At 75.6% G+C, this 57,671-nt stretch carries 9 protein-coding genes (1 of these 9 running past the window's edge); all 9 read left to right on the forward strand.

The window, feature by feature from the left end:
• Positions 1-73 precede the first annotated feature (73 nt).
• Positions 74-9,403: an SDR family NAD(P)-dependent oxidoreductase gene (locus ABD385_RS06205; RefSeq protein ID WP_344574286.1), complete on the forward strand. Its 9,330-nt coding sequence runs from the start codon at positions 74-76 to the stop codon at positions 9,401-9,403.
• The gene (locus ABD385_RS06210) at positions 9,400-13,011 is read left to right on the forward strand and encodes an amino acid adenylation domain-containing protein (protein WP_344573964.1); all 3,612 of its coding nucleotides are present in this window, start codon (positions 9,400-9,402) and stop codon (positions 13,009-13,011) included. The genes ABD385_RS06205 and ABD385_RS06210 overlap by 4 nt, the downstream gene beginning before the upstream one ends.
• Before the next feature lie 66 nt (positions 13,012-13,077).
• On the forward strand, positions 13,078-14,211 hold the full coding sequence (locus ABD385_RS06215) for an adenine nucleotide alpha hydrolase family protein (protein ID WP_344573965.1): 1,134 nt from the start codon (positions 13,078-13,080) through the stop codon (positions 14,209-14,211).
• Between the two features lie 8 nt (positions 14,212-14,219).
• Positions 14,220-16,988, forward strand: coding sequence for a type I polyketide synthase (locus ABD385_RS06220; protein ID WP_344573966.1), 2,769 nt, complete (start codon positions 14,220-14,222; stop codon positions 16,986-16,988).
• A gap of 111 nt (positions 16,989-17,099) precedes the next feature.
• Positions 17,100-42,479, forward strand: a complete 25,380-nt coding sequence (locus ABD385_RS06225; protein ID WP_344573967.1) for an amino acid adenylation domain-containing protein — start codon at positions 17,100-17,102, stop codon at positions 42,477-42,479.
• Between the two features lie 4 nt (positions 42,480-42,483).
• Complete coding sequence (locus ABD385_RS06230; RefSeq protein WP_344573968.1) at positions 42,484-47,523, forward strand: beta-ketoacyl synthase N-terminal-like domain-containing protein; 5,040 nt, start codon at positions 42,484-42,486, stop codon at positions 47,521-47,523.
• A 27-nt stretch (positions 47,524-47,550) separates the two neighbouring features.
• The gene (locus ABD385_RS06235) at positions 47,551-53,526 is read left to right on the forward strand and encodes an amino acid adenylation domain-containing protein (protein ID WP_344573969.1); all 5,976 of its coding nucleotides are present in this window, start codon (positions 47,551-47,553) and stop codon (positions 53,524-53,526) included.
• Entirely contained in the window at positions 53,523-54,923 is a 1,401-nt protein-coding gene (locus tag ABD385_RS06240; RefSeq protein ID WP_344573970.1) for an MATE family efflux transporter, read from the forward strand. Before ABD385_RS06235 ends, ABD385_RS06240 begins: the two co-directional genes overlap by 4 nt.
• Positions 54,920-57,671: the 5' portion of an ACP S-malonyltransferase gene (fabD, locus tag ABD385_RS06245; protein WP_344573971.1), read on the forward strand. It continues 584 nt past the right edge of the window; 2,752 of the gene's 3,336 nt are visible here — the first part of the coding sequence; the start codon lies at positions 54,920-54,922; its stop codon lies off the right edge, out of view. The genes ABD385_RS06240 and fabD overlap by 4 nt, the downstream gene beginning before the upstream one ends.

Below are 57,671 nucleotides of genomic sequence, written 5' to 3' on the forward strand. Positions count from 1 at the left end.
TCGGGTGCAGCGGGAGTCCGGTGAGTGGCCGGTGCGGGTGGTTGAGGGTGTGGTGGTGCCGCGTCGGGCCGGGGTGAGTTCGTTCGGTGCGGGTGGTTCCAATGCGCATGTGGTGGTGGAGGAGTTCCCCGGCGCGACCGTGAGTTCGGACGTGGACGTGGTGGCGGGGGTGCAGCGGGTCGGGGATCCGTTGGTGTTCGTGGTGTCGGCGCGTGATGAGGAGCGGTTGCGGGAGTACGCCGGGCGGTTGGGGGCGTTCCTGGAGCGCGAGCGGGTGGCCCTGGCCGACGTCGCGTACACCCTCCACACCGGACGCGAGCCCATGACGGAGCGGCTCGCCGTCGTCACGGGCGATGGTGCCGAACTCGTCCGCGTGCTGCGGGAGTTCGCGGCCGGTGGTGATCCGGACGGGGTGCTGCGGGGCAGTGTGGCGCCGGATCGCGCGCCGGGCGCGCCGCAGCCGGCCGACGACCCGCACACGGCCGCCGCGCAGTGGGTGCGCGGCGACACCGACGACATCGAGGGCCGGTGGGCCGACGGCCGGCGGACACCGCTGCCCGGCTACCCGTTCGCCCGCGAGCGGCACTGGATCGCGACCGCCGACGGCACCCTGCCGGGCGGCAACCCGGCGCTGCACCCGCTGCTGGACGCCAACGAGTCCACCGTCGAGGAGCAGCGGTTCCGCAAGACACTGCGCGCCACCGACCCCCTGCTGTGCGACCACGTGATCGCCGGGCAGCCGGTGCTGGCCGCGGCCACCGCACTGGAACTGGTGCGGGCGGGCGCCGAGCGGGCCAGCCGCCGACCGCTGCGCGGCCTCGCCGACATCGTGTGGGGCCGTCCGGTCACCGTGCCGGCCGGGCGCACCGAGACCGAGCTGTACGCGGCGTTCACCGTGGACGGCGAACGGATCGCCTTCGAGGTCTACAGCGAGGCCGACGGCGCCCGCACCACCCACCTGCGCGGACAGGCGCGCCACGGGGGGCCGGCGGCCGAGGCGGCGGACCGTACCGACCTGGCGGCGGTGCGTGGCCGCTGCACCGGGCGGCGCACCGGCGCGGAGGTCTACCGCGCCTACGCGGACGTGGGCTTCGCGTACGGCGAGAGCTTCCGGGTCATCCAGGACGTCCGCATCGGGCGCACCGAGGCGCTGGCCGAACTGGCGCTGCCGGCCGGCGCGGGCCACGGCTGCACCCTGGCGCCGCAGTTGCTCGACGGGGCGCTGCGCGCCTGCCACTGGATCGACCGCGAGCAGGCGCCGCGGGCCGAGGAACTGGCCGTGCCCTTCGGCGTCGGCGCGCTCACCGTGCACGGCGAGCTGCCCCCGGTCTGCTACGCGCACGCCGAGGTGCTGGGGCGCGGCGAGCGACGGGACACCTGGCGCTACCGCGTCACCGTCCTCGACCCCGAAGGCCGGGTGCTGGCCCGGGTGGAGGACCTGGTGGGCCGCCTGTTCACCGGTGCCGACGCCCCCGAGGGCGAGCCGGCGCCGCAGCCGGTGCGCACCGCGGGCCGCGCGGCGGAGGAACTGTTCTACCGACCGGTCTGGCACGACGCGCCGGCCCCGCGTGCCGGCCGCGCGGACCGGGCGACCCTGCTGGTCCTGACCGACCGCGCCGGCACGGCCGCGGAACTGGCCGCGGCCGGCGGGTGGCGGCGGGCCGTGGAAGTCCTGCCCGGCGCCGACTTCGCGCGCCGCGCGGCGGACCGCTACGTGCTCGACCCGGCCGAGCCGGAGCACTACCGCCGGCTCCTGCGGGAACTCGCCGCGGACGTCCCCGGCGCGCCCGGGGCCGGCCTGGACGTGGCGCACCTGTGGAGCACCGAGGCCGCCCCCGACGGCGCGCCGCAGGACGTCGTCGAGGGTGACCTCGGCGCGCTGCACCGGCGGCGCGAGGAGGTCTTCGGACGCGGCCTGGGCTCCGTGCTCCACCTGCTGCGCGCGGTCACCGACGCCGGCGTCGGCGGGCGGGTGCGCTGCCTGTACCTCCACCCGGGCCGGGGCCCGGCCGGGGCGCCGGAGCACGAGGCGGTCGCCGGACTGGCACTGTCGACGGCCCGCCACGCGCCGGGCATCGAGCTGTTCACCGTCCGCCACGACCCGGCGCGCGACGGGGCCCTGCCGGCCGCGGTGCTCGCCGCCGAACTCACCGCCGACGGAGTGCTGCGCGGCGCGGAGGTCCGGTACGCGGCGGGGCGGCGCAGCGTCCGCACGGTGGAGCGGGCGAGTGGCCCGGCGACGCCGGCGGACGGCGCGGCACCGCTCGTCGAGGGCGGCGCCTACCTGATCACCGGCGGGGCCGGGGGCGTGGGCCGACTGCTCGCCCGGCACCTCGCCGAGCGCTACCGGGCCCGCCTGGTCCTGCTGGGACGGTCGCCGCTGCCCGACGCGGTGCGCGCCGAACTGGAGGAGCTGGGCGCCCAGGTGCTGGGCGTGCGCGCCGACGTGGCGGACGCCGGGCAGCTGCGGGCCGCGCTGATCGAGGCCCGGGGCCGGTTCGGCGGGCTCGACGGGGTGTTCCACCTCGCCGGGGTGGCCGACCGGGTGCCGCTGACCGAGGTGGACGACGCCGGCTTCCGGCGGGCGCTCGCGGCCAAGGTGCAGGGCGTCGTCAACCTCGACGTGCTGACCCGCGCCGACCGGCTCGGGGTCTTCGCCGCCTTCTCGTCGGTGTCCGCGCTGTGCGGCGACTTCGGCGCGGGCAGCTACGCGGCGGCCAACCGCTTCCTGGACGCCTACCTCGCGGTGCGGGACGGCCGGGTGGCGTCCGGCGCGCGCACCGGACGCACGCTGTCCCTGGACTGGCCGCTGTGGGACGCGGGGGGCGTGGACGCCCTCGTCCAGGACGGCGAGTTGGACACCTACCAGGAGGCCACCGGCCTGCTGCGGATGACTCCGCGGCAGGCGCTGGACGCCTTCGACCGGGCCTGGCAGTTCGACGGCCCCGTAGTGGTGCCGGTCCTCGGCGACCCGGAGCGGATCGCGCGCACCCTCGGCGGCGCCGCGGTGCCGCCGGCGGCAGCGCCGGCCGGTGCGTCGGCGGCCCCGGCCCCCGCCGCCCGCCCGACGCCCCCGGCCGCCGCGCCGACGGACGCCGAGCGGTACCTGCCGGCGGTGGTGGACCGGCTGCGCCGGACGCTGTCGGGCGTGCTGAAGCTGCCCGCGGCGCAGATCGACAGCCGCACGCAGCTGGACCAGTACGGCATCGACTCCGTCATGATCATGGAGGTCAACAGCCTGCTCGGCCGGGACTTCACCGGGCTGCGCAGCACCCTGCTCTTCGAGTACCGCACCGTGCAGGACCTGGCCGGGTACCTCGTGCGCGAACACCTCGACGACGTCCGGCGGTTGGCCGGTGAGCAGGGCGCGCCGACGGCGCAGACGGCCGCGGCCGCGGTGGCGGCCCCCGCCGCCGTCTCCGCACCACTGACCGCTCCGGCCGCCCCGGTCCCGCAGCCGACGGCCGCCGCCCCCGCCCCGTCCCCACGGACGCCGGACGACGACCCGATCGCCATCATCGGCATGAGCGGGCGCTACCCCCAGGCACGCAACCTGGAGGAGTTCTGGGACAACCTCCGCCAGGGCCGGGACTGCGTGACCGAGGTCCCCGCGGACCGCTGGGACGCCGACGCGCTCTACGACCCCGACCCCGACGCGCCGGGCAGGAGCTACGGCCGGCACGGCGGGTTCCTGACCGACGTGGACGCCTTCGACTCGCTGTTCTTCGCGCTCTCCCCGCGCCAGGCCAAGTCGATGGACCCGCAGGAGCGGCTGTTCCTCCAGACGGCCTGGTCCGCGCTGGAGGACGCCGGGTACCGGCTGGACGCGCTGCCGCGCCCGCGCTACGGCGACGAGGGGCGCGACGTGGGCGTGTTCGTCGGCGTCATGTGGGACGACTACGCGATGCTCGGCGCGGAGGAGTCCTTCAAGGGCAACCACGTGGTGGCCATGGCCAACCGGGCGTCCATCGCCAACCAGGTCTCCTACTTCGGTGACTTCCGCGGCCCCAGCGTCGTGCTCGACACCGCCTGCTCGGCGTCCCTGGTCGCCCTGCACGCGGCGTGCGAGAGCCTGCGCCGCGACGAGTGCGCCTACGCCGTCGCGGGCGGCGTGAACGTCTCGGCGCACCCGCTGAAGTACGTCCACCTCAGCCGCAAGAAGATGCTCTCCACCGACGGGCGCTGCCGCTCCTTCGGTGCCGGCGGCAACGGCTACGTGCCCGGTGAGGGCGTGGGCGCCGTGGTGCTCAAGCGGCTGTCGCGGGCGCTCGCCGACGGCGACCAGGTGCACGCCGTGATCCGGTCCACCGCCGTCAACCACGGCGGCCGCACCAACGGCTTCACCGTGCCGAACCCCAAGGCCCAACAGGCCCTGGTGGAGGAGGCGTTGGCCAAGGCGGGGCTGAGCGCCCGCGACATCGGCTGCATCGAGGCCCACGGCACCGGCACCGCGCTCGGCGACCCGATCGAGCACACCGGCCTGGTGGACGCGTTCGCCCAGCACACCGCCGACCGGGCGTTCTGCGCGCTGGGGTCGGTCAAGTCCGCCATCGGTCACCTGGAGGGTGCCGCCGGCATCGCCGGGGTCCACAAGGCCGTGCTCCAGCTGCGCCACGGCGAGCTGGTGCCCTCGCTGCACGCCGCGGAACTCAACCCGATCATCGACTTCGCCGCGTCGCCGTTCCGCGTGCAGCGGGAGGCGGCCGAGTGGCCCAGGGAGGCGGGCCGGCCCCGCCGGGCGGGCGTCAGCTCGTTCGGCGCCGGCGGCACCAACGCCCACGTCATCCTGGAGGAGTTCGTGCCCGAACGCCGCGCGCAGACGCCCGACGTCGGCTCCCCGGAGCTGGTCGTGCTGTCCGCCCGCGACGAGGAGCGGCTGCGGGCGTACGCCGACGAACTGGCCGGGTTCCTGGAGCGCGCCGGGCGCCGCGGGAGCGCACCGACGCTCGCCGAGGTCGCGCACACGCTCCAGACCGGCCGGGAGGCGTTCGCCGAACGGCTCGCCTTCACCGCCACCGACGTGCCGGCGGCGGCGGCCACCCTGGCGGCCTTCGCCCGCGGCGAAGCGGTCACCGGGCTCGCCCGCGGCACCGCCGGCCACCACGCGGCGCTCGCCGACCTGTTCACGCACGGCGCCGGCGGCGGCGACTTCGTCCGCGGCCTGGCCCGCGCCGGGCAGGTCGACAAGCTCGCCGGACTGTGGGTCACCGGCGTCGAACTGGACTGGGACGCGCTCGCCCTGGAGCGGACCGACCGGCCGCGCACGGTGTCGCTGCCGACCTACCCGTTCGCTCCGGAGCGCCACTGGCTGACCCGCACGCCGGCGGCACCGACCGCCGTGACCCCCACCGCAGTGACGCCGACCGCCGTGACCGCGGCGGCCGAGGCACCCGGCGGGGACCTGCCGCTGACCCTGCGCCCCGCCGACCCGCTGGTCGCCGACCACGTCGTCAGCGGGCGGACGATCCTGCCCGGCGCCGGCTACCTCGACCTCGTCCTGGACGCCGTCGGCGCCCGCGACGGCGACCGGGTGATCGACGACGTGTACTGGCTCACCCCCGTGATCGTGGACGACGCGCCCGCAGAACTCGTCGTCGCGCTCCACGAAGCCGACGGCATCCGGCGCTTCGAGGTGCGCGGCGCCCACCGCGCCGCCGGCACCACCGCCCCGGTGCACGCCCGCGGCGTGCTGGTGCCGGCCGACCGGGCCCCCGCGCCCGCACCGGTCGTCGTCCGGGACGTCGCGGACGCCTGCCCCACCGAGCTGACCGGCGCCGAGTTCTACGCCGGCATGGACCGGCTGCGGGTCTGCTACGGGCCGTTCTTCCGCCTCGTCGAGTGGGTCCGTACCGACGGTGCACAGGCGCTGGCACGACTGCGGCTGCCCGAACGGTTCGTGCCGGGCGCCGAACGGCGCGCCCTGCACCCGGCCGTGGTCGACGCGGCCCTGCACACCGTCGCCGCCCTGCACTTCGCCTCCCGGGGCTCCGAGGACCTGCCGCTGCTGCCCTTCGCCGTCGACCGGGTGCGCAGCCACCGGGCCGTGCCGCTGACCGGCTACGCGCACGTCACGCCGCTGGGCGAGAACCGTTACGACGTCGCCCTGTTGGACGACGACGGCCGGGTCTGCGTGCTCTTCTCCGGGCTGTCGGTGCGCGAGCAGAAGGACCCGCACCCCAAGCTGGCCCACCGGCCGCGCTGGGTCTCCCGGCCGCACCCGCAGGACGGTCCGGCCGACGCCCGGCGGGTCCTGGTGGTCGCGCCCCGCGCCGCCGACGCCATGGCGAGGGCCCTGGCCGCCGTGCACGCCGACGCCCGGGTGGACACCCTCCTGTTCGGTCCGGACGGCCCGTCGAAGGACGAGCTGGCGCGCGCCTGCGACAGCGGCGCCGACCCCGAACTCGTCTACTTCCTGGCCGGGTCACCCCAGGGCGACGACGCCGGCCACCAGGCCCGCGCGCAGGGCGTGCTCGCACTGGTGCGGCTCGCCACGGCGCTGTACCGGGCCGGCGACCCCCGACCGCCCGCCCTGAAGGTCGTCACCACCGACGTCCACCCGCTGCGGCCCGACGAGCCGTCCCGCCCGGCGGGAGCCGCCCTCCTCGGCCTGTGCTCGGCGCTGGCCAAGGAGCACCCGGGCGCGCGGATCGCCTGCGTCGACGTGCGGGCCGAAGAGGCCGTGCAGGCCGCCCCGGCCGTCGCCGCCGAACCGTTCCCGGCCCGCGTCCAGCCGGTGCTGCTGCGCGACGGCGTGCGCTACCTGCGCACCCTGGAGCGGGTGCGGCTGCCCGAACCGGCGCGGCCCCCCTTGCGCGAGCGCGGGGTCTACGCCGTCATCGGCGGCCTGGGCGTCATCGGCTTCGACACCTGCCTGCACCTGGCCCGCACCTACCGGGCCCGGCTGCTGGTGGTGGGCCGCGCCGAAGTGGACCCGGTGCGCCGCGAGCGCCTCGCGCAACTCCAGGCGGCCGGCGCCGAGGTGCTGTACGTGGCGGCCGACGCCGCGGACCCCGCGGCGGTGCGCGCCGCCGTGGACCGGGCCAAGGAGCGCTTCGGCGCACTGCACGGGGTCATCCACTCGGTCATGGACTTCGCCACCGCCCCGGTCACCGCACTGGACGCGGCCGGCCTGCACGCCGCCCTGGACTCCAAGGAGGCCACCGTGCGCGGCACCTGGGCGGCGGTCGAGCGGGAGCCGCTGGACTTCCTGCTCTTCTACTCCTCCGGGGCCGCCTTCCAGGGCGCCGCCGGACAGGGCGGGTACGCCGCCGCGTGCTGCGCCGCGGACGCCCTGGCCCTGCACCTGGCCCGCACCGCGCCGTTCCCCGTCAAGGTCGTCAACTGGGGCTTCTGGCACGCCGCCGGGGTCGCCGAGCGCGAGGAGGTGCTGCGCCCGCTGGTGGCGTCGGGCGTCACGCCCCTCAGCGCCGCGGACGGCATGCGGACCGTGGAGCGGTTCCTGGACAGCCCGCTGGAGCAGGTGCTGGCCCTCCAGGCCGGCGACCGGGTCCTGGCGGCCATGGGCGTGGACGGTGCGGCCGAGGTGCGCATCCGGCCGCGTCACCTTCCGGCGCTCGTCGACCAGTTGCGTCCCGTCGTGGCGCTCGCGCCGGAGGAGATCCGCCGGATCGAGTCCTACCAGCGGGCCTCCCGGGAGGCCGAGCGGCTCGCCCGGCGGCTGCTGGCCGGGGCGCTGCGGCGGATGGGCGTACTGCGGGCCGCGGGCGAGCGGCACACCGCCGACGGGCTGCGGACACGGCTGCGGATCGCCGACCAGTACCACCGGCTGTACGCCTCCGTCCTGGACATGCTCACCACCGCGGGGTACCTGCGCCGCGACGGCGACGCCCTCGTCAGCACCCCCCTGGTCGACGACCCCGAGACGCTGCGGGCCGGCCGCGACCCGCACGCCGCCGCGGCCGAACTCCTCGCGCGCTACCCGGAGATCGAGGCCGTGGCGACGCTCCTGGCCCGCTGCCTAGAGGCGTTCCCGCAGGTGGTGACCGGCGAGCAGAGCCACATGGACGTGCTCTTCCCCGGTGGGTCCATGGACCTGGTGGTGGGCATCTACCGGGGCAGCGCGCTCAGCGACAGCTACAACGCGCTGGTGGCCCGCGCGGTCGCGGAGTTCGTCCGCGGGCGGCTGGCGGCGGACCCGACGGCCCGCCTGCGGATCCTGGAGGTCGGTTCGGGCACGGGCAGCACCAGCGGGCCCGTCCTGGCGGCGCTGGCCCCGTACGCCGCGCACGTCACCTTCACCTACACCGACATCACCAGTGCGTTCGTGCGGCACGGCCGGAAGAAGTTCGCGGCCGACCACCCGTTCGCCGAGTTCACCGTCTTCGACGTGGACGCGGACCCGGTCGCCCAGGGCATCGCCCCGGACAGCTACGACGTCGTGCTGGGCACCAACGTCTTCCACGTCACCCCGTCCATCGAGCACACCATGCTCGGCGTCAAGCGGTTGCTGCGCGCCGGCGGAGTGGTGCTGGCCAACGAGGGGACCGGCTTCGCCGACTTCCTCCCGCTGATCTTCGGCCTGACCAGCGGCTGGTGGCGGTACCGCGACACCGACCTGCGGATCCCCGGCTCGCCGCTGCTCACCGTCGCCAAGTGGCGCGACGTGCTGGCGGTCTGCGGATTCGACGGCACGACGGTGCACGAACTGCCGCCGACCGCCGAGGGACCGGTCCAGCAGAGCCTGATCGCGGCCGAGAGCGACGGCACCGTCCTGGTGGCGGGGGCGGCCGGGCCGGTCGCCGCGGAGCGGGCGGCCGCCGGGCCGGCGCAACCGGCGGCGCCGACGGCGCCCGCCGCAGTGGCCGGGGAACCGGCTCCGCTGGACCTGGCGGCGGTCGCGCTGGGCCAGGTGAAGGCCGTGTTCGCCCGGGTGCTGGAGATGACCGAGGCGCAACTCGACGCCGAGGCGCCGTTCGAGGACTACGGCATCGACTCGCTCGTGGTGCCCGAACTCAAGCAGGCGTTGGAGGCCGACTTCGGACGGCTGCCGGCCCCGCTGCTGTTCGAGCACACGACCATCGGACGCCTCGCGGACTACTTCCGCGCGCAGCACCCGCAGACCCTGGCACGGCTGGCGGGGACCACCCCCGCCGAGCCCGGACCGCAGCGGGCGGCGGAGGCCATGGCACCAACGGCACACACGGCACCAACGGCGCGCATGGCACCAACGGCACACACGGCACCAACGGCATCAACGGCTCCGGCCGGGACCGGTGCGCCGGCCCCGCGTCCCACGGTCCGGGAGACGCCCGTCTCCCACCGGGCCGACGGGGCGGAACTGGCCGGCGTCGTCGAGGACCTGTCCGACGAGCAGGTGGACCAGCTGCTGGGTGAGCTGCTCTCCGTGCTCGGCGGCGAGAACAACGGGGGAAGTGCGAAGTGAGCGGTACGTCGAATGCGTTTAGCTGCCATCTGATAGGTGAGAACACGCTGCTGGTGTCCTGCGCCGAGCTGCTGCTCGAACGCGGCCACACGGTGCTCGGGGTGGTCTCGCCCAACCCGGACGTCCGACAGTGGGCCGCCCAACAGGGCCTCGCCACCCGCGACTTAGGCCCGGACCTCACGGACTTCCTGTCCGCGCGGCCCTTCGACCACCTCTTCAGCATCGCCAACCTGCGCATGCTGCCCGCCGAGGTGCTGGGCCTGCCGCGCGGCCTGGCCGTCAACTTCCACGACGCGCTGCTGCCGGAGCACGCCGGCGTGTACGCCACGACCTGGGCGATCCTCCAGGGCACCCGGCGGCACGGCGTCACCTGGCACGTCATGACCGAAGAGGCCGACGCCGGCGACGTCCTCGCCCAGCGCGAGGTCGACGTCGCCCCGGACGACACCAGCCACACCCTGAACGTCAAGTGCTTCGACGCCGGCGTGCAGTCCTTCGCCGAACTCGCCGACGCACTGGCCCGGGGCGAGGCGCGCCGCCGCCCGCAGGACCTCGCCGGGCGCAGCTACCACGGCCGCCACGACCGCCCCCACGGCGGCGGCCTGCTGTCCTGGGCGCGGCCGGCGGCGGAGCTGTCCGCCACCGTGCGCGCCGCGGAGTTCGGCGCGCACGCCGAGAACCGCTTCGGCACCGCCAAGCTCGACCTCGGCGGCCGGCCCGCGCTCGTGGCCGGCCTGGACGTCCTGCCGGACCGCTCCGGCGCGCCCGCCGGCACGGTGCTGGCGGCCGACCGGGACGGCCTCGTGGTGGCCACCGCGACCCAGGACGTGCGGCTGACCGGGCTGACCACCGCCACCGGCGCCCCGCTGGACCCCGCCGCCGAGGACCTGCACGGACGTCGGCTGCCCGACCCCAGCCCCGAGCTGGCCGAGGCCGCGACCCGCGCCGAGGCCGCCGGCCTGCGCCACGAACGCCGCTGGGTGCGGCGGCTGGCGGCGCTGGCGCCCGTCGAACTGCCCGGCCGGGACGCGGCCGGGGCGCCCGCCCCCGGCGCCGCGCCCCGCACGTACCCGGTCGTGGTGCCGGCCGCCGCGGCGCGGGCCGCCGCCGACGCCGGACTCCGCCGCGACCAGTGGCTGCTGGCCGGCCTGCTGGCCTTCCTCGCCCGCATCGGCGGCGACACCGGCCGCGACGTGGACCTGCGGCTCCCCGACGGGGGCAGCGGGCACCCCCTCGTGGACGCCCTGCGCGCACCGCGCGTGCCGCTGCGGGTGCCGGAGCTGACCCCCGGCACCAGCATGGGCGCGTTCGCCGCAGAGGTGGCGCGGCGGGTGACGGACGCCGTCCGGGCCGGCGCCTTCGGCCAGGACGTCTGGGTCCGCTACCCCCAGCTCGCCGGGCGCCGCCCGGCCGCGCTGGGCCTGCCCGTCGCGGTGGAACTCACCGACGACGACCCGGCGGCCCCGTCCGCCCCGGCCCCCGGCACCGCGCTGCTGGTCCGCGTCCCGCGCGGCGCCGGCCGGGTGGAATGGGTGGTCGCCGACGGCGCGTCGGACGAGGCGACGGCCACGCTGCTGGCCGAGCACGCCGGCGCGTTCCTGCGGGCCGCGGCCGGCCCCGCGGGCGCCGACCTGACCCGCACGCCGACCTGCTCGGACGCCCACCGCCGGCGCGCCCTGATCGACTGGAACGACACCGCCGCCGACTACCCCCGCGAGCGGCCCGTCCACGCCCTCTTCGAGGAGCAGGCCCGGCGGCGGCCGGACGCGCCCGCCGTCACGGCCGGGTCCACCACCCTGACCTACCGCCAACTGGACGCCCGCGCCGAGGAACTGGCGGCGCTGCTGCGCTCGCGCGGCATCGGGCCCGGCGCGCTCGTCGGGGTGTACCTGGACCGCTCGACGGACCTCGTCGCCACCTTGCTGGCCGTCATGAAGTCCGGGGCCGCGTACGTCCCGCTGGATCCGATCTACCCGCGCGAGCGCCTCGCGCACGTGCTCGCCGACACCCGCCTGCCGCTGGTCGTCAGCGAAGCGGCACTGGCCGACGGGCTACCGGCCACCGACGCCGAGGTGCTGGTCCTGGACCGGGCCCGCGCCGACCGGGGCGCACCGGCCCGGCACCGGGCCGCACCCGCCCGGCACCGGCCCGACGACGGCCTCGCCTACGTCATCTACACCTCCGGCTCCACGGGCCGCCCCAAGGGCGTCAGGGTCGGGCACCGCGCGCTGACCAACTTCGTCTGCGCCATGACCGCCACGCCCGGCATCACCGAGGACGACCACCTGCTCGCGGTCACCACGGTCTGCTTCGACATCGCCGGCCTGGAGCTGTACGCGCCCCTGATCCGCGGCGGCCACGTGGAACTCGCCCCGGCCGAGACCGCCGGCGACGGCTTCGCGCTGCGCGCGCTGCTGGAGCGGCGCCGGCCCACCGTGATGCAGGCGACGCCGGCGACCTGGAAGATGCTGATCGCGGCCGGGTGGACCGGCAGCGACGCGCTGCGGGTGCTGTGCGGCGGCGAGGCGCTGCCCCGCGGCCTGGCCCGGGACCTGCTGGCGCGCGGCGCACAGCTGTGGAACCTCTACGGGCCCACCGAGACCACCATCTGGTCCACGGCCGTCCGCCTGGACGACGCCGAGCGGATCGGCATCGGGCGCCCGATCGCCAACACCCGCTGCTACGTGCTGGACCGCTGGCGGCAACCGGTCGCCCCCGGCTTCCCGGGCGAGCTGTACATCGGCGGGGACGGCGTGGCCGAGGGCTACCTCGACCGCCCGGAGCAGACCGCCGAGAAGTTCGTGCCCGACCCGCTCGAACCGGCCGCCGGCACCCTGTACCGCACCGGCGACCTCGTACGGCACCTGCCCGACGGGACGTTGGAGTACCTCGACCGGGTCGACAACCAGGTCAAACTGCACGGCTACCGCATCGAGCCCGGCGAGATCGAGGACGCCCTGCTGCGCCACCCCGCCGTCGACCGGGCGGCGGTCATCGTGCGGGAGGACGTCCCCGGCGACCGGCGGTTGACCGGCTACGTCGTGCCGCACCGCCCCGGGATCGACCCCGCGGACCTCCGGCGCCACCTGGGCGAGGCGCTGCCCGCCTACATGGTGCCGGCCGCCTTCGTGGAACTGGACCGGCTCCCGCTCACCGCCAACGGCAAGACCGACCGCAAGGCGCTGCCGCGGCCGGCGCAGGGCCCCGCCGACGTCGCGCCCGCCGCGGTGGCCGCCGGTGGTGTCGAGCGGACCATCGCCCGGATCTGGCGCGAGGTGCTGAACGTCGACGCCGTCGGCGTGGAGGACAACTTCTTCGAGACCGGCGGCAACTCCCTGCTGCTGATGCAGGTCATGGCACGGCTGAAGGCCGAGGTGCACGGGCCGCTGACGCGGGTGGAGATGTTCAAGTACCCGACGGTCCGCTCGATGGCCCGGCACGTCGAACGCCAGGCCCCCGGGCCGGACCGCGGCCCCGGGACGGCCGTGGCCGCCCCGGTGGCGGCGGCCGCCCGCCCCGCGCGGCGGGCACCGTCCGGTCGCGCGCCCCTGGGGGAGCTGCGACGGCGGCGCGCGGAGCGGACCCCGCGCAAGCCGTCCGCCAACTAGCGCGCGCCGCGCGCGCGTCCACCGATACAGGCAATCACCGGAGCATCCGGAACGGGGAGGTCAACCATGCGTTCGTGCACCATGTGCGCCCTGAAGGAGGGGCACCCCGGAGTGACCCTCGACGACGAGGGCGTCTGCAACCTGTGCAAGCTCGACATCGCGAGCGACCTGCTGGAGAACTTCACCTACACCAACCGCATCTACGAGGAGTTCACCGCCGCCGGGCCCAATCCGCACGGCGACTACGACTGCCTGTTCATGTACAGCGGCGGCAAGGACAGCACCTACATGCTGGACAAGTTCGTCAACGAATACGGCAAGCGGGTGCTCTCCTACACCTTCGACGTGCCCTTCGAGAGCGCGCACGCCGCCGAGAACATCAAGCTGGCGCAGGCGAAGATCGACGCGACGTTCGTCCTCGACTCCGACGACGACAACATCAAGACGATGATGCGGGAGGTCTTCAACCGGCCCGCGCCGAAGAAGCCGGGGAAGTACCTCGACGAGAAGCTGCCGTGCGTCTCCTGCCGCACCTTCTTCGTCATCCGGGCCATCCTGCACGCCGTCCGGCACAAGATCCCCTACATCGCGCTGTGCGCCGACCCGCAGCAGATCCTCACCATGGAGTCCAACGTCCGCGAGATCGTGCGGGACTTCTACCAGACCTTCGGCCGGCGCTTCACCAGCGACCTCTTCCGCGGCGAGATCGAGCAGATCCTCTTCGCCGAGGACGACGAACTCCCCAAGATCGTCTTCCCGTTCATCGCCATGCGCTACGACTACGACCCCGACCGCATCGTCGCCGAACTCAAGGCCAAGGGGCTCTACGACTCCTCGCCGCTGGAGACGCACTGCACGCTCTTCCCGCTCCTGAACTACTACTCGTTCAAGAACTGGGACTGCATGTTCTACAAGCTCAACGCCTCCAGTCACAAAAGGTCGGTGGCGCGGAACAAGGACTTCGACCGCTCCACCTTCAGCATCAAGTTCCCGCGGGCCGCCAACATCGCCGACATCGAAGAACGCATGAAGCGGGTCGTGCTGGAGATCGCCGAGCACCGCGGGGACACCGCCGAGCACGAGCGCGAACTCATCGACATATTCCGCCAGTTGGACGCCACCGAGGACGGGGCGCGGTTCGTCGCGCAGAGCTTCCTCGGCATGCGCACCGTGGCGGCCGACATGGGCATCGAGCTCTAGGAGGGGCAATGGAGCACGCGAGGGAGCAGGACCGGTCGGAAGAGACCGGGGAGTACCGGGACTCCGACGTGGCCGTCGTCGGCATGGCCTGCCGTTTTCCCGGCGCGGAGTCGGTGGCGGAGTTCTGGCGGAACCTCAAGGACGGCCGGGAGACCACGACCTTCCTCACCGACGGGGAGCTGCTGGCGGCCGGCGTCCGGCCGGACGAACTGGCCGACCCCGGATACGTGCGGGCGGCGCAGCTGCTGCCGGACGTCGAGTCGTTCGACGCCGGTCACTTCAAGGTCCCCGGCGACGAGGCGGAGATCCTCGACCCGCAGCACCGGCACTTCCTGGAGTGCGCCCACCAGGCCCTGGAGGACGCCGGGTACGAACCGTCCGGCTACGACGGGCAGATCGGCGTCTTCGCCGGCGCGGGCATGAACACCTACCTGCTGCACAACCTCGCCGAGCGCTACCGCACCGCCTCCTCCGTCGGCCACTACCGGCTGATGCTGGCCAACGACAAGGACTTCCTGGCCACCCGCGTCTCCTACAAGCTCGACCTGCGCGGCCCCAGCGTCAACATCAACACCGCCTGCTCCACCTCCCTGGTCGCGGTGCACACCGCCTGCCTGAGCCTGTTCGCCGGGGAGTGCGACATGGCCCTGGCCGGCGCCGTGCACCTGCGCGTGCCGCAGATGCGGGGGTACGTCCACCAAGAGGGCATGATCTTCTCCCCGGACGGGCACTGCCGGGCCTTCGACGCCGACGCCGCGGGCACCGTCATCGGCTCCGGGGTGGGCGTCGTCGTCCTCAAGCGGCTGGTCGACGCCGTCGCGGACGGCGACACCGTGCACGCGGTGATCAAGGGCTCCGCGGTCAACAACGACGGTTCGGCGAAGACCGGCTACACCGCGCCCAGCGTGACCCGCCAGGCCGCGGTGATCGCCGAGGCGCAGGACGTCGCCGACTGCCCGCCCGAGACCATCGGCTACGTCGAGGCGCACGGCACCGGCACCCCGCTCGGCGACCCCATCGAAGTCGCCGCGCTCACCGAGGCGTTCGGGGACGCCGGCGGCCCCGGCAGCTGCGCGCTGGGCTCGGTCAAGACCAACGTGGGCCACCTCGACACCGCGGCCGGCATGGCGGGCCTGATCAAGACCGTGCTGATGCTGCGCGAGGGCACCCTCGTCCCCAGCCTCAACTTCCGCGCCCCCAACCCCGACATCGACTTCGCCGCCGGCCCGTTCGCCGTGCACACCGCACTGTCCGCGTGGGAGACCGGCGGGCGACCGCGCCGCGCCGGCGTGAGCTCCTTCGGCATCGGCGGGACCAACGCCCACGTCGTCCTGGAGGAGCCGGTGCCGCCGGCCCCGGCGGCCCGCCCGCGCGGCGCCGAACTGCTGGTGCTGTCGGCCCGCACCGGCGCCGCCCTGGACCGCGCCACCGGCAACCTCGCCCGCCACCTCAGGAGCGCCCCCGACGCCGACCTGAGCGCCATCGCCCACACGCTGGCCGCCGGCCGGGCCGCGCACCCGCACCGCCGCGCGGCGGTCTGCCGGGACACCGCCGACGGCGCGTTCACCCTGGCCATCCTCGACCCCGCGCAGGTCCCCACCCACGAGGCCCAGGAGGGCCGGGACACCGCCGCCCTGGTGCTCGGCGGCGGCGTCGCGGGACCGGCCACCGGCCCCGGAGCCGGCCAGCTCTACCGCGACCTGCCGGAGTTCCGGACGGCCGTCGACGCCTGCGCCACCGCACTGGAGCTGCCCGCCGTCACCGGCCCCGAAGCGCTGCTGACCACCGGGGACGGGGTCGCCGACTTCGTCCTCCAGTACGCGCTGGCCCGCGTCTGGGAGAGCTGGGGCGTCACCTGGGGCGCGCTGATCGGCTCGGGCCCGGGGCAGGCCGTCGCCGGGGCGCTGGCCGGGGTGCTGACGCTGCCGGACGCGCTGGAGCTGGCCCGGGCGCACGACGCGGGGGAGTCCCCGACCGTGCCGGCGACCCGACTCGCCCCCGCCGCGCTGCCGTTGGCCGTCGGCGGGGAGGCGCGCTGGCTGGAGCCGCACGAGGCGGCCGACCCCGCCTTCTGGGCCAAGCCGCCGGCCGCCGAGGCCGACCCGCGGGCCCTGGAGGCGCTGCTGGCCGAGGCCGGGATGCTGGCCGTCGACGCGGTACCGGCCGGCGCCCCGGACGCCACCGCCCTCGAAGCGCTGCTGCACGCCCTGGGGGCGGCCTGGACCCGCGGCGTCGCGGTGGACTGGCACGCCAGGTACCCCGCGGAGCTGGCGCGCCGGGTGCCGCTGCCCACCTACCCCTTCGAGCGCACCCGGCACTGGGTCGAGCCGCCGGCCGCACCCGCGCCGTCGGCCGGCACCGCGGCACCCGCCGCGGCCGCGCCCGCCGCGCCGGCCGGGGGCGCGACGCTTCGGCCCCGTATCGAGGCCGCGGACGCCGCGGAGCAGCGCCGGATCATCCAGGACTACGTCCGCACGCAGGTCGCGACGGTGCTCGGCCGGGGCGCCGACGACCTGCCCGACCTGGATCGGAACCTGTTCGACATGGACGTGGACTCGCTGATCCTCATCGACATCACGGCCCGGCTCGGGACCGAGCTGGGCCGGCCGGTGCCCTCGTCCTCGTTCATCGAGTACCCCACCATCCGCGCCTTCAGCGACCACCTCGTCGGCAGCTGGCACGAGGACGGGGACCAGGGGGCCGACGGCGCCGAGGGTGCGGCGGCGCCGCGCCGGACCTCGCGCCGCGCCGCGGCCGGGGCCAGACGGCGGGGCTGACGTGTGACGGCGGGGCCGGCGGCACGGCAAGGACATGCGGTACCCGAGGACCGCCCGGAGCGGGCGGCCCGGGCGGACCGGGCGGTACACGGGGCAAACGGGGAAGGGACCATGGACAACAAGCGCGCTCTGCTGGTCAAGCTGCTGCGACAGGTGGCGACGGCACGGCCCGGCGACGGCGCCGACGAGGGCATCGCCGTCGTCGGACTGGCCGGGCGGTACCCGCTCGCCGACACCCCCGACGCGCTGTGGGCGAACCTCCGGGACGGCCGGCACTGCATCACCGAGGTCCCGCCGGAGCGCTGGGACGCGGCCGAGCACTACTGCGCGGGCGGCGCCGACGCCCAGCGCGCCCACACCAAGTGGGGCGGCTTCCTCGCCGACGTGGACAAGTTCGACCCGCTGTTCTTCCACATCTCGCCGACCGTCGCCGAGAACATGGACCCGCAGGAGCGGCTGTTCCTCCAGACGGCCTGGGAGACCCTGGAGGACGCCGGCTACCCGCCGCGCACCCTGGGCCGGGACAACCCCGTCGGGGTCTTCGTCGGCCTGATGAACAGCAACTACGAGTGGATGGGCGGCGAGGCGGCCGCCCTCGGGGTGCCCACCGACGCCCACAGCGACCACTGGTCGCTGGCCAACCGTGTCTCGCACGTCCTGGACCTGACCGGCCCCAGCATGGCGATCGACACCGCCTGCTCGGCCTCGCTCACCGCCGTGCACCTGGCCTGCGAGAGCCTGCGCCGCGGCGAGTGCAACGCCGCGCTCGCCGGCGGCGTCAACCTCATCCTGCACCCCAAGCACCTGGCCCTGTACTCGCGGCGCAACATGGTCTCCCACGACGACCGCTGCAAGAGCTTCGGCACCGGCGCGGACGGCTTCGTCGCGGGCGAGGGCGTGGGCGCCGTCCTGCTCAAGCCGCTGCGCCGCGCGGTGGCCGACGGCGACCGGATCCACGGCGTCATCCGGGGCTCGGCCGTCAACGCCGGCGGGAAGACCGTCGGTTTCACCGTCCCCAGCCCCACCGCCCAGGCCGAGGTGATCAAGGCCGCGCTGCGCCGGGCGGGGGTGGACCCGCGCGACGTCAGCTACGTCGAGGCGCACGGCACCGGCACCCCGCTCGGCGACCCCATCGAGATCGCCGGCCTTCAGGAGGCGCTCGCGGGCGACGACCCGGCCGCACCCGGCACGGTCGCCGTCGGGTCGGTGAAGTCCAACATCGGGCACCTGGAGTCGGCCGCCGGCATCGCCGGGCTCACCAAGGTGCTGCTCCAGATGCGCCACGGCCAGCTCGCCCCGTCGCTGCACTCCGCCGAGCCGAACCCGGAGATCGACTTCGCGGCCACCCCGTTCACCGTGCAGCAGGAGCTGGCCGACTGGCCGCGCCGGACCGCACCCGGCGCGGACGGACGCCCCGTGGTGCTGCCGCGCACCGCCGGCGTCAGCTCGTTCGGCGGCGGCGGCGCCAACGCGCACGTGGTCGTCGAGGAACACCTCCCCGAGCGGGAGCGCACCGCCTCCCCGGCCGGGCCGCAGCTGCTGGTGGTCTCCGCCCGCACCGCGGAGCGACTGCGCGAACAGGCCGGGCGGCTGGCCGACTTCCTGGCCGACGCGCCCGCCCCGGCGGCCCCGGAACCGGCCGACGCGCCCGCCCCGACCGAGCCCGCGCACCTGGCGCGGTGCGCCCGGCTGGCCGCCGAGGTGCTGGGCGTGCAGGAGGGCGAACTGGACGCCGACGCCGACCTCGCCGACTTCGGCTTCGGCCCCGCCGAACAGGCCAAACTGGCCCAGCGGTTGCACGAGGACCTCGGGGTCGAGGTGCCGACGGTCGCCCTGGCGGGCGCGAGCCTGCGCACCCTCGCCGCCTCCCTCGCCGCCCCCGTGCCGACCGCCGACGCCCCCGCCGACGCGACCGGGGCGCCCGGCGCGGCCGACGGGCGGTACCTGGCGGACGTCGCCCACACCCTCCAGGTCGGCCGCGAACCGATGGACGCCCGGCTGGCGTTCGTCGCCCACGACCTGACGCAGGCCCGGGCGCTCCTGGGGGACTTCGCCGACGGCCGGACCGAGCAGGTGGCGCACGCGGTCCTGACCGGCCGCGACGGGCTGACCGCGGACGCCCGCGCCCGCCTCGAACGGGCTCTGGACGACGGGGACCTGACCTCCGTCGCCGAGCTGTGGACCCAGGGCGCGCAGGTGGACTGGGCGCGGTTGCGCACACCGGGCAGCGCCCTGCGCACCGCCCTGCCCACCTACGCCTTCGCCCGCAAGCGCTACTGGATACCCGAGGTGCGCCGGCGCCCCGCCGCGGCGGCCGAACCGGTCGCCGCCCCGCCCCGCGAACCGGCGCCGTCCGGCGCCGCCATGGCGTACTACGGCCCGGTGTGGACCGCGGACGGCCGACCGTCCGACCCGCCGGCCGCCCCCGCCGCCGAGCGCGTCCTGATCCTCGCCACCGAGGCGTCCCACCCCCTGGCCGACGCCCTCGCGGCCCGCCACGCCGGCGCCGCCGTGCGCACCGTCCGGCTGGACGGGCCCGCCGCCGAGGACTGGGCGGCGGACGCCGCGGCCGCCGACCGGGTGTACCACCTCGCCGGCGTCCGGTCCCCGGGCGCCCGCGCCGCGTCCCTGGCCGAGGACCAGGAGAGCGGCATCAGCACGCTGTTCCGGCTCGCCGGGCACCTCACCCGCACGTCCCGCGCCCGCACGCTCACCGTCGTCACCAGCGACGTGCACCGGCTGCCCACCGGCAGCGGCGGCAACCCGCACGCCGCCGCCCTCCAGGGCCTGACCCAGGTCCTGCCCAAGGAGGTGCCGGGGCTGCGGGCCGTCTGCGTGGACCTCGACTCGGCCGAGGCCGGGGACGAGCCGGGCCGGGCCCGGCTGGCCGCCGCCGTGGTGGCCGAGCCGGGCGACCGCGCCGGCGACACCGTCGTGCTGCGTCACGGCGTCCGGTACGCGCGCCGGCTGACCGAACTCACCCCGCAACGTCCTGAGCGCCCGGTCTTCCGCGACGGGGGCGTGTACCTCGTCGTCGGCGGCACCGGCGGCATCGGCCGGGCGCTGAGCGAGGAACTGGCCCGCACCCACCGGGCCCGCCTGGTCTGGCTCAGCCGCACCGCGCCCGACGCGGCGCAGCGCGACACGATCGAGCGGGTCCGGGCGGCCGGCGGCGACGTGCTGCACGTCGCGGGCGACGCCGCCGGTGAGGAGGGCGTGCGCCGGGCCGTCGAGGCGGCCCGCGGCCACTTCGGCGCGCTGCACGGCGTGTTCCACTCCGCGATGGTCTTCAACAACAGCCCGCTGGCCGGGCTGACCGAGGGCGCGTTCCGGGCCGCCGTCGCGGTGAAGATGGAGGGCTGCGCGGCCCTCGCCGCGGCACTGGGCGACGCGCCCCTGGACTTCCTGGCGTTCTTCTCCTCCCTGGGCGCCTTCGCGGGCTCCGCGGGCAACGGGACGTACACCACCGCCACCGCCTTCGAGGACGCCTACGCCCTCGACCTCGACCAGCGGCTGCCCTACCCGGTGCGGGTCGTCAACTGGGGCTACTGGGGCGAGGTCGGCTCCGGCGACCGGCCGGGACTGCGGCAGATGTTCGCCGACCTCGGCGTCGAGGCGTTCGGGCCGCGCGACGGGCTGGACGCGATCCCGCTGGTGCTGGCCGGCCGCGCGCCGCAGGTGATGCCGATCCGCGCGCACGCCGGCGCACTGGCCGCCCTGGGCCTGGCGACCGTCCCGTCGGCGGACCCGGGCATCGACCGGGTGGCCGCGGCCCACCGGCGCCTCGACGAGCTGAGCGAGACCGCGCTGCTGGGCGCCTTCCAGCGGATGGGCGTCTTCGCCCGCGCCGGCGAGGTCCACCCCGTGGAGGGGCTGGCCGAACGGCTCGGGGTGCCGGCCAAGTTCGCCCGCCAGCTCCGCGCGCTGCTCAACATGCTGGTCCGCGCCGGGCACCTGGCCGACGAGGGCGACCGGGTCCGCACCCTGCCCGCCGTCGACACCGCCCCGGTCGGGGCGGACGCGCTGCGCACGGCCTTCGACCGGCTGGCCGCCGAACACCCCGACCTGGCACCGGTGGTGACGCTCACCCGGATGTGCCTGGAGCGCTATCCGGAGGTGCTGCGCGGCACGTTGCGGGCCACCGAGATCATGTTCCCCGACGCGTCGATGGAGCTGGTCAAGGACTTCTACAAGGGCAATCCGCTGACCGACTGCTTCAACGACATGGTCGCCGACGCCGTCCGCGCGCACCTGGCCGCCCGGCCCGCCGACGAGCGGATCCGGGTGCTGGAGCTGGGCGCCGGCACGGGCGCGACCAGCGAGCGGGTGCTGCCGGTGCTGGCCGCCCACGCCGACCGGGCGGAGTACTGGTTCACCGACATCTCCGCCCGCTTCCTCGAACACGGCCAGGAGCAGTTGGGCCGGCAGCACCCGTACACCGTGTTCCGGGTCCTGGACCTGGAGAAGGACGTCGCGCGCCAGGGCTTCGAACCCGGCACCTTCGACGTGGTGGTGGCCACCAACGTGGTGCACGCCACCCGCGACCTGCGGACCACCCTGGGCAAGGCCAAGCACCTGCTCAAGCCGGGCGGCCGGCTCGTCCTCAACGAGCTCACCACCCTGCGCAGCAGCAACACCGTCGGCGGCGGGGTCCTGGAGGGCTGGTGGCTGTCGCAGGACGCCGAACTGCGCATGGCCGACGCGCCGTTGGCCACCCCCGAGACCTGGCAGCGACTGCTGCGGGAGGCCGGCTTCGAGGCGGTGACGGTGCGCGGCGGCACCGCCTCCGACGGCACCGACCTCGGACAGAGCGTGGTCAGCGGCCGCAGTGACGGAGCGGTGGCCGGCCCGGCGGCCGACGCCGCGCCGCAACCGGCCGTCCGCGCGGCGGCCGGCCCGACGGCCGGCTCGCAGGACGCGGTGCTGGCCCGCCTGGTGGCGGTCGCCCAACGCGCCCTGAAGATCGACGAGGAGATCAGCCCCGACCTGCCGCTCCAGGAGTACGGCTTCGACTCGCTGACCGGCATGAAGATCGTCTCCGGGATCGCCGACGCGTTCGGCGCCACCGTCGAGCTGAACGACTTCTACGAGTACCCCACGCTGCGCGAGGCGGCCGCGCACTTCCTCGCCAGCGGCGTGCTGACCGGCCCGGCCCCGGCGCCCGCGCCGGCCGCCGCACCCCCGCCGCCGTCCCTTCCGGCCGGGACCGCGGCGCCGACCGCCCCCGCCGCCCCCGTCGCCTACGTGCTCGGCGCGCCCGAGGTGACCCCGCCCGCCACCCGCCACCCGCTCTCGCGCGGACAGTACGCCCTGTGGGTCGTGGAGCAACTGGCCGACGGCGCCGCCGCCTACAACCTGCCGCTGGCCTCCTGGCTGGCCCCGGACGTGGACGTCACCGCGCTGCGCACCGCCCTGCAGAGCCTGCTGGACCGGCACCCGCAGCTGCGCGCCACCGTCCGCACCGAGGACGGCGAGCCGTTCCTGTCCGTCGACGGCTGGCAGGAACTCTCCTTCGTCCAGCGGTACCTGACCGTCACCGACGACGCGGTGGTGCTGGAGCGGCTGCGCGAGGAGGTCCGCCGCCCCTTCGACCTGGCCCGCGGCCCGCTGCTGCGCGCCACCCTGCACAGCCTCGCCGACGGTCGCCGGGCGCTGCTGCTGGTCTTCCACCACCTCGTCTTCGACGGCGTCTCGATCGGCGTCTTCCTGCGCGAACTGGAGGACGCCTACCGGGCCGCGGCCCAGGGCCGCGCCCCGTCGGCCACCGCCCCGTCCGCCACCTACGCCGACTTCACCGCCCGGCAGCACGCGCTGCTGGCCGGCCCCGACGGGGAGCGGCTGCGGGCGTACTGGACCCGGCGGCTGCACGGTGAACTCCCGGTCCTGCAGCTCCCGTTGGACCGGCCGCGCCCCGCGGTGCCCAGCTACCGCGGGGCCAGCGTCGAGGGCCGCATCGACGCCGCGCTGACCGACGCCGCCAAGCGGCTCGCCCGCACGCAGCGGGTGTCGCTGTACGTCGTCCTCGTGGCGGCCTACGTCGCGCTGCTGCACCGCCACAGCGCCCAGCGCCGCATCCTGGTGGGCACCCCCACCACCGGGCGCCCCGCCGACGGCTTCGACGCCGTCCTCGGCTACTTCATGAACATGGTCGTGCTGGACCAGGAGGTGACGCCGGACGCCGCCTTCACGACACTGCTGGGCGAGGTCTCGCGCACCGTCTCCGAGGCGCTGGAGCACAGCGCGTACCCGCTCGTCGACGTCGCCCGGGCCCTCCAGGAGGACGGCCGGGGCACCGCCGGCCCGCTGTTCCAGGCCGCCTTCTACTTCCAGAACTGGCTGGACCGCGGGCGCGCCCAGGACGGCCTGGTCCGCGGCATGGTCGACGGGGTGCACCAGGAGGGCGAGTTCGACGTCACCCTGGAGGTCATCGAGGAGCGCGACGGCTGCCGCTACACCGTCAAGTACAACCCGGACCTGTTCGACGAGGACACCGTCCAGCGCCTCGGCGCGGGCTTCGTGCGGCTGCTGGACGCCCTGGTCACCGCGCCGGACCGGCCCGTCGCCGCCGCCGAGTTGCTGGCCCCCGAGGAGCGGCGCGCCCTGCACGGGGAGTGGAACGCCACCCGGCAGGACTATCCGCGCGACCGGCTGGTGTGCGAACTCGTCGAGGAGCAGGCGGCCGCCCGGCCCGACGCCGTCGCGGTGGTCTGCGGCGCCGAGCGCCTGACCTACCGCGAACTCGCGGACCGCGTCGACCGGCTGGCCGGCCACCTGCGCTCCCGCGGCACCGCCCCCGGCCGCACGGTCGGCGTGCTGCTGGAGCGGTCCGCCGACCTGCTCGTCGCCCTCCTCGCGGTGATGAAGGCCGGCGGCGCCTACGTGCCGCTGGACCCGTCCTACCCGACCGCCCGGCTCGCCCACATGGCCGCCGACGCCCGGCTGCACCTGTTGATCGCCCACTCCTCGACCGAGCGGCTGCTCGCCGGCGCCGTGCCGGAGACCGTCGTGCTCGACCGCGACCGCGAGCGGATCGCGGCCTCGCCCGGCGCCGGTCCGGTGCCCGGCGCCACCGCCGAGGACACCGCCTACGTCCTGTACACCTCCGGCTCCACCGGTGTGCCCAAGGGCGTCGAGGTCGGCCACCGGGCGCTGGTCAACTTCCTCGTCTCCATGGCCCGCGAGCCCGGACTCGGCCCCGACGACCGCCTGTTGGCGCTGACCACGGTCTGCTTCGACATCGCGGGGCTGGAGCTCTACGGCCCGCTGGTCACCGGCGGCCGGGTGGAGATCCTGCCCACCGAGGACGCCCGGGACGGCGTGCGGCTGCGCGCCGCCCTGGAGGCCGCCCGCCCCACCGTCGTCCAGGCCACCCCCGCCACCTGGAAGATGCTGCTGGCCGCCGGCTGGCCGGGCGACCCGGCGCTGAAGGTGCTGTGCGGCGGCGAGGCGCTGGACCAGGACACCGCCGACCGGCTGACCGCCGGCTGCGGACCGGTGTGGAACCTCTTCGGCCCGACCGAGACCACCATCTGGTCGGCGGCGGACCGGCTGCTGCCCGGCGCACCGGTCACCATCGGCCGCCCGTTGGCCAACACCCAGCTCTACGTCCTCGACGCGCACCGGACCCCGCTGCCCGTCGGCGTGCCCGGTGAGCTCTACATCGGCGGCGACGGCCTGGCCCGCGGCTACCTGGGCCGTCCCGAGCTGACCCGCGAGCGCTTCGTCGCCAACCCGCTCGCCGACGGCCCCTCGCCGCGCCTGTACCGCACCGGCGACCTGGTGCGACGGCTGCCGGACGGCCGGATCGGCTACCTGGGCCGGATCGACTCCCAGGTCAAGCTCCGCGGGTTCCGGGTGGAACTGACCGAGATCGAGGCGACGCTGCGCCGCCTGCCGGGGGTGCGCGAGGCGGTGGTCGTGGCCCACGAGGTCACCCCCGGCAACGTCGGCCTGCGCGCTTTCTACGTCGGCACTGACGGCGCCGGTGGCTCCGACGGCACCGGTGGCTCCGACGGTGCCGCCGCGGTCGACAAGGACGCGCTCCGCGCATGGCTCCCGGAGTACATGGTCCCGGACGTGCTGGTGCGGCTGCGGTCCTTCCCGCAGACCCTGAACGGCAAGGTGGACCGCACCGCCCTGGCGGCCCAGGACCTCACCGCGCTGCGCCACGCGCACGGCGCCGGCGACCCGGAGCCGGTCGCACCCGCCGCCGCGCCGCGCCCCACCGGCCACCAGGACCTCCTGCGCGCCGAACTCGCCGCCATGGTCGGCGAGTTGGTCAACCTGGACGCCGAGGCGGTGCCGCCGCACACCCCGTTGGGCGAGCTGGGCATGAACTCGGTGACCTTCACCGCCCTGAGCACTGCGCTCCACCGGCGCTTCGGCATCCCCGCCAACCCGACGCTCTTCTACCAGTACCCGACCCTGACCACCCTGGTCCCGCACCTGTACGGCGCCCACCCGCGGCGCTTCGCCGCCGTCTACGGCGAGCCGGCCCCCGCCGCGCTCACCGGCGACCGCGCGGAGCAACTGCCGGACACCGCGGCGGCGCCGGCCCCGACCGACGCCGCGCACCCCGCCGGCGACGCGGACGTGGCGATCATCGGCATGGCCGGCCGCTTCCCCTCCTCCGTCGACCTGGACGCCTTCTGGGACCACCTCGTCAGCGGGCGGGACCTGATCCAGGAGATCCCCGCCGACCGCTGGGACTGGCGCGACTACGCCGAGGACGCGCCGGCCGGCCCCGACGCACCGCGGGCGGGGCGCGCGGGCGGCGGCACCTCCCGGTCGCGGTGGGGCGGGTTCCTGCCCGACGTGGACCGCTTCGACGCGGCGTTCTTCGGCATCTCGCCCCGCGAGGCCGAACTGATGGACCCGCAACAGCGCCTGGTGCTGGAAGCGGTGTGGACCGCCGTGGAGGACGCCGGCTACCGGCCGGGCGACCTGGCGGGCCGGCGGGTGGGCGTCTTCCTCGGCGTCACCAACTCCGACTACCCCGAGGTGCAGCGGGCGGTGGGCCGCGGCATCGAGGGCCACACCGTCACCGGCTCCGCGCTCTCGGTCATCCCCAACCGGGTGTCGTACCTGCTGGACCTGCGCGGGCCGAGCGTCGCGGTGGACACCGCCTGCTCCAGTTCGCTGACCGCCGTCGAGCAGGCCGTGACCGCCCTGCACGAGGGCAGCTGCGACCTGGCGCTGGCCGGCGGCGTCAACCTGATCCTCAGCCCCGCCCTGTACGTCGCGCTCAGCCGCGGCGAGATGCTGAGCGAGGACGGGCGCTGCAAGGCGTTCGACAGCCGCGCCGACGGCTACGTGCGCGGCGAGGGCGTGGGCGTGGTGCTGCTCAAGCCGCGGGCCGCGGCGGAGCGGGACGACGACCCGGTGCACGCCGTGATCAAGGCGGTGGCGGTGGGCCACGGCGGCCGCACCAACTCGCTGACCTCACCGAACCCCAACGCCCAGGCCGACCTCGTCCTCGCCGCGCACCGCAGGGCGGGCACCGACCCGGCCACCGTCGGCTACCTGGAGGCGCACGGCACCGGCACCGCGCTCGGCGACCCCATCGAGATCGCCGGCCTGAAGGACGCCTTCACCGCCCTCTACCGCGACGCCGGGACCACCGTGCCGGACCGGCCGACCTGCCTGGTGGGCTCGGTGAAGACCAACATCGGCCACCTGGAGGGCGCGGCCGGCATCGCCGGGCTCATCAAGACCGTCCTGGCGCTGCGGCACGCCGAGATCCCGGCCAACCTCCACTACGAACGCCGCAACCCCTACGTGGACTTCGCGGGCACACCGTTCGAGGTCGTGGACCGCACCCGGCCGTGGCCGGCGCCCCAGGGCCCCGACGGGCGCGCCCTGCCGCGCCGGGCCGGGGTGAGCTCCTTCGGCTTCGGGGGCGCCACCGCCCACGTCGTCCTGGAGGAGGCCGTGCGGCCCCGCCGGGACGCGGCCGCACCGCACGGCATGTTGGTCTTCCCGCTGTCCGCCCGGACCGCCGAGGCGCTCGCGGAGAGTGCCGACCGGCTCGCCCGGTTCCTGCCCGCCGGCACCGTGGCGCTGCCGGACCTGGCGCACACCCTCCAGGTCGGCCGCGAGGCGTTCGAGGAGCGGCTGGCGATCGTCACCGACGACCGCGCAGAACTCCTCGCCGCGCTGGCGGCCGCCGCCCGCCTCGCCGCCCACCCCGCCGCCCGTCGCGACCGGGTCCCGGCCGGGCGGCCCGCCGCCGCGGCGGCCCGGGCGCTGGCCGCGCTCGCCCCGGTAGAGCTGGCCCGGCACTGGGCCGGCGGCGCGGACGTCGACTGGCGCGCGTACGCACCGGACGGGGCGCCGACCCCGCGCCGCGTCGCGCTGCCCACCTACCCGTTCGCCCGCACCCGCCACTGGGTGGCCCCGGGCCCGGCCGCGCCGCAGCGCCCCGCCGCCCCGGCGGCCGGGCCCGCGCTCCACCGGGACCTGCTGGACCGCAACGTCTCCACCTTCCGCGGCACCGCCTTCGACAAGACCCTGACCGGCACCGAGTTCTTCCTGCGCGACCACGTCGTGGCGGGCACCCCGGTGCTGCCCGGCGTCGCCTACCTCGACATGGCCCGCCTCGCCGGCGAACTCGCCCACGGCGCCGCCGCCGACGGTGCGCGCGCGACCCGTATCGAGGACGTCGTCTGGGCCGCCCCGGTCGCCCTCGACGACGGGCCCCGGCGTGTCCGGATGCGGCTGACCCCCGGCGAGGACGCCCCGGCCACCGCCCGCTTCGAGCTGGTCGGCGTCGACGAGCGCGGCGAACGGGCCGTGCACGGCAGCGGACGCCTGCACTTCACGGACCCCGCCGGCGCACCCGCCGCCGAAGGGGGCGCGGCGGAACGGCGGTTGGACCCGGCCGCGGTCCGCGCCCGCTGCACCACCATCCGCACGCACGAGGAGTGCTACGCCGTCTTCACCCGGCACGACTTCGCCTACGGGCCCTCGCTGGCGCTCCTCGACGAGGTCGCCCACGGCACCGACGAGGCGCTGGCGGTGCTGAGCCTGCCCGCCGCGCTGCGGGACACGGCGGCCGAGTACCGCTTCCACCCCGCGGTGTTCGACGCCGCGCTCCAGGCCGTCGGGGTGTTCGCGGCCGACTCCGCGGACCGGCCCCACCTGCCGTACGCGATCCGCGCCGTCGAACTCCTCGGCGACGCGACCCGGGCCCGCTACGCGCACGTCACCCGCGCCGGCCGGGGCGCCGTCTTCGACCTCCGCCTGGCCGACGCGGACGGCCTGGTCGTGGCCCGCATCGACGGGTTCACGCTGCGCCCGGTGCCCGGCCAGGGCCCCGCGGACGGACCCGGTGCCGGCCGGCCGGACACCGCCGGGACCGGCAGCTACGCGCCCGAGTGGACGCCGCTGCCCGCCGCCGCCCCCGTGCCGCCGCGTGGCACCGTGCTCGTCCTGGACGCCTCCGGCAGCGACGGCGCGGACCTGGTGGCGGCCGTCGAGGCCGGCGCCGGCGGCGCGCACGCCGTGCTGCTGCCGCTGCACTCCGCGCAGGACGCGGCGCGGGCGCTGGAGCGGGCCGCGACGGCCGCCGCGGGCCCGGACCCGGTGCGGGTGGTGCACCTCGCCCCGCGCACCGGCGACCCCGAGCACGCCCTCGACGTCGGCTTCGGCGCCGCCCTGGAGTTCTGCCGCGGCTGGATGGCCCGGCGGCTGGGCCCGCTGCGCTACCTCTACGCCCACCGGACGGGCTCGGCGCACGCCGCGCTCGACGAGGCGATGGGCGGCTTCGCCCGCTCGGTGCGGCTGGAACACCCGCACCTGCACCTCTCCACCCTGGCCTGCGCCGACGACCGCGACCCGCACACCGCACTGCTGGCGGAACTGGCGGCGGACGACGGCCCGGTCGAGGTCCTGGTCGACGCGGCGGGCCGGAGCACCCGCACCTGGCGGCCCGTCACCCCGTCCCGGTCGGCCCTGCCGGACGGCCCGTTCGGCACCGGCGGGGTGCACCTGGTCACCGGCGGGACGGGGCGCCTGGGCGTCCTCGTCGCCGAGCGGATCGCCGCCCGCACCGGGGGCACGGTCGTCCTGGTGAGCCGCTTCGAGCCGGGTCCCGACGCCGCGGCGGCGATGGCCCGGGCGTCCGCGGACGGCGGCCGGATCGTGCACCTGCGGGCGGACGTCTCCAGCCGGGCCGCGGTGGCCGCGGTCGTCGGGGAGACCAAGCGCCGCTTCGGCGCCCTCACCGGCGTCGTGCACGCCGCGGGCGTGCTGCGCGACGGCTTCGTGCTGCGCACGTCGCGGGCGGAGGCGGACGCGGTGCTCGGGCCGAAGGTGTTCGGCGCACTGTGGCTGGACGAGGCGACCCGCGACGAACCGCTGGCCTACTTCTGCGCCTTCTCCTCGCTCGCCGCGGTCCTGGGCGGCGTCGGACAGTCGTCCTACGCCTACGCCAACGCGTTCTTGGGGGCCTTCCTCACCGCCCGCGACGCCGCCCACCGCGCCGGACGGCGCCCGGGCCGGAGCCTGGCGGTGGACTGGCCGCTGTGGCGGGACGGCGGGATGACCGCCGACGCCACGGCGGTGGCCGCGCTGCGCACCGGGCTGGGCATGGTGCCGCTGGAGAGCCCGGCGGCCCTGGACGCCTGGGAGCGGGCCCTGACGGCGGGCGCGCCGCGGGTGCTGGTGGCCCAGGGCGACCAGGCCGCCATCGCCCGCGCCCTGCCCGGCGCCGCGCCCGCGGCACCGGCCGGCACCGCCGTCCCGGCCGCCACCGCCGCGCCGGCCGGCACGTCCGTCACCCTGACGGACCCGGCCGTCGAGCCCGGCGGCCGGCCGTCCGCCGCCGGCCCGGACCTCGGCCGGCGCACCGAGGAGTACCTCGTCGGCCTGTTGGCGGAGGAACTGCGGATGCCCGCCGACCAGGTGGACGTCGACGAGTCCTTCGAGCGGTACGGCATCGACTCGCTGCTGGTGATGAGCCTGACGCGGCGGCTGGAGGAACGCTTCGGGCCGCTGTCCAAGACGCTGTTCTTCGAGTACCTCACGGTGCGCGAACTGGCCGGGTACTTCACCGCGAAGCACCCCGAGGCACTGGCGGCGGCACTGGGCACCGACACGGACACCGACACGGACACCGACCCGGCCACCGGCACGGATACCCGCACCGCCGCCGACACCATCGGGAGTGCCGACACCATCGGGAGTGCCGACGCCACGGACGACGACGCCGTCGCGATCATCGGCGTGGCCGGCCGCTACCCGCAGGCCGACACCCTCGACGCCTTCTGGCGCAACCTGCGGGAGGGCACGGACTGCATCGAGGAGGTGCCGGCGGACCGCTGGGACCACGCGCGGTACTACGACCCGGACCCGCAGACGCCCGGGCGGACCTCGGCGAAGTGGGGCGGCTTCCTGTCCGACCCGTTCGCCTTCGACCCGATGTTCTTCCGGATGTCCAAGACCGAGGCCGACCACCTCGACCCCCAGGAGCGGCTGTTCCTCCAGACGGTCTGGCACCTCCTGGAGGACGCCGGCTACACCCGGCAGAAGGCCAACCGCGGCCGCACCGGCCTGTTCGTCGGCATGATGTACGGCCACTACCAGCTCTACGGCGTCGACGAGGCGCTGCGCGGCACCGGGGCGGCGACGTCGTCCTCCTACGCCTCGGTGGCCAACCGTGCCTCGTACTTCTTCGGCTTCACCGGCCCCAGCGTCGCGGTGGACACCATGTGCTCGTCGTCGCTGGTCACCCTGCACCTGGCCAGCCAGGCGCTCCGCGACGGCGACTGCGAGGTGGCGGTGGCCGGCGGCGTGAACGTCACCAGCCATCCGGTGAAGTACCTCCAGCTCAGCCAGCGCGGCTTCCTCTCCAGCGACGGCCGGTGCCGCAGCTTCGGCGAGGGCGGCGACGGCTACGTACCGGGGGAGGGGACCGGCGCGGTCCTGCTCAAGAAGCTGTCGGCCGCCGAGCGCGACGGCGACCGCATCCTGGCGGTGCTGCGCGGATCGGCCGTCAACCACGGCGGCGCGAGCAAGGGTTACAGCGTGCCCAGCCCCCGGGCCCAGGGCGAGTTGATCGCCGCGGCGACCGCCCGCTCGGGCCTCGACCCGCGGGCGATCACCTACGTCGAGGCGCACGGCACCGGCACCGCCCTCGGCGACCCCATCGAGATCAGCGGACTGCTGCGGGGCTACGAGGACCAGGACCTGACCGGCCGGCGGATCGCGATCGGCTCGGTGAAGTCCAACATCGGGCACGCCGAGTCCGCCGCGGGCATCGCCGCCGTCACCAAGGTGCTGCTGCAACTGCGCCACCGCCAGCTGGTGCCCTCGCTGCACGCCGAGCGGCTCAACCCCCACATCGACCTGGCCGCCACGCCGTTCGAGGTGCAGCGCACCACGGCACCGTGGCCCGCCGCGGTCGACGCCGTGGGCCGCACCCTGCCGCGGGCCGCCGCGGTGAGCGCCTTCGGCGCGGGCGGCACCAACGCCCATCTGATCCTGGAGGAGTACGTGCCGCACGCCCGGCCCCGGTCCGGCCCCGTTCCGCAGCTGTTCGTGCTGTCGGCCCGCGACGAGGAGCGGCTGGCCGAGTACGCCGGGCGCTTCGCGGAGTTCCTGGGGGGCGAGGGCGCCGACACCGACCCCGAGGCCCTGCTCTGGACGCTCCAGACGGGCCGGGAGGCCATGTCCCACCGGCTCGCCGTCGCCTTCACCGACCGCGACGAGCTGGTGGCGCGACTCTCCGCGCACCGGGACGGGCGCACGGACCTGCCGGGCGTCTGGACCGGCACCGCCGCGCGCGGCGGTCCCGCCGCGGTCCGGGCCGACGCGCTGCCCGTCGCGGAGCTGGCCCGGCACTGGGCCGGGGGCGGGGCCGTGGACTGGGAGTCGGGGGTGGGCGCGCCGCCGGTCGTCGTCGCCCTGCCCGGCTACCCCTTCGAGCGGCAGCGGTGCCGGCTGGACGTGGCGCTGCCGGCGCCCGGCGACCCGGTCGCGGCCCCTCCCGCGCCCGCGACCGCGCCCGAGCCGGCGCACGCAGAGCGCGAGCGGCCGGCACCGACCGGGCAGCCGCGGGAGACCGTGCTGCTGGCCAAGGAGTGGCAGGCCGCGCCGGTGGCCGCCGGTGAACTGCCGCGCTCCGTCGCGGTCCTGGCGGCGCCCGGCAGCCGGGCGCTGGCCACGCGCCTGTGCGCCCAGCTGCCGCACGCCCGGCTCCTGCTCCCCGACGACCTGTCGGCCGACGAACCGGACGCCGGCCACGGCGCCCCCGCCGCCGCTTCCCTCACCGCGCCCTACGACGCCCTGGTCGACCTGACCGGATGCGCCGCGGACGGCGCCGCCGGCGAGGACGGCCTGACGGGGTGGCTGCCGTGGCTCCAGCGCCGGATCGCCGGCGGCTCCGGGCTGCTGGCCCTGGGCGTCACCCGCGGCCTGGAACGCCTCGGCGACGCCCCGGTGGACCCCTCGGGCGCCACCCGGGCCGGGCTGTACCGCATGTTGCAGAGCGAGTACGGCAAGATCCGCTCCCGGCACGTCGACCTCGACCCGGCGGCCGACGACGCCACCGCCGTACGGCAGTTGCTGGCCGAACTCGCCGCCCCGGACGACGAGGGCGAGGTCGCGCTCCGCGGCGACGGGCGCTTCCGGCCCCGGCTGCGCCAGCTGCCCCAGGACGCCGCAGACAGCCCGGTGGGCTTCCCCGCCGACGCCGTCCTGTGGGTCACCGGCGGCACCCGCGGCCTCGGCCTGCTCGCCGCCCGGCACTTCGTGCGCCGGCACGGGGTGCGCAAGCTCGTCCTGACCGGCCGCGAGCAGCTGCCGCCGTCGCGCGACTGGCCGGGGCTGCTCGACGAGCCCGGCCCGCGCGGCGAGAAGCTGCGCGCGCTGCACGCACTGGCCGCGGACGGCGTCGAACTGCGGGTGCTGTCCGTGCCGTTGACCGACGCCGCCGCGGTGGCGGACGCGGTGCGGGACGTCCGGGCGACGATGGGCCCGATCGGCGGGGTGCTGCACTGCGCCGGCCTCGTCGACGGGGAGCACCCGGCGTTCGTCCGCAAGCCGCTGGAGCGGGTCCGCGAGGTCTTCGCCCCCAAGGTCGCCGGCCTCGACGCGCTGGTCGCGGGCCTGGCCGACGAACCCTTGCGGTTCTTCGTGCTGTTCTCCTCGGTCGCGGCCGCGGTGCCCGCACTGGCCGTCGGCCAGAGCGACTACGCGATGGCCAACGCCACGATGGACTACGCGGCGCTGGCCGCCCCGCCCGGCCTGCCCCTGGTGAGCCTCCAGTGGCCGAGCTGGCGGGACAGCGGCATGGGGGAGGTGCGCAGCCCGGCCTTCCGGCGCACCGGCATGGGCAGCCTCACCGACGAGGAGGGGCTCGCCCTGCTGGACCGGGTGCTGGCCGGCGGCCACGGGCCCGTGGTGCTGCCCGCCGTCATCGACGACCCCGCGCTGTGGCGCCCGGAGACGCTGACGGCCCGCAAGGCGCCGGACGCCCCCGAGGCGCGGTCGGCGGCGGCGCGGACCGCCCCCGCCGCCGCGTCGGCCACCGACCAGGCGGCGGCCCCGGCCGTCCCCGCCCCGGCGGTGGCCGCGGAGACGGTGTCCGCGGCCGTCGACTGGATGCTGGACCGGCTCGCCGAGGACCTGGGCTTCGCGCGCCACAAGCTCTCCGCCGAGGTGCCGATCGAGGACTACGGCATGGACTCGATCATGGTGACCCAGCTGATGACGTCCGTCGGCAAGCGGCTGGGGTCCGAGGACCTCGACCCGTCGGCACTGCTGGAGCACTCCTCGGTCGCGGCCTTCGCGCACTGGCTGGCGACGCGCCACCCGGCGGCGCTGACGGCGGCCTTCGGCCCCGAACCGGCCGCGGCGCCGGCCGTCGAACCGGCCGCCGCACCACCGGCCGCGGAGACCGCCGAGCCGACCGCACCGCCCCGAACGCCCGCCCCCGCGGCGACGGTTGGCGCAGCCGAACCCCGCCGCACCGTCACCGCCCGCGTCGACGCCGACCCCGCGGGCACCACCGCCCCCGCGGGCACCACCGCCCCCGTGCAACCGGCCGACGCCGGCCCGCTCGACGTCGCGGTGGTCGCGGTGGCCTGCCGGTTCCCCGGCGCGCCCACGCCCGAGGACTACTGGCAGCTGCTGCGCACCGGCCGCAGCGCCCTCGCGCCGGTACCGCCGGAGCGCTGGGGCCGCCCGACCCCGTACCACGCCGGACTGATCGACGGGTACGGGCAGTTCGACCCGGAGTTCTTCCTCGTGCCCGACACCGACGCCGCGGCCATGGACCCGCAGGCGCTGCTGCTGCTGGAGGAGACGCTGAAGCTGTGCCACCGCGCCGGCTACCCGCACCAGGAGCTCAAGGGCCGCCCGATCGGCGTCTACATCGGGGGCCGCGCCCACCACGTGCCGGACGAACGGACCCTCACGGCGGCCCGCAACCCCATCGTCGCGGTCGGCCAGAACTACCTGGCCGCCAACATCTCGCAGTTCTTCGACTTCCGGGGCCCGAGCGTGGTGGTCGACACCGCCTGCTCGTCCGCGCTGGTCGCCATGGGCATGGCCGTCCAGGGGCTGCGCACCGGCGAGATCGAGGCCGCGGTGGTCGGCGGGGTGAGCCTGCTCAACACCGACCAGGCGCACCGGGTCTTCGCCCGCCGCGGCATCCTCGGCCCGGACCCCGCCTTCCACGTCTTCGACCGGCGGGCCCGCGGCATCGTGCTCGGCGAGGGCGCGGGCCTGGTCCTGCTCAAGCCGCTGCGGCGGGCGCTGTCCGACGGCGACCAGGTGCTCGCCGTCGTCAAGGGCCTCGCCGTCAACAACGACGGCCGCACCGCGGGACCGGCCACGCCCAACATCGCCGCCCAGCGCGCCGTCATGCGCGCCGCGTTGGCGGCCAGCGGCAAGCGCCCGGAGGACATCGACCACATCGAGGCCAACGGGTCCGGGGCGGCCATCACCGACCTGCTCGAACTCAAGGCGATCAACGAGGTCTACCGGGCCGACTCCGCGCGCCCCTGCGGGCTCGGCTCGATCAAGCCCAACATCGGCCATCCGCTGTGCGCCGAGGGCATCGCCGGGTTCCTCAAGACGGTGCTGATGCTCCACCACCGCGAGCAGGTGCCGTTCCTGTCGGGCCAGGAGCCGCTGGACCACTTCGACCTGGCCGCCTCCCCGTTCCGCTTCGTCCGCAGCGCCGAGCCGTGGACCGGCGAGCGGCCCACCGCCGCGCTCAACTGCTTCGCCGACGGCGGGACCAACGCCCACGTGATCGTCGAGGGGTGGCGGGAGCCGGCCGACGGCCGGCCGACCCGAACCGCGGTGGCCCTGCCCGAGCTGCACCGCCGGCCGGTCGCCCGACCGACCCCCGAGCCCGTACCCGAAGGAGCGACCTTGCACCAGCGACTCGTCCTGACCGCCGAGCACCCCGCGGTCGCCGGGCACCGCGTGCACGGCAGGCTGCTGCTGCCCGCCCTGGCCTACGTGGACCTCGTCCACCAGCTGTTTCGCGCGCACGGCGGCACGCCGGAGCGCCTGGAGCTGCGCGACCTGACCGTGCTGCGGCCCCTGGTCGTCGAGGACGGCGGGCACACGGACGTCGACCTGCGGGCCGAGCCCCTCGACGGCGGCGGCTGGCGGGTGCGGGCCACCGCGCCCGACGCCCCGGACCGCCCGTACGCCACCGTCGAGGCGGTCCCGGTCGAGCCCGTCACCTTCGACGGCCGCATCGACCCCGCCCGGCGCCCCGGCACCCCCCGGACGCTGGACGAGGTGTACGCCCAGCACGGCAGCCAGGGCCTGACGCACGGCGGTGCGCTGCGCGCCGAGGGCGAAGTGAGCGAGGACGAGGACGAGTTGATCGCCTCGGTGGCGGTCCGCGCGGCGTTCGCCGCGGACGACGCCGTCACCTTCCACCCGGCGCTGCTGGACGGCAGCGCGATCGCGGCCGGACCGCTGTTCCACGCCGCGGTGGCCGAGGAGGGCCACCTGTTCCTGCCGATCCACGTCCGGTCGTTCCGGGCCAGTGGTCCGCTGGGGCGGCGCTGCCTGGCCCGGGTGGACAAGCGAACGGTCGGCCGGGCCCAGGAGTTGGTGTACCTGACGATCGACCTGTACGACGAGGACGGCCGGCAGGTGGCCCGCCTGGAGCGGCTCACCAGCAAGCTGGACCGGGTCGGTGCCACCGCGCGCGGCCCGCAGGACCGGCCGACGGCCCAACGGCCCACCGCCGAGCGGCCGGTGGCCGCCGCGTCGGGATCGGTCGACGCGGCGGGCGGGCTGCTGCGCGAGCTGGTCGCCGCGCGCCTCGGCCGCCGCGCCGACGAGATCGACACCGGCATCGGCTACTACGAGCTGGGGCTGGAATCGGCACAGGTGCTGGAGCTGGTCGGGACGCTCGAGGAGACCGTCGGCGAACCGGTCCCGCCCACCCTGCCGTTCGAGTACGCGACCATCCGGGACCTCGCCGGGCACCTCGCCACCCGCTACCCGACGGCCTTCGGCGGCACGGCCGCGCCGACCGTCACGCCCGCACCGACCGTCACGCCCGCGTCCGCCGCCGCGCCCGCCGCTGTGCCGGCCGCCGCGGACGCACCGCCCGCCCGCACCGCCCCGGCCCCCGAGCCCGCCCCCGTTCCCGCCGCGGCGGGGACGGGTGAGCCGATCGCCATCATCGGCATGGCCGGCCGCTACCCCGACGCGGAGAACCTGGACGCCTTCTGGGCCAACCTGCGCGCGGGACGCAGCTCCGTCACCGAGGTCCCGGCCGCCCGCTGGTCCCAGGACGAGGTCGCGGACGTCCGCGGGCCCAGCGGCCGGCCGGTGTCCCGGTGGGGCGGTTTCCTGACGGACGTCGACCGCTTCGACGCCGGCTTCTTCCGGATCACCCCGCGCGAGGCCGAGGGCATGGACCCGCAGGAACGGCTATTCCTGGAGAGCTGCTGGCAGGCCATCGAGGACGCCGGCTACACCCCGCAGAGCCTCTGCCCGCCCGACGGGCCCGACGCGCGCCGCCACGTCGGGGTGTTCGCCGGCGTGATGCAGCACGACTACCTGCTGGTGGGCGCCGACGCACGGGCCGCCGGCGCGACGGTCCCCCTGGTGCTCAACCAGGGACAGATCGCCAACCGCGTCTCGTTCTTCTGCGACTTCCACGGGCCGAGCGTCACCCTGGACACGGTGTGCTCCTCCACGCTCAGCGCGGTGCACCTGGCCGTGCAGAGCGTGCGGCTGCGGGAGAGCCGGGTCGCCGTCGTCGGCGGCGTCAACCTCTCGCTGCACCCCGCCAAGTACGTCACCTACGGCATGGCCAACATGCACGCCAGCGACGGCATCTGCCACTCCTTCGGCGAGGGCGGCGACGGATACGTCTCCGCCGAGGCCGTCGGGGCGGTGGTCCTCAAGCCGCTGTCCGAGGCGCAGCGCGACGGCGACCACGTGTACGCGGTGATCCGCGGCAGCGCGGCCGGACACGGCGGCGCCACCAGCGGCGTCACCGTCCCCAGCCCGGTCGGCCAGGCGGACGTCATCGCCCGCGCCCTCGCCGACTCCGGCGTCGACGCGCGCACCATCGGCTACGTCGAGGCGCACGCCGCCGGCACCTCCCTGGGCGACCCGATCGAGGTGGAGGGGCTGGCCCGGGCCTTCCGCCGGTGGACCGACGACACCCAGTTCTGCGCCATCGGCTCGGTGAAGTCCAACATCGGGCACGCCGAGGGCGCGGCCGGCCTCGCGGCCCTGACCAAGACCGTGCTCCAGCTCCAGCACGGCACGCTCGTGCCGTCGCTGCACGCCGACCCCGCCAACCCGCACCTGAACATCGAACGGTCGCCGTTCCACGTGCAGCGCACGGCGCGGCCCTGGCTGCCCGGGCGCGGCCCCGACGGGACGGTCGTGCCGCTGCGCGCCGGGGTCAGCAACGTCGGCGCCACCGGCTCCAGCGCCCACCTCGTACTGGAGGCGTTCCCCGCACCCCGGGGCCGGGGCGCGGCGACGGACGCCGCCGGCGGGCCGGCTGTGCTGCCGCTGTCCGCGCGCGACGGCGAGCGACTGACCGCCTACGCCGCACGGCTGCTGGCCCACCTGCGCAGCCAACAGGGCGCCGACGTCGAGGAGGTGGTGCGCGAGGAGCTCGCGGCGGTGCTGCGGGTGCGCCCCGCCGAGGTGGACCCCGACGCGGGCTGGGAGGACCAGGGCGTCGAACCGGTGCACCTCGCCGCCCTCCAGAACCGCCTCCACGACGCGGCCCGGCTGAGCATCGACACCGCCGGGTTGCTTCAGGCCGGCACCGTCCGGGCGGTCGCCGCCCGGCTGCGGGACCGGTCCGCGGAGCCCGGCGCCACCCTGGCCGAGCTGGCGTACACCTTCCAGGTCGGCCGGGTCGCGATGCCCGAGCGGGCCGCGTTCGTCAGCCGTGACCTGGCCGAACTCGCCGCCCAACTGGAGGCGTTCGCGCGCGGCGACAAGGCCGTGCCGGGCGTCCACCGGGGCACGGCCAAGGACCACCGCGAGGTCACCGCCCTCTTCTCCGGCGACGACGTCTACCGGGAGGTGGTGCGCGGCTGGGCCGCCCAGGGCGCCCACGACAAGCTCGCCAAGTCCTGGGCGGCCGGCTTCGACGTGGACTGGGCCGCCGGCTACCACGGGCGCCCGCCCCACCGGGTGGCCGCCCCCACCTACCCGTTCGCCCGGGACCGCTACTGGCTGCGCACCGACGGCGCCGTGCCGCGGCCGGGCGCCGGCGCCGCGCCGGCCGCTGACGGGCTCGCCAACACCTCGAACCTGGACGGCACCCGCTTCACCGCGGAGGCGGTCGCGGGCCCCGACGGGCGGTTCGCGCTCGCCGAGGACGCGGTGCTGGAGCTGGTGCGCAAGGCGGCGGTGCGGGCGTTCGACGACCCGGGCGCCGACGTCGAGCCGGCGGACGTGGTGTGGTCCGCCCCGGTGGACGTGCCGGCCGCCGCCGGCAGCCGCGTGCGGCTGCACGTCCTGCTGCTGCCGGAGGAGGACGGCACGGTCTCCTTCGAGGTCACCAGCGAACCCGCCGACGGCCCGGCCGAGTCCGTCGCGCACTGCACGGGCACCGTCCTCGACCACGGCGGCCCGGCGGACGACGCGCCGGACACCGACGACCCGGACGACCCGGACCGCACCCACGTGTTCCTCACCAAGCACTGGGCGGCCGTCGCCCCGCCGGCGCCCGCCCCGCAGGACGACGACGGGCCGCGCCGCCGGGTGCTGGTCCTGGCCACCGAGGAGACCCGGGACCTGGCCTGGGCCCTGGACCGTCACCTGCCGGCCCGGCACGAGGTCGTGGTGCGGGAGGTGGACGGCGCCACCGCGCTGCCCGACCCGCGCTGGGACAAGGTCGACGGCTGGATCGACCTGACCGGCTGCGGCACCCGCGCCGGCACCTGCGACGACTGGCTCGCGCTGCTCCAGCGGTTCATCGAGTCCGGCCGCCGGGACCGGATGCGGGTGCTGTGCGTGACCCGCCACCTGGAGCCGTTCGGCGGGGCGCCGGTCAACCTCGCCGGCGCGACCCGCGCCGGGCTCTACCGGGCCCTGCAGAGCGAGTACGCCCACCTGCTGTCCCGGCACGTCGACACCGACGCGGCGCCGGCCGACGTCGAGGCGCTGGCGGCGCAGATCGGCGCGGAGTACGCCACCGACGCCGAGGACCCGGCGGTCTGCTACCGCGCCGGCCGCCGTCACCTGCCGCAGCTGCGGCCCGCACCCGCCGCCGACGTCCCGGCCCCCGAACCGTTCCCCGCCGGACACGTGCTGTGGGTCACCGGAGGCACCCGGGGGCTGGGCCTGCTCAGCGCCCGGCACCTGGTCCGCTCCTACGGGGCGCGCAAGGTGGTGCTGATGGGCCGCGAGGCGCTGCCGCCCCGCGAACGCTGGGCTGAGCTGGCCCGCGAGGACTCCGCGGCCGGCCGCAAGGTCGCCGGCATCCTCGCCCTGGAGGCCGAGGGCGCGCAGGTGCGGGTGCTCACCACCCCGCTCGGCGACCTGCCGGCGATGCGGGCCGCGGTCCAGGACGTGGTCCGCGAGCTGGGACCGGTCGGCGGACTGCTGCACGCGGCCGGGGCCGGCGACGCGGAGAACCCCGCGTTCATCCGCAAGCCGCTGGAGACGATCCGCCGGGTGTACGAGCCCAAGGCGGCCGGTCTGGACGTGCTGCACGCGTGCCTGGCCGACCAACCGCTGCGCTTTTGGGTGCTGTTCTCCTCGACGGCCTCGGCCGTTCCCAGCCTCGGCGCGGCCAACTGCGACTACGCCGGCGCCAACGCCTACCTCGACTTCTTCGCCGGCGCCCACGCCGGACGGCTGCCGGTGGTCAGCGTCCAGTGGTCGAGCTGGCGCGAGAGCGGCTTCGGCGAGATGACCACCCCCGCCTACCGGCGTACCGGGCTGGGCAGTCACCGCGACGCCGAGGGGCTGCGCATGCTGGACGAGGTGCTGGCCGGCCGGACCGCGCCGGTCCTCCTGCCCAGCATCCCCGAGCCCGGGAACTGGCGGCCCGAGCTGCTGCTGGGCCGGCAGATCCCCGAGCCGGAAACGGACCGCGGGCCCGCCGTGCCGCGCCCGGCCGCCGCACCGGCGGTCTCGGCCCCGGCCCCGGCACCCCAGGCGGCCCCGGCCGCCGCGCCGCTCGCCGCGGGGGACCTCGTACCGGTGATCCGCGGCTGGCTGGTGGAGGTGTTCGCCGAGGAACTGCGCATGAAGCCCGAGGAGTTGGACGGCGGGCTGGCCTTCCACGAACTCGGCGTCGACTCGATCCTGCTGGCGCAGGTGCTCCAGCCCATCAACCGGCGCATCAGCGACCCGATCGACCCCTCCGCGCTGTACGAGTACGCCACCTTCGACGAGTTCGCGCAGTGGCTGGCGGACACCCGCGGCGACGAACTGGCCCCGGTGCTCGGCGCCGCCCCCGCGGCCCCCGAGCCCGCGGCCCCCGCCGCGCCCGCCGCGGCACCCGCCCGGCGCCCGGCGTCGCGCCGCCCCCGCCGCGGCCCGGCCCGGTCCCTGACCCGGCAGCACCCCGCCCGGCCGCAGCGCACCGACATCGCGGTGGTCGGCCTGGCGGGCCGCTTCCCCGGCGGTGAGGACCTGGACGGCTACTGGCGCCTGCTGACCGAGGGGCGGTCCGCCATCGGCCAGGTGCCGCCGGAGCGCTGGGGCGCCCGCCCCGGGGACTTCGCGGCGCTGCTGCCCGAGGTCACCTCCTTCGACGCGGGGTTCTTCGGCATCCCGCCCGAGGAGGCCGCCGCGATGGACCCGCAGGCGCTGGTGCTGCTGGAGGAGAGCGTGGCCCTGCTCGCCCACGCCGGCTACACCCGCGAGGAGGTCAAGGGCAGCCGCACCGGCGTCTACGTCGGAGCCCGCGGCCGGCTGCGGTCCGAGGACGAGACCCGGCACTCCATCCGCGCGGTGGGCCAGAACTACCTGGCGGCCAACGTCTCCCAGTTCCTCGACCTGCGCGGCCCCAGCCTCGTCGTCGACACCGCCTGCTCCTCCGCCCTGACCGCGATGAACATGGCCGTCCAGGCGCTGCGCGACGGGGAGGTGGAGTCCGCGGTGGTCGGCGCGGTGAGCCTGCTGACCAGCGGCGAGGCCCACGACGGCATGCGCCACCGCGGCATCCTCAGCCCCGAACCCGCCTTCCACGTCTTCGACCGCCGCGCCGCCGGCGCGGTCCTGGGCGACGGCTGCGGCCTGGTGCTGCTCAAGCCGCTGGACCGGGCGGTGGCCGACGGCGACCGGGTGTACGCCGTCCTCAAGGGCATCGCCGTCAACAACAGCGGCCGGACGGCGGGCCCGACGGCCCCCAGCTTCGAGGCCCAGAAGGACGTGCTGCGCACCGCCCTGGAACGCAGCGGCCTGCACGGCGAGGACATCGGGCGGGTGGAGACCAACGGCTCCGGCTCGCAGGTGACCGACCTGCTGGAGCTCAAGGCGATCCAGGACGTCTACCGCGCCGGCTCCGACCGGCCGCTGACGCTGGGCTCGGTCAAGCCCGGCATCGGCCACCCGCTGTGCGCGGAGGGCATCGCGGCGTTCCTGGCGGCCGTGCTCGCGCTCGTGAACCGTCAGCAGGCGCCGTTCCTGTCCGGCCAGGAGCCGCTGGACCACTTCGACCTGGCGGCCTCCCCGTTCCGCTTCCCGCGGGCGGTGGAGGGCTGGCCGGACCGGCGACCGGTGGCCGCCGTCAACTGCTTCGCCGACGGCGGGGCCAACGCCGCCGCGATCCTCGCGGCGTGGGACGAAACGGCGGCCCCCACCCCGGTCCGCAAGCCGCTGTCCGCGCCCCTGCTGGACCGCCGCCCGCTGCCCGGCACCGCCCGTCCCGCACCCGACGCGGCACCCGCCGCACCCGTCACCGACCCCGCCGCAGCACCCGCCGCCAGCTCCCCGCTGATCTGGGAGACCTACGCGGCCACGGCCACCACCGGCTCCGAGGGGCAGTCCACGCCGTCCACCGTCTGGGAAAGGTTCTAAGACCTTGTTGACCGCACAGTTCGACCTCTCGCAGCGCAACCCCTTCGTCGCCGGCCACGTCGTGCGCGGCCGGGCGCTGTTGCCCGGCCTGGCCTACGTGGACCTGATCCTCCAGGTCTTCGCCAAGCACGGTCACCGCTTCACCGAGCTGGAGTTGCGCAACCTGACCCTGACCGCACCGCTGGCGGTGCCCGAGGGCGCGTCGGTGCCGCTGACCGTCACCGCGCAGGAGGACCGGCCGGGCGTCTGGCGGGTCGAGGTGACCGCCCGGCCCGCCGGCGGCCCCGCCCCGGTGCTGCACGCCTCGGCCGAGGTGCACCGCGGCGCCCCCGCCGTCTTCGACGCCCGCATCGACCCGGCCGCCGAGCGGGCCACCGCCCGCGAGGTCACCGACCTGGACGAGGTCTACCGGCACTGCCGCACCGAGGAGTTGACGCACCGCGGCGCGATGAAGGCGCTCGGCCGCGTCCACCACCTCCCGGCGGCGGTCCTCATCGACGTCGAGGTGCCGGCACAGGCCCGGGCGGACGCCGGGGAGTTCCTGGCCCACCCCGCCCTGCTGGACGCCTGCGCCGTCGCGGGCGGCTACGCGCACTCGCGCGACCGACAGGGCCAGCCGCTGCACCTCCCGCTGTGCTACGAGTCGTTCCGGATCAGCGCCCCGCTCACCGCGCGCTGCCAGGCCCGGATCACGGCCGGCGCGGTGCGCCGCACGAACGACCTGCTGTCGCTGTCCCTGGAGTTCTTCGACGAGCACGGGCAGCAGGTGGCGGAGCTGCGCGGCTTCACGAGCAAGCCGGCACACACCCCGCAGGCCCCCGCCCCCGCCCCGGCCCCCGCGGCACCCGCGCCGGGCAGCGGGGCGCACCTCCTGCTGTGCGCGCTGCTCGCGGACGAACTGGCCACCGCGCCCGCCGCGGTGGACACCCGGGCCGGCTTCTACGAGATGGGCCTGGACTCCGCGGCGCTGCTGCGCGTGGTCGGCGCGCTCCAGCGGCGGCTGGACCGCACGCTGCCGCCGACCCTGCTGTTCGAGCACACCACCGTCGAGGCGCTGGCCGGCTGGCTCGAAAGCTCCTTCCCGGACGCGGAGTTCACGGTCGAGGCCACCGGCACCCCGGCCGGCGCCACCACCGGCACCGCCCCGGTGCCCGCCAGCAGCACCGTGGCCGCCCCCCGGCCCGCTGCCTCCGCCGCACCCGCCGCCCCCACCGCCCCCGGTGACACCGACCTCGCCGTCATCGGCATGTCCGGCCGCTACCCCGGGGCCGGCGACCTCGACGCCTTCTGGGACAACCTGCGCGGCGGGCGCGACTGCGTCACCCCGATCCCCGAGGACCGCTGGGACCCGGCCGACCACCGGGGCGGCCGGCCGGGCGAACTCGGTTACAGCTACTGCGAGCGCGGCGGGTTCATCGACGGCGCCGACCGCTTCGACCCGCTGTTCTTCGCCATCGCACCGCGCGAGGCTGTCGCCATCGACCCGCTGGAGCGGCTGTTCCTGGAACACTCCTGGTCCGCCCTGGAGGACGCCGGGTACACCCGCGCCGCGCTGCGCGGCAGCGTCGGCGTCTACGCCGGGGTGATGTTCCAGGACTACCCGCTGTTCGCCGCCGAGCACACCGGGCCCGACGGGCGCCGCGTCGGCTTGGGCGCCGGCGGCGCCTCGATCGCCAACCGGGTCTCCTACGTCTGCGACTTCCACGGCCCGTCCATGATGGTGGACACCTCCTGCTCCAGCTCGCTGACCACGCTGCACCTGGCGGCCCGCGCCCTGCGCGCCGGCGAGGTCGACGCGGCGCTGGTCGGCGGGGTCAACCTCTCCCTGCACCCCAACAAGTACCTGGTGCTCAGCCAGGGCGAGTTCCTCTCCGCCCGGGGCCGCTGCGCCGCGTTCGGGGCCGGCGCCGACGGCATGGTCCCCGGCGAGGGCGTGGGCGTGCTCGTCCTCAAGCGGCTGCGGGACGCCGAACGCGACGGCGACCACATCCACGGCGTCATCAAGGGCACCGCGGTCAACCACGGCGGCAAGGCGAGCGGCTTCACCGTCCCCAACCCGCAGGCCCAGCACGACGTGATCGCCGCGGCCCTCCAGGACGCCGGGGTGGACCCGGCCACCGTCAGCTACGTCGAGGCCCACGGCACCGGCACCGAACTGGGCGACCCGATCGAGGTCGCCGGCCTCACCCGGGCGCTCGGCGCGCGCCCCGCCGACGCCCCGACCGTCGCCGTGGGCTCGGTGAAGTCCGGCATCGGGCACCTGGAGGCCGCGGCCGGCATCGCCGGCGTGACCAAGGTGCTGCTCCAGATGCGCCACGGCGAACTGGCCCCGACCCTGCACGCCGACGAGCCCAACCCCCGGATCGACTTCGCCGCCACGCCGCTGACCGTCAACACCGCACTGCGGCCCTGGCAGCGGCCGGTCCTCGGCGGGCAGGAGGTCCCGCGGCGGGCCGGCGTCTCCAGCTTCGGCGCCGGCGGCTCCAACGCCCACGTGGTGCTGGAGGAGTACCGCGACCCGCGGGACCGCTCCGCCGGTCTGAACGGGCCCGCCATGGTGGTGCTCTCCGCCCGGGACGGCGACCGGCTGCGGGAGTACGCCGCCAGGCTGCGGGACTTCGTCGCCGGCGCGCCGTCCACGGCGGCCGGCGCCGCCGCCCCCGACGGCACGCTCCGGCGGCTGACCGAGATCGCCGCGAAGGTCCGCGGCGTCGCCCCCGCGGACCTCGACGCCGAAGCGGACCTCACCGCCGCGGGCTTCGAGGGCATCGCCGGCGCCCGCCTGCTGCTGGGCATCGGCCGGGAGTTCGGGCTGTCCCTGCCGCCCACCGCCGTCCACGACCACCCGTCCCTGACGGCGCTGGCCCGCCAGCTGCACGCCGCCGAACGGGCCGGGGACGGTCCCGGCCAAGCCGCGCCGGTGACCGCACCGCGCGAGCTGCCGAGCCTGCACGCACTCGCCCACACCCTGCTGACCGGGCGCGAGGCCCTGACCGAGCGGCTCGCAGTGGTGGTGGGCGACCTGGGCGAACTCACCGCCGAACTGGACGCGTTCCTCGCCGGCACGCCCTCGTCGAAGCTGTTCCACGGCAACACCACCGGGCAGCGCGCCGCCCGGGACCGCGACCTCGTCGGGGACCGGGCCAACGACCTGATCCGGGCCGCGGTGCACGGCGGGGACCTCACCGAACCGGCCCACCTGTGGGTCAGCGGCGTGCCGGTCGGCTGGGACCTGCTGCACCCGCGCCGCCCGGTCCGGACGCCGCTGCCCACCTACCCGTTCGCCCGCGAGCGCCACTGGATCACCGACGCGCTGACCGGCGGACGCCCGGCCCCGGCCGCCGCCGCGGCGCAGCCCGCCCCCGCCGGCCGGCCGCCGGTGCCCGCCGCGCCCTCCCTGCTCGCCGAGGTCGAGGAGGCGGTCGTCACCCGGCCGCGGGTGTACGAGGTCGAGTCGAGCCTGACGGACCTGGCCGCCTACCAGGACACGGTGGCCGAACTCAGCCACGTGTGCCGGGTCTCCCTGCTGAGCACCTTCCGCTCCATGGGGGCGCTGTGCGTGGCCGGCGAGCGCACCACCCGGGACGGGCTGCGGGACCGGCTCGCGCTCGCCCCGCAGCACCGGCGGCTCTTCGACGCGCTGCTCGGCCTGCTCGCCGAGGCCGGCTACGTGCGCCTGGACGGCGACGCGGTGATCACCGCCGAGGTGACCGAGCACGACCTCCAGGCCGAGGTCGACCAACTGGCCGCACGCAAGCGCGCCCTGCTGGAGCGGGCCCCCGACAACGACGGCCTGCTCGCCGTCCTCGACGCCTGCCTGCGGGCCTACCCGCAGGTGCTCACCGGCCGCAAGGACCCGCTCGACGTGCTCTTCCCGGGCGGCTCCTTCGACCTGATGGACCAGATCTACAAGAACCAGCAGCAGACCAACGCGCTGATGGTCCAGGTCGTCGACGCCTACGTGCGCGAGCGGCTGGCCCGCGACCCGCAGGCCCGGGTGACCCTGTTGGAGATCGGGGCGGGCACCGGCGGCACCAGCCGCGGGGTGCTGGCCGCCCTGGAGCCGCACGCCGACCGGCTGCGCTACCTCTACACCGACCTGGGCAGCAGCTTCGTCCAGTACGGTGCCAAGGAGTACGGCGGCCACTCCTTCGTGGAGTTCCAGCAGTTGGACGTCGAGCGCTCGCCGCAGGAGCAGGGCTTCGCGGCCGGCGAGGTCGACGTGGTGATCGCCAGCAACGTGCTGCATGCGACCCGGGACATCGGCCGTACCCTGACGCACGCCAAGTCCCTGATGCGCCCCGGCGGCCTGCTCGCCCTCTTCGAGATCACCCGGCTGCACGAGCTGCTGACCATCGCCTTCGGCCTGTTGGAGGGCTGGTGGGCGTTCGAGGACGAGCGGCTGCCCGGCTCGCCGCTGCTGAGCGTGCCGATGTGGCGCCGGGCCACGGAGCGCGTCGGGTTCCGCGGGCTGCGGGTGCTCTCCGGCATGCCGCTGCGCGAGGACCGGCTCGCGGAGAGCGTGCTGCTGGCCGAGAGCGACGGCGCGCCCGTCGACCTGACGCGCACCGCCGCGCCCGCCCCGACTCCGGCCCCGGTGCCGGTGACGGCCCAGGCCCCGCGCCCCGCCGCACCCGTCGCGACCCCCGCCCAGGCACCCGCCCAGGCACCGGCCCAGGCACCGACCCAGACACCCGCCCCGGCACCCGTCGAGCCGCCCACCGCGGCGCCGGCCCCCACCGGCGCCGCCGTCGAGCTGAGCACCGGGGACGACATCGAGCGCCTGGTGCGGGAGGCGTGGCAGGAGGTGCTGGGCGTCGCCCACGTGGGGCCCGAGGACTCCTTCCAGGCCCTCGGCGGCGACTCGATCATGGCGTCCCGCATCAAGGCCCGGCTCAACGACGGCCTCCCCTTCGAACTGGAACTGCGCGACCTGATGACGGCCGACACGGTCCTCGCGATGGCCCGGCTGGTGGAGACCGAGGTCATCGAGAAGATCGACGAACTGCCCGAGGAGACCGTGCGGGCCATGTTCGCCAACTGACCCGGCCGCGCCGAGAAGAGGAATCCCATGTCACTGGACGATGTGCTGGCCGCCCGCCGGGCCCGGCTCTCGCCGTCGAAGCTCGCCCTGCTGGCCAAGCTGAAGGGCTCGGCCCAGGGCGGCACCCGCACGGCCATCCCGCGGCGCACCCAGCAGGGCCGCCTGCCGCTCTCCTTCCACCAGCAACGCATGTGGTCGCTGGACCAGTTGGTGCCCGACAGCCCCGCCTACAACGTGCCGCTCGCCTTCCGGCTGAACGGCCCGCTCCGCCCGGAGCTGCTGGCCCGCGCCGTCAACGAGATCGTGCGGCGCCACGAGGTGCTGCGCACCACCTTCCCCAGCGAGGCCGGCGAGCCGTGGCAGGAGATCGCCCCGAGCCTGACCCTGCCGCTGCCCGTGGTCGACCTGACCGGCCTGCCCCCGCAGGAGCGCGAGCCGGAGTTCCGGCGACTGGCCCGGGAGGAAGCGGAACGCGCCTTCGACCTGAAGGAGGGGCCGCTGCTGCGGGTGGCCCTCTACCGGCTGGCCGACGACGCCCACGAATTCCTGCTCAACACCCACCACATCGTCACCGACGGCTGGTCGATCAACAACTTCGTGCGGGAGATGCTGCTGCTCAACTCCGCGTACGAGGCCGACCGGCCCTCCCCGCTGCCCGAACTCCCGCTCCAGTACGGGGACTACACGCTGTGGGAGCGCGAGCGGATGAGCGGCCGGGCCCTGGAGGAACGCCTGGCGTACTGGCGCGGCCGGCTCGGCGACCGGCCGCCCGGCTCCGAACTGCCGCTGGACCACCCCCGGCCGCCCGTCCAGACCTTCCGCGGCGGCAGCACCCGCTTCGACCTGGAGCCGGAACTCGCCGACGCGCTGCGCGAGGTGAGCCGCACCCACCACACCACCCTGTTCGTCACCCTGGTGTCCGCGCTGAAGGTCCTGATGCACCGGTGGACCGGTGAGGACACCGTGGCCATCGGCACCCCGATCGCCAATCGGCACCACAAGGAGATCGAGGGGCTCATCGGCTTCTTCGTCAACACCCTGGTGCTCGACACCGACCTGTCCGGCAACCCGACGATGGCCCAGGTGCTGGACCGCGTCGGCGAGGTCGCCAAGGGTGCCTACGCCCACCAGGAGGTGCCCTTCGAGATCCTGGTCAACGAGTTCCGCCCGGAACAGGGCATGAGCATGAACCCGCTGTTCCAGGTGTGCTTCGCGCTCCAGACCGCACCCGCCGACGAGGCCGGCGCCGACTCGATCCTCGGACCGGTGCAGGAGATCCGCAACGGCACCAGCAAGTTCGACCTGTGGATCTCCCTCGCCGAACGGGAGGGACTGCTCACCGGCTCGGTCGAGTACAACGCCGACATCTTCGAGCCCGCCACCATCGCCCGGTTCGTCGACGCCTACCTCGTCCTGCTGCGCAGCGTCGCCGAGGCCCCGGACCGCCGCATCGGCGACCTGCGGGTGCTCTCCGACGCCGAGCGGCACAAGGTCCTCGTCGAGTGGAACCGCACCGCCCGCGACTTCGGCGAACCGGGCCGGCGCACCCTGCACGACCTCGTCGCCGACCGGGCGGCGCGGTCCGCGCCGGGCGAGCTGGCGGTGCGCCTCGAGGACACCGGCCTGACCTTCACGGAACTGGACCGGCGGGCCAACCAGGTCGCCCATCTGCTGCGGGACCTGGGCGTCGGCCCCGGCCGGCCGGTCGCGGTGTGCATGGAACGCTCCCTGGAACTGGTGGTCGCCCTGCTCGGCGTCCTCAAGGCCGGTGGCGCCTACGTCCCCGTCGACCCCGGCTACCCCGCCGAGCGGCTCGCGTTCATGCTGTCCGACGCGGCCCCGGAGATCCTGCTCACCCAGGAGCGGCTGCGCGCCGCACTGCCGGCGCACGGCGCGCGCACGGTGTGCCTGGACGCGACCTGGCAGGCACTGGACGGGCACCGCACCGAACCGCCCGAGCCGCTCGCCGGACCCGACGACCTCGCCTACCTGATCTACACCTCCGGCTCCACCGGGCAGCCCAAGGCCGCCCGGATCAGCCACCGGGCGATCGTCAACCGCCTGCTGTGGATGCAGGAGGAGTACGGGCTCGGTGCCGAGGACCGGGTCCTGCAGAAGACGCCGTTCAGCTTCGACGTCTCGGTGTGGGAGTTCTTCTGGCCGCTGATCACCGGCGCCCGCATGGTGCTCGCCCGACCCGGCGGCCACAAGGACCCCGGCTACCTCGCCGACCTCATCCGCGACGAGCGCATCACCACGCTCCACTTCGTGCCCTCCATGCTCCAGGTCTTCCTGGAGGAGCCGGACGTCGAGGCGCGCACCGGCTCGGTCGTCCGGGTCTTCGCCAGTGGTGAGGCCCTGCCCCACGCGACCCAGGAGCGGTTCTACGAACGGCTCGCCACCGCCCGGCTGCACAACCTCTACGGCCCCACCGAGGCCGCCGTGGACGTCACCCACTGGGCCTGCCCGCCCACCGGCGGCCCCCGCGTCGTCCCCATCGGCCGACCGGTCGCCAACACCCGCATCCACATCCTGGACCGGTACCTCAACCCGGTACCGGCCGGCGCCCCCGGCGAGCTGCACATCGGCGGCGTCCAGGTGGCCCAGGGCTACCACAACCGGCCCGAGCTGACCCGGGAGCGGTTCGTCCCCGACCCGTTCGACGCGACCCCCGGCGCGCGCCTCTACAAGACCGGTGACCTCGCCCGCCACCTCGCGGACGGCACCATCGAGTACCGCGGCCGCACCGACTTCCAGGTCAAGGTCCGCGGCTTCCGCATCGAACCCGGCGAGATCGAGACCGCGCTGTGCGCACACCCCGACGTCCGCGAGGCGGCGGTGCTCGCCCGCGGCACCGGGCCGGACGGCGACGACGGAACCGAGGAGCACACGCGACTGGTCGCCTACGTCGTGCCCCAGCCGGGCGCCGAAGCCGACGCCGACGGCGAGGAGCAGGTGGCCGAATGGGAGAGCGTCTTCAGCCGCACCTACGCCGAGGAACCCGGCACCGACGAGGGCGACTTCAACATCGTCGGCTGGAACTCCAGCTACACCGGCGAGCCGCTGCCGGCGCACGAGATGCGGGTGTGGGTGGAGACCACCGTCGACCGCATCCGCGCGCTCGACCCCGACCGCGTCCTGGAGATCGGCTGCGGCACCGGCCTGCTGCTGTCCCGGATCGCCCCGCACTGCACGTACTACCTCGGCACCGACATCTCCCAGCAGGGCCTGGACTTCGTCCGCGAGCGGATCGTCGGACGGCTCACCGGGACCGCCCGGGTGGAACTGGAGAAGCGGGACGCCGATGACTTCGAAGGGCTGGCGGAGGGCGCCTTCGACGTCGTCGTGATCAACTCGGTCGCCCAGTACTTCCCCGACGTGACCTACCTCAGGTCGGTCGTCGAGCGGGCCGTGGCCCGCCTGCGCCCCGGCGGCACCCTGTTCCTCGGCGACCTGCGCAGCCTGCCGCTGCTGGAGACCTTCCACACCGAAGTGGAGGCGCGGCGCGCACCCGACGCGCTGCCGGTGGCCCAACTGCGCCACCGGGTGGCCGAACGCCTCGCCCAGGAGCAGGAGTTGGCCGTCGACCCGGAGCTGTTCCACGTGCTCCGGGACGAACTGCCGCGGCTGTCCGCGGTCGAGGTGATGATGAAGCGGGGCGACCACGCCAACGAGCTGACCCGCTACCGCTACGACGTGGCACTGCACGTGGGCGAGGAGCCCTTGGCGGCCCTCGCGCCCCGGCGGCTCGCCTGGGGCACCGCCGGCGCACCGGAGGCCGTCCGACGCCTCCTCGCCGACGACGCGCCCGAGGCCCTGCTGATCGAGGACGTGCCCAACCCCCGCCTGAACGAGGCCAACGGGGCACGGGCCGCGCTCGCCGCCCTGCCGCCCGCGGCCACCGCCGCGGAGCTGCGCGAGCGCCCGGCCCCGGGCGCCGCGGACGCGGCCGACCCCGAACAGTGGTGGCGCCTGGCCGCCGACGCGGGCTACCGCGCCGAGGTCCGCTGGAGCCGCGGACGCACCGACGGCAGCTACGACGTGCTGCTGCACCGCGGCGCCCCCGGCGCCCCGACCGGCGTGGAGCGCGGCCGTCCCCGGCCCCTGCACACCTACGCCAACCACCCGGCGCTGCACCGGCTCAGCCGCCGCCTCACGGCCCAGATGCACGCCTTCCTGCGGGACCGGCTCCCGGAGTTCATGGTGCCGTCGGCGGTCGTGGCGCTGCCCGCGATGCCCACCGACGCCAACGGCAAGCTCGACCGCCGGGCGCTGCCGCTGCCGGTGCTGTCCGCCGCCGGCGCCACCGCCGACCACGTCGCCCCCCGCACACCCGAGGAGGCGGCCCTGGCCGCGGTGTGGGCGGAGGTGCTGGGCGGCCAGGAAGCCGGCGTCCACACCAACTTCTTCCAGGCGGGCGGCGATTCGATCCTGAGCATCCGGCTGGTCAACAAGGCCAACCAGCGCGGCTTCGCCTTCACCGCCCAGGACGTCTTCACCTACAAGACGGTCGCCGAACTGGCCCGGGTGGCCGGCGAACGCGGCACCGGGGCGACCGGGGCGACCGGGGCAGCCGCCCCGGACACCACCCCCGACGCCGAGGCGCTGCGCCGGGCCCGCGAGACCTTCCCCGACGCGGTGGACGCCTACCCGCTCAGCAGCACCCAGGACACCGTCCTGCACCGGCTGCTGCACACCCGCGAGCCCGGCGCCAACGTCGTCCACCAGCGGTGGCGGATCACCGGAGCGGGCTTCGACCCGGACGCCTTCGCCCGCGCCTGGCAGCACACTGTGGACCGCTTCCCGGTACTGCGCACCTCGTTCCTGTGGGAGGGCCTGGACGAACCGCTCCAGGTCGTCCACCCCGAGGTGGTGCTCGACGTGCACCGGGCCGACTGGCGGGAGTTGAAGCCCGCCGAACAGGACCGCAGGCTCCAGGTGTACGTCGCCGCCCGCCGCCGCCGGGGCTTCGACCCGGCGCGGACCCCGCAGACGCACGTCGCGCTGTTCCGCACCGGCGAGGACACCTACGAGTACCTGTACCTGTTCAACCTCGCCCTCCAGGACGGCTGGAGCTACCCCCTGATCATGGCGGTGCTGTTCGACGCCTACGAGGCGCTGGCCGACGGACGGGAGCCGGCGACCGTGCCGCCGGACACCGTCTACCGCGACTTCTGCGTCGCCCAGCACCGGCGCGACCAGACGGCCGCCGAGGAGTTCTGGCGCGCCGAACTCGCCGGACTCGCCCTGCCCGCCCCGGCCCTGGTCGCCCCCCGCACCGCGCGCACCCCGGGGCCCGAGGCGCCCGAGGAGCCCGACCTGCTGCACGACGGGCTGCTGGTGCCGGACGGGACCACCGCCGCCCTGGCCGCCCTCGCCAAGGAGTACGAACTCACCCCGTTCACCTTCCTCCAGGCCGCGTGGGCGCTGTCGCTGTACGCCGAGTCGGGCACCCCGGACGTCGTCTTCGGCGCGGTCTTCTCCGGCCGCGGCAGCTCCCTGGTCGACGTCGACCGCGGGGTGGGCCAGTTCTTCAACATCCTCCCGGTCCGGGTGCACGTCGACCCGGACGCCAAGGTGCGGGAGTGGCTGAACGCGCTCCAGGACAAGGTCGGCGAGATCGCCCGGCACGAGCACGTCCCGGTCCGCCGCCTGTACGAGTGGGCGGGCAGGCCGCGCGAGGAGTTCCTCTTCGACAGCTACCTCGTCAACGAGACCTTCCCCGAACTCCCCTCGCTCTTCGGCCGGTTCGGCGACGAACTGGGCGCCGAACCGCTGGAGTTCATCAACCAGACCGAGCACCCCCTGCGCATCGAAGCGATCTTCATGGACTCCCACCTCGTGCTGAACCTCAACTCCTACTCCGGCGACGCCCCGCCCGGCCGGGGCCGGGCCCGCCTCGACGCCTTCGCCCGGCTCCTGGCGGACCTGGTCGCCGACCCGGACCGCACCCTCGGCGCCCTGCTCGCCGACGCCGGCCGCCGTCCGGAGGTCGCGCGATGACCTCGACCACCACCGCCACCCCGCTGTCGACGGGCGCCCGCCGCAAGCTGGTGCTGGCCCTCGCCCTCCCGGTGATCGCCGAGAACCTCCTCGAAGCCCTGATGCAGGTCGTGGACTCCTACCTGGTCTCCGGCCTGGGCGACGAGGCGCTGGCGGGCGTCGGCGGCGCGTTACAGGTGCTGTTCTTCCTGCTCGCCGTGCTCGGTTCGCTCTCGATCGGCGTCTCGGTACTGGTGTCGCAGGTCTTCGGCGCCGGGGACCTGCCCGGCGTCGCCCGCCTCGCCCGCCAGGCACTGCTGCTCACCGCGGTGCTCTCGGTGCCGGTCGCGATCCTCGGCTACCTGCTGGCCGGGCCCGTCATCGGGCTCTTCGGCATGGACGCCGAGGTTGCCCGGATCGCCACCTCGTACCTGAAGGTGACCATGGCCACCATCGTGGTCCTGGTCGGCCTCTACACCGCCGGCGGCGTGCTCCGCGGCATCGGCGACACCCGCAGCCCGATGCTGATCACGGCACTGGCCAACGTGTTGAACGTGGTGCTGGCCTACGCCCTGATCCACGGTTCGTTCGGCCTGCCCGCACTCGGCGCCGTGGGCAGCGCCTGGGGCACCTTCATCGCCCGGGCCATCGCCCTGGCCCTGATGCTGGCCCTGCTGGTCAAGGGCCGCAACGGGGTGTCGATCCGCGGTCGCGGCTGGCGGCTGGGCGGCGACACCAGCGCCCGCATCTGGAAGATCAGCGCGCCCGCGGTGCTGGAACAGGTCCTGACGTCCGGGGCGTTCCTGTTCCTGGCGGCGGTCATCGCCCACCTCGGCACGGCTTCCCTGGCGGCCCACCGGGTCGTGCAGAACGCCATGTCGATCTTCTTCCTCACCGGCATCGGCTTCTCCACCGCGGCCATGGTGCTGGTCGGACAGAGCGTGGGCGCGCAGCGGATCCACGACGGGGTGGCCGCACTGCGCCTCGCCACCCGCTGGGCGGTGGGCGCGCTGGCCGTCCAGGCCGTGGTGGTGCTGGTCTTCGCGCCGCAGATCATGGGGCTGTTCGCCGACGACCCCTCGGTGATCGGCCCGGGCGCCGACGCCCTGCGGATGCTCGCGCTCGCCCAGCCGTTCTGGGCGGTGCTCTTCGTCCAGTCCGCCGGCGTCCGCGGCACCGGCAACACTCGCTGGCCCCTGGTGGTCACCGGCTCCGGCATGGTCGTGATGGTCCTGCTGTCCTACCTGGCCATGCGGGCCGGCGGCGGCCTGGGCCTGACCTGGAGCACCGGGCTGGTCGTCGTCCCCGTCGTCGGCGCCCTGCACTGGTGGCGCTTTCGACGCACGGTGGCCGACCGCCCCGCCCCACCCGCCGGCGCGACCGGCCCGCACCCCGACACCCAGGAGGTTTCCCCATGACCGACGGGGTCAGCACCGTCTTCATGTTTTCCGGACAGGGCTCGCAGTACTACCAGATGGGCCGCGACCTCTACGCGGGCGAGCCGGTCTTCGCCGCGGCCATGCGGCGGATGGACGAGGTGGTCCGCGACGAACTGGGCACCTCGGTGCTCGACACCCTCTACGACGACGACCGCTCCAAGGCCCAACCGTTCCTGGACACGGCCATCACCCACCCGGCCATCGTCATGGTCGAACTCGCCCTGGCCGAGATGCTGATGGCCGAGGGCATCCAGCCGGACCTGCTGCTCGGCGCGAGCCTGGGCGAGTTCGTCACCGGCGTGCTCTCCGGGGCGCTGGCCGAGGAGGACTGCCTGCGGATGCTCATCCGCCAGGCCCGCGCCCTGGACGACTGCCCGCGCGGCGGGATGCTCGCCGTCCTGGGCCCGCTCGCCCTCTACGACACCCTGCCCGAACTGCGGGACCACACCGACCTGGCCGCCCGCAACTACGACCAGCACTTCGTCGTCGCGGGCGCCGAAGCGGCCCTGCTCGGCGCCGAGGCCCGGCTGCGCGCCGACGGCGTCCCGTACCAGCGGGTGCCGGTCGAACAGGGCTTCCACTCCCGGCTGATGGACCCCGCCCACGCCGCCTGCGCGGCCACCATGGAGCACGTGCGCATCGGGCGCCCGACGCTCCCGCTGGTCTCCTGCGCCACCGGCGGGCCGCTCACCGAGCTGAGCGCGGCGCACTTCTGGCGGGTCGCCCGCGAGCCCATCGAGTTCCAGCGCGCGGTCACCGGCCTGGAGGACCGGGGCGCCTACCGCTACCTGGACCTGGGCCCCTCCGGCACGCTGCACAACTTCGTCCGCAACAATCTCGCACCCGGCTCGGCGTCGGTCTCGCTGCCGCTGCTCAGCCCCTTCGGCAGGAACGCGGCACTGCTTGCGGCCGTGCGCCAGGAGATCACCGAACGTCGGCCGCGGCGCACCGAGGCGAAAGGCAAGGGCATGAAGGTCTACGGCTTCCCCGGGCAGGGCTCGCAGGTCAAGGGCATGGGCAAGGGGCTCTTCGAGGAGTTCCCCGACTACACCGCCACGGCCGACGCGGTGCTCGGCTACTCCATCGAGCGGCTGTGCGTCGAGGACCCCGACAAGGAGCTCAGCCTCACGCAGTTCACCCAGCCCGCGCTCTACACGGTCGGGGTGCTGTCCTACCTCAAGCGCCTCAAGGACGACCCCGAGCCGCCGTCGTACGTCATCGGGCACAGCCTCGGCGAGTACGTCGCGCTGTTCGCCGCCGGCGTCTTCGACTTCGAGACCGGGCTGCGGCTCGTCCGGCACCGGGCCCAGCTGACCGCGCGGTCCGAGGGCGGTGGCATGGCCGCCGTCGTCGGCTGCGACCAGGCGAAGGTCGAGGAGACCCTGCGCCGGCCGGAACTCGCCGGACTCACCATTGCGAATTACAACTCCCCGGAACAGTTCGTGCTCACCGGCGCGCGCGACAAAATCGACGTGGCGCGGGCCTTCTTCGAAGCCGACGGCGCCTTCTACACCCGGCTGCGGGTAAGCGGCGCGTTCCACTCGGAATTCATGCGACCGGCCTCCGAGGAATTCGCGGCATTCCTCGCGCAGTTCGAACTGAAAGCGCCGGGCATTCCGGTCGTCTCGAATGCGGACGCCCGCCGCTATCCGAACGAGCCGGACCGCATTGCCGATACCCTCACCCGCCAGATATGGAGCGGCGTGCAGTGGATCGACACCGTGCGCTACCTCATGGGACAGCAGGAGGACTTCACCTTCGAGGAGGTGGGCCCGGGCACCGTCCTGACGAAGCTGGTCAGGAAGATCCGGGACCGGGCGACCCCGCTGCGCATCGAGGAGCCCCGGCCCACCGCGCCCGCCCCCCGGCCGCAACCGCAGGCCGCCCCGGCCCCGGCCCCGCTGCCGACGCCCGCACCGCACCCCGCACCTGCCGCCCGGACCCGCCCCGAACCGGTGGCCGCCCCCCACCCGGAGCCGGTCGCCGCCGCCCCCGCGCCCCGCGCCACCACCGCGCTCGACGCCGAACAGCTGGGTGCCGAGGGCTTCCGCCGCCGCTACGGCCTGCGCCACGCCTACCTCGCAGGCGGCATGTACCGCGGCGTCTCCGGCGCCGACCTCCTGATCAGGCTCGGCAAGGCCGGCGGACTGGGCTTCTTCGGCACCGGCGGACTGCCCCTCGCCGACGTCGAGGACGGCCTGCGCACGGTCATCGCCGCCCTCGGCGACGACGCCCCCTTCGGGGCGAACCTGCTCCACCAGCACGCCGACCCCGAACGGGAGGCGGCCCTGGTGGACCTGTTCCTGCGGCTCGGCGTCCGCACCGTGGAGGCGTCCGGCTTCCTCCAGATCACCCCCGCCCTGGTGAAGTACCGCTTCAAGGGCGGCCGGGTGCTGGCCAAGGCGTCCCGCGCCGACACGGCCCGCGCCTTTCTCTCCCCGCCGCCGCGCACCGTCGTGGACCGGCTGCTGGAACGCCGGGAGATCACCGAGGCCGAGATCGCCCGCTACGGCGACCTGCCGGTCGCCGACGACCTGTGCGTGGAGGCGGACGGCTGGCACCAGGCGACCGGCGATCTGACCACCCTGCTGCCGACCGTGCTGCGGCTGCGCGACGAACTGGCCACCGCCGGCCCCCGGGTCCACGTCGGCGCGGCCGGCGGCATCGGCACGCCGGAGGCCGCCGCCTCGGCGTTCCTGATGGGCGCGGAGTTCCTGCTCACCGGCT

Source organism: Streptomyces lunalinharesii (assembly GCF_039532155.1).
GTDB classification, from domain to species: Bacteria; Actinomycetota; Actinomycetes; order Streptomycetales; family Streptomycetaceae; genus Streptomyces; species Streptomyces lunalinharesii.

Excerpts from the sequence above, each read along its gene's own strand:
- ABD385_RS06215 (WP_344573965.1), top strand. The coding sequence starts at position 13,078 with ATGCGTTCGTGCACCATGTGCGCCCTGAAGGAGGGGCACCCCGGAGTG.
- ABD385_RS06220 (WP_344573966.1), top strand. The coding sequence starts at position 14,220 with ATGGAGCACGCGAGGGAGCAGGACCGGTCGGAAGAGACCGGGGAGTAC.
- ABD385_RS06235 (WP_344573969.1), top strand. The coding sequence starts at position 47,551 with ATGTCACTGGACGATGTGCTGGCCGCCCGCCGGGCCCGGCTCTCGCCG.
- ABD385_RS06225 (WP_344573967.1), top strand. The coding sequence starts at position 17,100 with ATGGACAACAAGCGCGCTCTGCTGGTCAAGCTGCTGCGACAGGTGGCG.
- ABD385_RS06240 (WP_344573970.1), top strand. The coding sequence starts at position 53,523 with ATGACCTCGACCACCACCGCCACCCCGCTGTCGACGGGCGCCCGCCGC.